Source organism: Leeuwenhoekiella marinoflava DSM 3653 (genome assembly GCF_900129005.1).
Classification (GTDB): Bacteria; Bacteroidota; Bacteroidia; order Flavobacteriales; family Flavobacteriaceae; genus Leeuwenhoekiella; species Leeuwenhoekiella marinoflava.
Window position 1 is genome coordinate 173,015 of sequence record NZ_FQUN01000004.1, and the last position, 57,671, is coordinate 230,685.

The 57,671-nt window shown below is 37.6% G+C and carries 53 protein-coding genes and 1 pseudogene (2 of these 54 running past the window's edge); 32 read left to right on the plus strand and 22 right to left on the minus strand.

Annotated features, from left to right (window positions below):
* The 4 genes from BUB91_RS02910 to BUB91_RS02930 all read left to right on the plus strand — a co-directional run.
* Nucleotides 1-988, plus strand: partial view of an efflux RND transporter permease subunit gene (locus BUB91_RS02910; protein WP_073096770.1) — the end only. Its footprint begins 2,219 nt before the window's first position; 988 of the gene's 3,207 nt are visible here — the last part of the coding sequence; the start codon falls outside the window, past its left edge; the stop codon is at nucleotides 986-988.
* Nucleotides 969-2,417, plus strand: coding sequence for a TolC family protein (locus BUB91_RS02915; RefSeq protein WP_073096772.1), 1,449 nt, complete (start codon nucleotides 969-971; stop codon nucleotides 2,415-2,417). The genes BUB91_RS02910 and BUB91_RS02915 overlap by 20 nt, the downstream gene beginning before the upstream one ends.
* Before the next feature lie 300 nt (nucleotides 2,418-2,717).
* Complete coding sequence (locus BUB91_RS02920; RefSeq protein ID WP_073096775.1) at nucleotides 2,718-3,479, plus strand: oxygenase MpaB family protein; 762 nt, start codon at nucleotides 2,718-2,720, stop codon at nucleotides 3,477-3,479.
* A 364-nt stretch (nucleotides 3,480-3,843) separates the two neighbouring features.
* Nucleotides 3,844-4,164 carry a hypothetical protein gene (locus BUB91_RS02930; RefSeq protein WP_073096782.1) on the plus strand — a complete coding sequence of 107 codons (321 nt, stop codon included), beginning with the start codon at nucleotides 3,844-3,846 and terminating at the stop codon, nucleotides 4,162-4,164.
* A gap of 59 nt (nucleotides 4,165-4,223) precedes the next feature.
* Here BUB91_RS02930 and leuB read toward each other — a convergent pair whose 3' ends face one another.
* The 4 genes from leuB to BUB91_RS02950 all read right to left on the minus strand — a co-directional run bounded on the left by leuB (nucleotide 4,224) and on the right by BUB91_RS02950 (nucleotide 8,803).
* On the minus strand, nucleotides 4,224-5,339 hold the full coding sequence (gene leuB, locus BUB91_RS02935; RefSeq protein ID WP_073096785.1) for a 3-isopropylmalate dehydrogenase: 1,116 nt from the start codon (nucleotides 5,337-5,339) through the stop codon (nucleotides 4,224-4,226).
* 220 nt (nucleotides 5,340-5,559) lie between these two features.
* Nucleotides 5,560-6,147, minus strand: a complete 588-nt coding sequence (gene leuD / locus BUB91_RS02940; RefSeq protein ID WP_073096788.1) for a 3-isopropylmalate dehydratase small subunit — start codon at nucleotides 6,145-6,147, stop codon at nucleotides 5,560-5,562.
* On the minus strand, nucleotides 6,148-7,533 hold the full coding sequence (gene leuC / locus BUB91_RS02945; protein WP_073096791.1) for a 3-isopropylmalate dehydratase large subunit: 1,386 nt from the start codon (nucleotides 7,531-7,533) through the stop codon (nucleotides 6,148-6,150).
* A gap of 97 nt (nucleotides 7,534-7,630) precedes the next feature.
* Nucleotides 7,631-8,803: a 2-isopropylmalate synthase gene (locus BUB91_RS02950; protein ID WP_073096794.1), complete on the minus strand. Its 1,173-nt coding sequence runs from the start codon at nucleotides 8,801-8,803 to the stop codon at nucleotides 7,631-7,633.
* Between the two features lie 127 nt (nucleotides 8,804-8,930).
* Between BUB91_RS02950 and BUB91_RS02955 the strand changes: the two genes are divergently transcribed.
* The 4 genes from BUB91_RS02955 to BUB91_RS02970 all read left to right on the plus strand — a co-directional run bounded on the left by BUB91_RS02955 (nucleotide 8,931) and on the right by BUB91_RS02970 (nucleotide 12,070).
* Nucleotides 8,931-10,493, plus strand: a complete 1,563-nt coding sequence (locus BUB91_RS02955; protein ID WP_073096797.1) for a hypothetical protein — start codon at nucleotides 8,931-8,933, stop codon at nucleotides 10,491-10,493.
* 87 nt (nucleotides 10,494-10,580) lie between these two features.
* Nucleotides 10,581-10,805, plus strand: a complete 225-nt coding sequence (locus BUB91_RS02960; protein WP_128759289.1) for a hypothetical protein — start codon at nucleotides 10,581-10,583, stop codon at nucleotides 10,803-10,805.
* A gap of 17 nt (nucleotides 10,806-10,822) precedes the next feature.
* Entirely contained in the window at nucleotides 10,823-11,695 is an 873-nt protein-coding gene (locus BUB91_RS02965) for a DMT family transporter (protein ID WP_317041324.1), read from the plus strand.
* Nucleotides 11,696-11,821: 126 nt separating this feature from the next.
* Entirely contained in the window at nucleotides 11,822-12,070 is a 249-nt protein-coding gene (locus BUB91_RS02970) for a hypothetical protein (protein WP_073096806.1), read from the plus strand.
* Nucleotides 12,071-12,242: 172 nt separating this feature from the next.
* On the opposite strand, the gene BUB91_RS02975 is transcribed toward BUB91_RS02970, so the two are convergent.
* The 3 genes from BUB91_RS02975 to panB form a co-directional block, all read right to left on the minus strand.
* On the minus strand, nucleotides 12,243-12,944 hold the full coding sequence (locus BUB91_RS02975) for an RluA family pseudouridine synthase (protein WP_073097185.1): 702 nt from the start codon (nucleotides 12,942-12,944) through the stop codon (nucleotides 12,243-12,245).
* A 13-nt stretch (nucleotides 12,945-12,957) separates the two neighbouring features.
* Nucleotides 12,958-13,416, minus strand: a complete 459-nt coding sequence (locus BUB91_RS02980; RefSeq protein WP_073096809.1) for a hypothetical protein — start codon at nucleotides 13,414-13,416, stop codon at nucleotides 12,958-12,960.
* Nucleotides 13,417-13,486: 70 nt separating this feature from the next.
* On the minus strand, nucleotides 13,487-14,305 hold the full coding sequence (panB, locus tag BUB91_RS02985; protein ID WP_073096813.1) for a 3-methyl-2-oxobutanoate hydroxymethyltransferase: 819 nt from the start codon (nucleotides 14,303-14,305) through the stop codon (nucleotides 13,487-13,489).
* Nucleotides 14,306-14,450: 145 nt separating this feature from the next.
* Between panB and BUB91_RS02990 the strand changes: the two genes are divergently transcribed.
* Entirely contained in the window at nucleotides 14,451-14,900 is a 450-nt protein-coding gene (locus tag BUB91_RS02990; protein ID WP_073096815.1) for a 3-methyl-2-oxobutanoate hydroxymethyltransferase, read from the plus strand.
* 168 nt (nucleotides 14,901-15,068) lie between these two features.
* Here the strand turns inward: BUB91_RS02990 and BUB91_RS02995 are convergent, their stop codons facing one another.
* Nucleotides 15,069-16,502 carry an L-serine ammonia-lyase gene (locus BUB91_RS02995; RefSeq protein WP_073096818.1) on the minus strand — a complete coding sequence of 478 codons (1,434 nt, stop codon included), beginning with the start codon at nucleotides 16,500-16,502 and terminating at the stop codon, nucleotides 15,069-15,071.
* Nucleotides 16,503-16,616: 114 nt separating this feature from the next.
* Between BUB91_RS02995 and BUB91_RS03000 the strand changes: the two genes are divergently transcribed.
* Both BUB91_RS03000 and BUB91_RS03005 read left to right on the plus strand, forming a co-directional pair.
* Nucleotides 16,617-16,985, plus strand: coding sequence for a S24 family peptidase (locus BUB91_RS03000; protein WP_073096821.1), 369 nt, complete (start codon nucleotides 16,617-16,619; stop codon nucleotides 16,983-16,985).
* Nucleotides 16,982-18,262 (plus strand): Y-family DNA polymerase, encoded by a 1,281-nt coding sequence (locus tag BUB91_RS03005; RefSeq protein WP_073096823.1) that lies wholly within the window; start codon nucleotides 16,982-16,984, stop codon nucleotides 18,260-18,262. Before BUB91_RS03000 ends, BUB91_RS03005 begins: the two co-directional genes overlap by 4 nt.
* 50 nt (nucleotides 18,263-18,312) lie before the next feature.
* Here BUB91_RS03005 and BUB91_RS03010 read toward each other — a convergent pair whose 3' ends face one another.
* Nucleotides 18,313-18,984: a CPBP family intramembrane glutamic endopeptidase gene (locus tag BUB91_RS03010; RefSeq protein WP_073096827.1), complete on the minus strand. Its 672-nt coding sequence runs from the start codon at nucleotides 18,982-18,984 to the stop codon at nucleotides 18,313-18,315.
* 249 nt (nucleotides 18,985-19,233) lie between these two features.
* Between BUB91_RS03010 and dnaK the strand changes: the two genes are divergently transcribed.
* Complete coding sequence (dnaK, locus tag BUB91_RS03015; protein WP_073096830.1) at nucleotides 19,234-21,150, plus strand: molecular chaperone DnaK; 1,917 nt, start codon at nucleotides 19,234-19,236, stop codon at nucleotides 21,148-21,150.
* Between the two features lie 201 nt (nucleotides 21,151-21,351).
* On the opposite strand, the gene BUB91_RS03020 is transcribed toward dnaK, so the two are convergent.
* The 3 genes from BUB91_RS03020 to BUB91_RS03030 all read right to left on the minus strand — a co-directional run bounded on the left by BUB91_RS03020 (nucleotide 21,352) and on the right by BUB91_RS03030 (nucleotide 24,519).
* Entirely contained in the window at nucleotides 21,352-22,263 is a 912-nt protein-coding gene (locus BUB91_RS03020) for a helix-turn-helix domain-containing protein (protein ID WP_073096833.1), read from the minus strand.
* A gap of 8 nt (nucleotides 22,264-22,271) precedes the next feature.
* Nucleotides 22,272-23,105, minus strand: a complete 834-nt coding sequence (locus BUB91_RS03025; protein ID WP_073096836.1) for an SDR family NAD(P)-dependent oxidoreductase — start codon at nucleotides 23,103-23,105, stop codon at nucleotides 22,272-22,274.
* A 910-nt stretch (nucleotides 23,106-24,015) separates the two neighbouring features.
* The gene (locus BUB91_RS03030; protein ID WP_073096839.1) at nucleotides 24,016-24,519 is read right to left on the minus strand and encodes an OmpH/Skp family outer membrane protein; all 504 of its coding nucleotides are present in this window, start codon (nucleotides 24,517-24,519) and stop codon (nucleotides 24,016-24,018) included.
* A 431-nt stretch (nucleotides 24,520-24,950) separates the two neighbouring features.
* Between BUB91_RS03030 and BUB91_RS03035 the strand changes: the two genes are divergently transcribed.
* Complete coding sequence (locus BUB91_RS03035; RefSeq protein ID WP_073097187.1) at nucleotides 24,951-25,973, plus strand: hypothetical protein; 1,023 nt, start codon at nucleotides 24,951-24,953, stop codon at nucleotides 25,971-25,973.
* 350 nt (nucleotides 25,974-26,323) lie between these two features.
* Here the strand turns inward: BUB91_RS03035 and BUB91_RS03040 are convergent, their stop codons facing one another.
* Complete coding sequence (locus BUB91_RS03040) at nucleotides 26,324-27,049, minus strand: leucine-rich repeat domain-containing protein (protein WP_164917816.1); 726 nt, start codon at nucleotides 27,047-27,049, stop codon at nucleotides 26,324-26,326.
* A gap of 487 nt (nucleotides 27,050-27,536) precedes the next feature.
* Nucleotides 27,537-28,199, minus strand: coding sequence for an alpha/beta hydrolase (locus tag BUB91_RS03045; RefSeq protein ID WP_073096844.1), 663 nt, complete (start codon nucleotides 28,197-28,199; stop codon nucleotides 27,537-27,539).
* 176 nt (nucleotides 28,200-28,375) lie between these two features.
* Here BUB91_RS03045 and BUB91_RS03050 point away from each other — a divergent pair, with 176 nt between their 5' ends.
* The 8 genes from BUB91_RS03050 (at nucleotide 28,376) to BUB91_RS03085 (ending at nucleotide 36,199) form a co-directional block, all read left to right on the plus strand.
* The gene (locus BUB91_RS03050; RefSeq protein WP_073096846.1) at nucleotides 28,376-28,801 is read left to right on the plus strand and encodes a PaaI family thioesterase; all 426 of its coding nucleotides are present in this window, start codon (nucleotides 28,376-28,378) and stop codon (nucleotides 28,799-28,801) included.
* Between the two features lies 1 nt (nucleotide 28,802).
* Nucleotides 28,803-29,915 carry a chorismate-binding protein gene (locus BUB91_RS03055; protein ID WP_073096849.1) on the plus strand — a complete coding sequence of 371 codons (1,113 nt, stop codon included), beginning with the start codon at nucleotides 28,803-28,805 and terminating at the stop codon, nucleotides 29,913-29,915.
* Between the two features lie 31 nt (nucleotides 29,916-29,946).
* Nucleotides 29,947-31,662 carry a 2-succinyl-5-enolpyruvyl-6-hydroxy-3-cyclohexene-1-carboxylic-acid synthase gene (gene menD, locus BUB91_RS03060; RefSeq protein WP_073096851.1) on the plus strand — a complete coding sequence of 572 codons (1,716 nt, stop codon included), beginning with the start codon at nucleotides 29,947-29,949 and terminating at the stop codon, nucleotides 31,660-31,662.
* A 68-nt stretch (nucleotides 31,663-31,730) separates the two neighbouring features.
* The gene (locus BUB91_RS03065) at nucleotides 31,731-32,072 is read left to right on the plus strand and encodes a DUF2853 family protein (protein WP_073096853.1); all 342 of its coding nucleotides are present in this window, start codon (nucleotides 31,731-31,733) and stop codon (nucleotides 32,070-32,072) included.
* A 296-nt stretch (nucleotides 32,073-32,368) separates the two neighbouring features.
* Nucleotides 32,369-33,211, plus strand: coding sequence for a CvfB family protein (locus tag BUB91_RS03070; RefSeq protein WP_073096855.1), 843 nt, complete (start codon nucleotides 32,369-32,371; stop codon nucleotides 33,209-33,211).
* A 48-nt stretch (nucleotides 33,212-33,259) separates the two neighbouring features.
* Nucleotides 33,260-34,099 (plus strand): 1,4-dihydroxy-2-naphthoyl-CoA synthase, encoded by an 840-nt coding sequence (locus tag BUB91_RS03075; protein WP_073096857.1) that lies wholly within the window; start codon nucleotides 33,260-33,262, stop codon nucleotides 34,097-34,099.
* Between the two features lie 59 nt (nucleotides 34,100-34,158).
* Nucleotides 34,159-34,677, plus strand: a complete 519-nt coding sequence (locus BUB91_RS03080) for a PH domain-containing protein (protein ID WP_073096859.1) — start codon at nucleotides 34,159-34,161, stop codon at nucleotides 34,675-34,677.
* Nucleotides 34,670-36,199: a PH domain-containing protein gene (locus tag BUB91_RS03085; RefSeq protein WP_073096861.1), complete on the plus strand. Its 1,530-nt coding sequence runs from the start codon at nucleotides 34,670-34,672 to the stop codon at nucleotides 36,197-36,199. The genes BUB91_RS03080 and BUB91_RS03085 overlap by 8 nt, the downstream gene beginning before the upstream one ends.
* A gap of 47 nt (nucleotides 36,200-36,246) precedes the next feature.
* Here BUB91_RS03085 and BUB91_RS03090 read toward each other — a convergent pair whose 3' ends face one another.
* The 6 genes from BUB91_RS03090 to BUB91_RS03115 form a co-directional block, all read right to left on the minus strand.
* On the minus strand, nucleotides 36,247-38,658 hold the full coding sequence (locus tag BUB91_RS03090; RefSeq protein WP_073096864.1) for an alpha-ketoacid dehydrogenase subunit alpha/beta: 2,412 nt from the start codon (nucleotides 38,656-38,658) through the stop codon (nucleotides 36,247-36,249).
* 188 nt (nucleotides 38,659-38,846) lie between these two features.
* On the minus strand, nucleotides 38,847-41,678 hold the full coding sequence (locus tag BUB91_RS03095) for a gluzincin family metallopeptidase (RefSeq protein ID WP_073096866.1): 2,832 nt from the start codon (nucleotides 41,676-41,678) through the stop codon (nucleotides 38,847-38,849).
* Between the two features lie 120 nt (nucleotides 41,679-41,798).
* Entirely contained in the window at nucleotides 41,799-42,488 is a 690-nt protein-coding gene (locus BUB91_RS03100) for an LOG family protein (protein ID WP_073096868.1), read from the minus strand.
* A 36-nt stretch (nucleotides 42,489-42,524) separates the two neighbouring features.
* The gene (uvrA, locus tag BUB91_RS03105) at nucleotides 42,525-45,356 is read right to left on the minus strand and encodes an excinuclease ABC subunit UvrA (RefSeq protein WP_073097188.1); all 2,832 of its coding nucleotides are present in this window, start codon (nucleotides 45,354-45,356) and stop codon (nucleotides 42,525-42,527) included.
* A gap of 119 nt (nucleotides 45,357-45,475) precedes the next feature.
* Nucleotides 45,476-46,552: a DNA topoisomerase IB gene (locus BUB91_RS03110; protein WP_073096870.1), complete on the minus strand. Its 1,077-nt coding sequence runs from the start codon at nucleotides 46,550-46,552 to the stop codon at nucleotides 45,476-45,478.
* Between the two features lie 210 nt (nucleotides 46,553-46,762).
* The gene (locus BUB91_RS03115) at nucleotides 46,763-47,848 is read right to left on the minus strand and encodes a M42 family metallopeptidase (protein ID WP_449543904.1); all 1,086 of its coding nucleotides are present in this window, start codon (nucleotides 47,846-47,848) and stop codon (nucleotides 46,763-46,765) included.
* 109 nt (nucleotides 47,849-47,957) lie between these two features.
* Here BUB91_RS03115 and BUB91_RS03120 point away from each other — a divergent pair, with 109 nt between their 5' ends.
* The 11 genes from BUB91_RS03120 to BUB91_RS03165 all read left to right on the plus strand — a co-directional run bounded on the left by BUB91_RS03120 (nucleotide 47,958) and on the right by BUB91_RS03165 (nucleotide 56,682).
* Nucleotides 47,958-48,656: a DUF4294 domain-containing protein gene (locus BUB91_RS03120; protein ID WP_241652556.1), complete on the plus strand. Its 699-nt coding sequence runs from the start codon at nucleotides 47,958-47,960 to the stop codon at nucleotides 48,654-48,656.
* A gap of 4 nt (nucleotides 48,657-48,660) precedes the next feature.
* On the plus strand, nucleotides 48,661-48,801 hold the full coding sequence (locus tag BUB91_RS20900; RefSeq protein WP_164917817.1) for a hypothetical protein: 141 nt from the start codon (nucleotides 48,661-48,663) through the stop codon (nucleotides 48,799-48,801).
* Nucleotides 48,802-48,873: 72 nt separating this feature from the next.
* The gene (gene pyrR / locus BUB91_RS03125; protein ID WP_073096876.1) at nucleotides 48,874-49,413 is read left to right on the plus strand and encodes a bifunctional pyr operon transcriptional regulator/uracil phosphoribosyltransferase PyrR; all 540 of its coding nucleotides are present in this window, start codon (nucleotides 48,874-48,876) and stop codon (nucleotides 49,411-49,413) included.
* A 15-nt stretch (nucleotides 49,414-49,428) separates the two neighbouring features.
* The gene (locus BUB91_RS03130; RefSeq protein WP_073096878.1) at nucleotides 49,429-50,361 is read left to right on the plus strand and encodes an aspartate carbamoyltransferase catalytic subunit; all 933 of its coding nucleotides are present in this window, start codon (nucleotides 49,429-49,431) and stop codon (nucleotides 50,359-50,361) included.
* On the plus strand, nucleotides 50,358-50,693 hold the full coding sequence (locus tag BUB91_RS03135) for a ribonuclease Z (RefSeq protein WP_073096880.1): 336 nt from the start codon (nucleotides 50,358-50,360) through the stop codon (nucleotides 50,691-50,693). The genes BUB91_RS03130 and BUB91_RS03135 overlap by 4 nt, the downstream gene beginning before the upstream one ends.
* Nucleotides 50,694-50,820: 127 nt before the next feature.
* Nucleotides 50,821-51,741 carry a ribonuclease Z gene (locus BUB91_RS03140; RefSeq protein WP_073096883.1) on the plus strand — a complete coding sequence of 307 codons (921 nt, stop codon included), beginning with the start codon at nucleotides 50,821-50,823 and terminating at the stop codon, nucleotides 51,739-51,741.
* A gap of 159 nt (nucleotides 51,742-51,900) precedes the next feature.
* Nucleotides 51,901-52,545, plus strand: coding sequence for a pyridoxamine 5'-phosphate oxidase (gene pdxH / locus BUB91_RS03145; protein ID WP_073096885.1), 645 nt, complete (start codon nucleotides 51,901-51,903; stop codon nucleotides 52,543-52,545).
* An 11-nt stretch (nucleotides 52,546-52,556) separates the two neighbouring features.
* Nucleotides 52,557-53,042 (plus strand): SixA phosphatase family protein, encoded by a 486-nt coding sequence (locus BUB91_RS03150; RefSeq protein WP_073096887.1) that lies wholly within the window; start codon nucleotides 52,557-52,559, stop codon nucleotides 53,040-53,042.
* The gene (gene ppk1, locus BUB91_RS03155; RefSeq protein ID WP_073096889.1) at nucleotides 53,043-55,127 is read left to right on the plus strand and encodes a polyphosphate kinase 1; all 2,085 of its coding nucleotides are present in this window, start codon (nucleotides 53,043-53,045) and stop codon (nucleotides 55,125-55,127) included.
* 1 nt (nucleotide 55,128) lies between these two features.
* Nucleotides 55,129-56,028, plus strand: a complete 900-nt coding sequence (locus BUB91_RS03160; protein ID WP_073096891.1) for a Ppx/GppA phosphatase family protein — start codon at nucleotides 55,129-55,131, stop codon at nucleotides 56,026-56,028.
* Between the two features lie 69 nt (nucleotides 56,029-56,097).
* Nucleotides 56,098-56,682 carry a porin family protein gene (locus tag BUB91_RS03165; protein ID WP_073096894.1) on the plus strand — a complete coding sequence of 195 codons (585 nt, stop codon included), beginning with the start codon at nucleotides 56,098-56,100 and terminating at the stop codon, nucleotides 56,680-56,682.
* A 76-nt stretch (nucleotides 56,683-56,758) separates the two neighbouring features.
* Here BUB91_RS03165 and miaE read toward each other — a convergent pair whose 3' ends face one another.
* A complete protein-coding gene (miaE, locus tag BUB91_RS03170) occupies nucleotides 56,759-57,340 on the minus strand; it encodes a MiaE family protein (RefSeq protein WP_073096896.1) in 582 nt (193 codons plus the stop codon).
* Nucleotides 57,340-57,671: pseudogene (locus BUB91_RS21205) on the minus strand (DNA polymerase III subunit gamma/tau); it runs 1,422 nt beyond the window's last position. Before BUB91_RS21205 ends, miaE begins: the two are co-directional and overlap by 1 nt.

The following is a 57,671-nucleotide window of genomic DNA, read 5'->3' on the forward strand; positions in this document are numbered from 1 at the left end:
TTCTGTAGGAGATGCTATGGAAAACCTAAACATTATGATAGGTAGTACTTATGAGCAAGGCTTTATCAAGTTTGGACGTTTCTTCAAGGTGTATGTACAGTCTGATCCTAAGTTTAGAAGACTTCCTTCTGATGTTTTAAACATGTTTGTAAAGAATGATGAAGGCGAAATGGTGCCGTATTCAGCATTTATGAAGCTGGTTAAAACACAAGGTCCTAACGAAGTTACACGCTTTAATATGTATAATTCTGCTGCGATCAGAGGGCTTCCGGCTCCCGGTTATACCACAGCAGATGCTATTGAAGCCATACGCGAAGTTGCCGCAACCACATTGCCTAAAGGTTATGATATTGGTTGGGAAGGGCTTTCTTATGACGAGGCTAATCGTGGTAACGAGTCTATCTATATTTTCTTAATTGTATTGGTATTTGTGTATTTCGTTCTGGCAGCACAATACGAGAGTTTTATTATACCGTTAGCTGTGGTGTTATCACTACCGGTGGGAGTATTTGGCTCGTTTATGGTGCTCAAGATGATGGGACTTCAGAATGACATTTACGCGCAGATAGGTCTTATCATGCTGGTAGGTCTTCTGGGTAAAAATGCCGTGCTTATCGTAGAATTTGCCGTCTTAAAACGCTCGCAGGGCGCGACGATATTAGACGCCGCGATAGAAGGTGCAAAAGTACGTTTCAGACCTATTTTAATGACTTCGTTTGCTTTTATCGCCGGTTTGATTCCGTTGCTGTTTGCTTCAGGAGCAGGAGCTATAGGTAATCACACTATTGGTGGTTCTGCACTGGGAGGTATGTTATTTGGTACCATCTTCGGGGTTGTTATTGTTCCCGGATTGTACTTCATATTTGGTTCTCTTGCAGACGGAAGAAAATTAATTAAAGATGAAGAAGACGGTTCTTTAACAGAGGGCTTTGTACACGAAATAGATAGTTTTTCAAATTCAGAAGAAGATGATCAAGAAGATAAATAAAACCTCATATATATTTAGCGCAGTGGTATGTGTTTTACTGGCTTTTTCAGCTTGTAAAACACCCAGTGCACTAGAACGGGAGGTCGATTTAAAAGAACTTCCTCAAAACTTTGCCAGAGGCAATGCAGATACTACAAATACGGCATTGATACAATGGAAGGAGTATTTTACAGACCCTTATCTGACGCGGCTTATTGATTCTGCTTTGGTAAACAATCAGGAGTTGAATATGATGCTTCAGGAGATTGCGGTTTCTAAGTCTGAAATCAGAGCCAAAAAAGGAGAATACTTACCTTTTGTAGGTTTTGGTGCAGGTGCCGAAACGGAAAAAGTAGGTAGATATACGAGTCAGGGTGCTAGTGATGCAAATACGGATATCAGACCCGGACAAGAATTTCCGGATCCGTTGCCTAATTATGAATTTGGATTAAAGGCGACCTGGGAATTAGACATCTGGAAGAAGTTGCGCAATGCTAAAAAGGCAGTAGTTTTCAATTATTTATCAAGTGTTGAAGGCAGAAACTTTATGGTTACGCAATTAGTAGGCGAGATCGCTGAAAGTTATTATGAGCTTCTTGCTCTTGATAACCAGCTTGAAATCGTAAACCGAAACATTGAGATACAGGGTAATGCTTATCGCATTGTGCGTTTACAAAAAGAAGCGGCTCGAGCTACAGGACTTGCGGTGAGTAAGTTTGAAGCTGAAGTTTTACACACTAAGAGTTTGCAGTTTGATATTCAGCAGCGCATTGTAGAAGCAGAAAACCGCATCAACTTTCTAGTAGGTCGTTTTCCGCAGCACGTAGAACGCAGTTCAGAACAATTGTTAACAATGGTTCCTAAGGTAATTCAAGCGGGTATTCCTGCCCAATTGCTCGAAAACCGGACTGATGTAAAACAAGCAGAACTGGCTTTAGAAGCTTCTAAATTGAATGTGAAAGTGGCTAAAGCTCGTTTTTATCCATCATTAGGTATTTCTGCAGGAGTAGGTTTTGAGGCGTTCAATCCTAAGTATTTATTAGATACCCCAGAGTCTTTATTATATACTATCGCAGGTGAATTGACCGCGCCGTTGATCAACAGGAATGAGATTAAAGCTTTGTATGCAAGTGCAAGTGCCAAGCAGGTACAGGCGGTTTACGATTATGAAAAAACCGTATTGAATGCCTATATCGAAGTGGCCAATCAGCTTGCTAAGGTGGATAACCTGAGTAAAAGTTTTGATCTGAAATCTCAGGAAGTTGAAGCGTTGAACCGCTCGGTTAATATATCGGGTCAGTTGTTTTCATCGGCACGCGCAGATTATATGGAAGTCTTGATGACCCAGCGTGATGCTTTAGAATCCAACTTTGAATTAGTAGAAACCAAAATGGATCAGATGAACGCTTATGTGCATATGTACCAAGCACTAGGTGGTGGCTGGAACTAAGATTTAGTTAGTGTTGAGGTGGTTTGCAGCACTTCTTCTTGATATCGGAAGTGTTTCAAACTAGAAACCGCCCGGAGGTGATGTCCCGGGCGGTTTTTTATTGGCACCGCCAAAGGGTTTAATAACCCAATGCTTGCCTCAAAATTAAAAAATTGTCCCTAACGAATGCCTAGTGGGCCTGCCTTTGTCGGCAGACAGGCTTGTCCCGAGGTAGTTCACTTCAGTTCAATTAAGGATCGAGGTAATTTTATACCACATCTAAATTCGTTTCGTTATTTTAGAAATTCAGAAACTTAAGCGATGAAACCATTTGTAAAAGAAGATTCTATAGTCCGTGAAATTTGGGGTAAAAGCGATACGGTTTTGCTCATTTTTGCCGGTGCAGCAGCAGAGTTTGCATTAAACAAAGCTGTGGACTGGTTATACTTTACAGGCAAGCTTCCTGCAGATCCATTAGGGCGTTTGTTCTCTACCGTGACTTACGCGCGTAACATTATTTTTGCTGAAGAAGCACACGCGCATCAAACTATAGATTCCATTTACCACATTCACAAAGCAGTTGAGCAGAAGCGGGATGCTACGATACCAGACTGGGCTTATCGCGATGTGTTGTTTATGCTTATTCACTATTCTATCGCTTCATACGAAGTCTTAGAACGGAAGCTTATAGCTGTGGAAAAGCAAGAAGTTTATGATGTATTTTATCGTTTTGGAGAGCAAATGCAATTAAAAGACCTCGCTCCTGATTATGTAAGTTGGTTAACGCAACGTGAAGAACATTTAAACAACAATCTAAAGAAAAGCGATTATACTGAAGATTTATTTAAACAGTATAAAAAGCATTTGGGCAGCATTCGCTATTTCTTTTTAATCGAAGGGCAGAAATTACTCATACCTGAACAGGTGAGCATACTACTCGGTTTTAAGCGTTTTTCGATGTTAACGCCAATTATCCCAATTTATAAATTGAGCCGAAGTCTGAAACTGGATGTACTTGTAAAAGCTCTTTTGTTGCCGGAAAGTTACAAAGAGCAGATTAATGAGATTGATGTGGCGGTTTGAATTTACTCACTATATTTAGTTAACTTACTACATTAAATTTTGATATAATAGGCTTAATGAGTTTTAAAATTCCAAAGAATATTAAAAAAAGAGTTACTCAAGTATATAGCAGCTTTTTCTTTTGTAACGGGGTTATTTCTGAATTGTATTACCTGAATTTAGAATCTTTAAAAGATGAAGTAAATTTTATCAATAATCATACTTTTCAATGGTATAAAATTAGCCTTCAATATATGTTTATAGTTGAATATTGCAAGCTTTTGGAGTCTGGGGAGGTAGAAATAGTAAAGAGAATTTTGCATCCTTATTCAAATTAGATTAAGCTGTTAAACATATAGTTAAAGACAGTCATCCATTTAATAAGATGAATTTAGAAAGTTTGATTCTAGGTGTTAAAAATTCCGATTTTGCTAATGAGATGAGAATACTAAGAGATAAAAAGTATGCACATTCTGAAAATTCAATGTTATTCTCACCATTGAAAATTAAAGTGTTTTCTAAAAATGAAATTGATGAAGCAATTATAAGTCTAAAATCAATAGTTGAAATCTTCAATGAAATTACACTTGTATTTGATAAAACTTATGATTCTGAGGTACCTTCAAGAGACAATCGTACAGAAAATTTTATTCGGTTTCAAGCGAAATATAAAACAAACTACTTCGATAATATGAGAAGAATATAAAAGAGCGATCTCAAACGAGTCGCTCTTTTATATTTCTTCTATGTTCTAACATCTCACATCTAAATGATCGTACTCTGTCCCATATGGATGTTGTTGAAATTGCGGTTGGTATCATCTGGATGGGTGATATAATCTGCAATAAAGTCTCCAACTTTAGTCGTGGTAAAAGGTTTTTTAGGATTGATATCTCCGGTTGTAATTCCCAATTCCAGAGATTTTTCAACTGCGTTTTCAATCGCATCTGCTTCTTTATGCAAATCTAAATGACGCAACATCATCGCAGCAGAAAGTATAGAAGCGAGCGGATTTGCAATATTCTTTCCTGTCGCTTGTGGAAATGAGCCGTGAATAGGTTCAAACATCCCCACAGTACTTCCTACAGAAGCCGAAGCTAACAATCCGATAGAACCACCAATTACCGATGCTTCATCAGAAATGATATCACCAAATAAGTTTTCGGTTAAAATCACATCAAACTGACTTGGGTTTAGAATCATTTGCATCGCAGCGTTGTCGACAAATAAGAAATCCAATGCTACATCGTCGTATTCTTTTGCGATTTCAGTGACGGTTTTTCGCCATAGACGTGAAGTTTCGAGTACGTTTGCCTTGTCAACAAGGGTTAATTTTTTTCTTCGGTTTTGCGCTTCTTTAAAAGCCAAATGTGCAATTCTACTGATTTCTTCTACAGAATACGAGCAGCCGTCGCTTGCAACTTGACCGTCATCACTCAGGTGTTTATCACCGAAGTAAATTCCACCAGTCAGTTCCCGATAGATTGAAATGTCAGTCCCGCTGATGATTTCTCTTTTTAAAGGCGAATTTTCAATCAAACGCTCATAGGCCTTTACCGGTCTGATGTTGCAGAATAAACCTAAAGACTTACGTAGCTTTAATAAGCCTTGTTCCGGTCTTACTTTTGCAGACGGATCGTTGTCGTATTTAGGATGGCCAATAGCGCCAAAAAGCACCGCATCACTTTCCTTGCACAAATCGATTGTATCGTCTGGTAAGGGATTTCCGGTCTCATCAATCGCACAGGCGCCAACCAATGCTTTTGTAAACTTAAATGTATGGTCGTAGACGTCAGCAATCGCGTCAAGTGCTTTTACTGCTTGCTCGGTAACTTCAGGGCCGATACCGTCTCCTGCTAAAAGTGCAATATTGAATTTCATATTCTGTTTTTTTATTGGCACTGCCAAAGGGTTTAATACCCCAAGGCTTGCCTTGAAATTGAAAATTTGTTTTTAAGGAATGCCTCGTGGGCCTGCCTTTGTTGGCAGACAGGCTTGCCCCGAGGTAATTTACTCCAAAACCTCACAAGTTCTGAAAACAGGTGAGGTTTTAATGTTGTTTTATGATGTGGCGCTTGTCGCGCTTTGTTTTTGTCCTGTTTTACACCGTAGCTTTTTCACGCTCAAAAGCTTCGATTTGTTCTTTTTTACTGATTAAAAAGTCAATGTCATCGTAGCCATTAATCATACATACTTTTTTATATGGATCGATCTCAAATTCTAAATCACCGGCAGGTGAAGTCAATATCTGATTTTCCAGATCGATTGTAAGTTTAGTATCGGGTTTGTCTTTTATAGTCTGAAGCAATTCCTTTAAATACTCAGGAGTCACTTGTATAGGTAAGATACCGTTATTTAGCGCATTACCCTTAAAAATGTCAGCAAAAAAGCTGCTGATCACCACTTTAAATCCGTAGCCTCCAATTGCCCACGCAGCGTGTTCTCTACTAGAACCACAGCCAAAGTTATCTCCGGCAACCAGAATTGAGCCGTTGTAGGTATCGTCATTGAGTACAAAATCTTTGTTTTCGTTACCCTCGTGGTCGTATCTCCAATCGCGGAATACATTATCTCCAAAACCTTTTTTATCAGTAGATTTTAAGAAACGGGCAGGTATGATCTGATCGGTATCTATATTTTCAATAGGTAACGGAACAGCAGTATCGGTAAGTTTTATAAACTTTTCCATCTAGTTTAATTGTTTTGTAATGTCTGTAATTTTTCCGGCAACGGCAGTGGCTGCAGCCATAAGCGGACTCGCCAAAATCGTACGCGCACCCTGACCTTGTCTTCCTTCAAAGTTTCGGTTAGAGGTAGAAACACAATATTCACCTTCCGGTATTTTATCATCGTTCATCGCTAAGCATGCCGAGCAACCCGGTTGTCTCAGTGCAAATCCAGCTTCGGTAAAAACCTTATCTAATCCTTCTTCAACAAGCTGCTTGGCAACCTGCTGCGATCCCGGAACCAACCACGCATTTACATTCACCGCTTTTTGTTTTCCTTTTACGTAATCTGCCGCAATGCGGAAATCTTCTATACGCGAATTGGTACAACTCCCTATAAACACATAATTGATAGGCTTGTCGATCAAGCTTTCTCCTTTTTTAAAGTTCATATAGGCCAAAGCCTTCTCCAGATTCACATCCTCTTTATCAGGAATGTTACCGGTCACTTTAATACCCATTCCCGGGTTTGTACCGTAAGTAACCATAGGTTCGATGTCTTCTGCATCAAAAGAGTATTCTTTATCAAAAACAGCATCAGCATCAGTAGGAAGTGTTTTCCAGTAGGCTAATTTGTTTTCCCACTCAGCACTTTCAGGAGCAAACTCGCGACCTTGTACATAGTCAAAAGTAGTCTGATCAGGAGCGATCATTCCGCCACGCGCCCCCATTTCGATACTCATATTACAAACGGTCATACGACCTTCCATAGACATTTCTTCAAAAACGTTTCCGGCATACTCACAGAAATAACCTGTACCAGCATTGGTACCAATTTTTGAAATCACATAAAGAATAACATCTTTAGGCAATACATTCGGTTTTAGTTTTCCGTTAACATTAACGCGGAGACTTTTTGGTTTGGTTAATAACAAACACTGACTCGCAAAAACTTGTGCTACCTGACTCGTACCTATACCAAAAGCAATGGTACCAAAAGCACCGTGAGTAGAGGTGTGGCTATCTCCACAAACCATCGTCATCCCTGGTTGAGTAATACCAAGCTCAGGAGCCATCACGTGTACAATACCGTTATATTTATGTCCCAGACCGTAAAGTGTAATACCGTGTTTCTCACAGTTTTCTGTAAGTTGCTTTAGTTGATTTCTTGAAAGCACATCACGCACCGGTAAGTGCTGATCTACTGTAGGTGTATTGTGATCTGCAGTCGCCATAATCTGATTTGGACGTGCTACAGGAATGCCACGCTCTTCTAATTCTGAAAAGGCCTGTGGGCTGGTCACCTCGTGAATAAGGTGTTTGTCTATATAAAGTACTTGTGGTCCATTAGGCACCGTATCTACCACGTGTGCGTCCCAGACTTTATCAAATAAGGTTTTTCCTGCCATTTTAATGTGATTAGTTCCGTAGAACTTTAATAGTATTTGAAAAAATAAGGATTCTTATGATGAAGAATCCTTATGTGAAATTTTGATTTGTATTGAATTAAGCCTCAACCTGAGTCTGAATATTTACTTCTTTCATAATGTCATGAATATCTTCATCTAAGATTTCCTTCTGCTTGTCAGCAAATTTAAGAAACACATTATAAACGTCATCTAACTGAACCTTGGTTAATTCGTAACCCACTTTCTTAGATCGATACGCTAAAGCAGCACGACCGCTACGAGCGGTAAGCACGATAGCACTTTCGGTAACACCAACTACTTCGGGATCCATAATCTCATACGTCTCGCGATTTTTGATCACACCATCCTGATGGATACCAGAACTGTGCGCAAAAGCGTTAGAGCCAACAACGGCTTTGTTAGGCTGTACCGGCATTCCCATTTTATCACTCACCATTTTACTGGTATCCCAAAGTAAACGGGAGTTGATATCGGTATCTAAACCTAAAGTAGGATGCTGACGTAAAATCATCACCACTTCTTCTAAAGCGGTGTTTCCTGCACGTTCACCAATACCATTAATGGTACATTCTATTTGACGCGCACCGTTTATTACCCCGGCAATCGAATTCGCTGTTGCTAAGCCCAAGTCGTTATGACAGTGACAAGAAAGAATTGCTTTATCAATACCTTTTACATGTTCTCTAAGGTATTTCATTTTAGCACCATATTCTTCCGGAAGGCAATATCCCGTAGTATCTGGTATGTTTAAAACTGTTGCACCCGCTTTAATTGCAGCTTCACAAACACGAGCTAAATATTCGTTGTCTGTACGACCGGCATCTTCAGCATAAAACTCAACATCTTCAACAAAAGTTTTCGCATAAGCTACAGCTTCGTAAGCGCGCTTAATGATGTCTTCCCGATTAGACTTGAATTTATATTTTATGTGTGAGTCGCTGGTACCAATACCCGTATGTATACGAGGCTTTACAGCGTGTTTAAGCGCTTCAGCAGCAACTTCTATATCTTTTTTAACGGCGCGAGTAAGACCACAAACCGTAGCGTTCTTTACCAGACGCGCAATTTGATCAACAGAATTAAAATCACCGGGACTAGAAATAGGGAAACCGGCCTCAATAACATCAACGCCCAGTAAATCGAGACGTTCTGCTATAATCAGTTTTTGATTGGTGTCTAATTTGCAGCCCGGGACTTGCTCCCCGTCTCTAAGCGTCGTGTCAAAAATTTGGACTTTGTTATCGGTCATAGTGCTTTTTTTCTCAATTTAAGTGTGAATATATATATTGGTAGTACTTTTGAAGTTCCTAACGGCAAATAACCTACGATGTTTAAGTAAATTTGTCTTTGTTTAAATAATTGATATACAGTTTTTTATGCGTAAAATCATTACAACAGCAAATGATTCAAAAGATTCTCTTTACATTCTGATAAAGTCGTTATCTAAGTCTGAAAAGCGTCAGTTTAAATTATATGTAGGCCGTTTAGACGGAAATGCAGATTCTAAATATTTGCAGCTTTTTAATCTGCTGGATAAAATGAATTCGTATAACGAAAGCGAGATTTTTAAGAATAACATCGTAAAAAAACAACAGCTCTCTAACCTGAAAGCGCACCTTTATAAGCAGATTTTAATATCGCTAAGGCTGAGTCCGGCGCATCAAAATATACGGGTTCAAATACGAGAGCAACTTGATTTTGCTACGGTTTTGTACCAAAAAGGTTTGTATCAACAAAGCTTGAAATTATTGGAGAAAGCCAAACATATGGCTATTGAAAATGAAGAGAAAAATGTGGCCTATGAAATTGTAGAACTTGAGAAGGTTATTGAAACGCAATACATCACCCGTAGTATGAGCACCCGCGCAGAGGAATTGGCGCAGGAAGCAAAGATTTTGAGTGAGCAAAACCTAATGACCAGCAAGCTTTCTAATTTGTCTATTCAACTTTATGGGTTGATGCTCAAAACCGGTTATGTGCGCAGCGATGAAGAAAGACGGGAGATCACTGCATTTTTTACCGAATCGATGCCTAAATACAAAATGAGTACGTTGGGTTTTCGCGAAAAACTCTGGTTGTATAAAGCGTATCTCTGGTACAGTTTTTTGATTCAGGATTTTTTATCCTGTTTTAAATATGCTACGCGTTATGTAGAACTTTTTGAAGAAAGTCCGGCGATGATTGCCCGCAATCCGGTGTTTTATTTAAAAGGAAATCATTACTTATTAGAATCCCTTTTTTACTTAAAACATCATACCAAATTTGAAGAGGTCCTTAAAAGCCTTGAGATGCGCCTGCAATCAACAGATTTTCCAACAAGCGATAATCTCGAGATTTTAGAGTTTTTATATGTGTATTCGCATAAACTGAACTTAAAGTTTATGGTGGGTGATTTTAGTACCAGCGATGGCTTGATTGAAAAGATTGAAAAGTATCTGAAGCAAAACGGTCAGCGGATGGATGAGCACCACATTATGGTGTTCTACTATAAGATTGCGAGTTTGTATTTTGGTAATGGACAAAACAAAAAGTGTATTGAGTATTTAGGAAAAATCATTCATAATAAATCGCTTAAAATGCGTGAAGATTTGATGTGTTTCTCCCGCATTCTTAATCTTGTTGCGCATTATGAAGCTGGAATGGATTACCATCTGGAAACCTTGCTGAAGAGTACTTATAAGTTCTTAATTAAGATGAATGACCTACACGAAGTTCAAAAGGAAATGATAAAATTCCTTAGAAATCTGGGAGATATTTTCCCAAATGAATTAAAAGCCGAGTTTAAAAAATTGCGCAAGCGCCTGGAGGTTTATGAAGAAGATCCTTATGAGCGCCGGGCTTTCTTATACCTTGACATTCTTTCCTGGTTAGATAGTAGAATAGAAGCCAGACCTGTAGCCGAAATAATTAAGGAAAAAGCAATGCTGTTGAATCGATAAAGACATATCCAGTATTACAATTAAAATCAAATATTTATGAACGTACTCTCAAATGGCCAAAATTTAAGAATCATAAATTTGATAATTGTGACCTACTTTTTTCTGCTATGGCTTGTCAATTATTACAAAATAGAATCAGGAATCATAAGATTTTTTGGAGAATTGCTCACGATACCTTTTTTAATTGCTCAATTGGTGTTTTTAGTTTTGGGAGCACTTTATTTGAAAAAGCATCCTAAAGATTATATAACCTTAGGAAGTTATTTACTTTTAATGAGTTCTATGACCGCAATTATAACTAGTTTTTTCTAAGAAAACAGATACTCCTTTTGCCAAACCAACCTAATTCTTTTATAAAAAACATTCTTCAGCTCAATCTGGCGATGCTTTTAGTGAGCACCAGTGGCGTGCTGGGACGCGCGGTCAGTTTACCTCCGGTTGTTACAATAGGTTGGCGCGCTTTACTTGCTGTTGTATTCTTAGCTGTTTTTTTGAAGTGGAAAAAAATCTCTTTTAAGATTGAAAAAGGAGATCGCAAACAGGTTTTTTTAGGTGGAATTTTATTGGGTATCCATTGGGTGGCTTATTTCAAAGCCTTACAACTGAGCAATGTTGCGATAGGGATGCTTACCATTTTTACGTACCCGGCATTGACGAGTATTTTAGAGCCTTTGCTTTTACGGTTACCGTTTCAGAGAATTCATTTGTTTTTAGGACTATTGGTTTTAGGCGGAATCGCATTACTCATACCTGATCTGGATTTTGAAAATGAATATACACAAGCGGTTGCTTTTGGGCTGGGTTCTGCCTTAGCGTATGCATTACGCAATATATTGATGAAAAAGCAAGTCTCGCGTTATCACGGAAGCTTGCTGATGCTATATCAGGCATTAATTATCGGTGTTTTGTTGATCCCATTTAGTTTTCAAACCACACCTCAGGCACTTCAGGAGAATTTGATCTGGATTATAGCTTTAGCACTTCTTACTACGGCATTAGGGCATACGTTATTCCTGTTGACCTTTCGGTATTTTTCCATAACAACAGCGAGTATCATCAGTAGCGTTCAACCGGTTTATGGTATTTTATTAGGGATTTTAATTTTAGGAGAAGTGCCTAAGATACTGACACTTACAGGTGGTTTACTCATTATTAGTGCAGTCGTTGTAGAAAGCTTACGCAGTGCAAAAGGGAAGGGGTAAAGAAGCCAGAGGTCTTCTTGTTTTTATGAAGTCTAAATATAAAAAATTCAATATCAGTTATTTGTATTGCTTCTAAGAGCAAGTCTGAGTAATTTAATATTCTATTAATCCTTAAAGACAAATACAATGGCAATCAGACTAGGAAATAGTTGCTCAAATTGTGATAATTTGACAGCATCAAACGAATGTAAATTACACGGAGTACACGTAACAGCAGGATATACTTGTGACAGCTTTGAAATGAAAGCAGCACTTAAAAATGATCCTAATTGTGCAAATTGTGCACGTTTTCACGGGCCAACCTGTGCTAACCCACAAAAAGCAGCACCAGAAATGCTTTGCTCACACTGGGCTCCTAATAACAATATGGCTTAAATATTAAGCAAATTATAAAAATAAGAAAGCCTGCTATTTAGCGGGCTTTCTTATTGGCACCGCCAAAGGGTTTAATACCCGGAAGCTTGCTTCGAAATAGAAAATTTGTTTTTAACAAATGCCTCCGTGGGCCTGCCTTTTTCGGCAGACAGGCTTACCCCGAGGTAATTTACTAGCTGATACACGCGTTCCAGATTGAATCCTCGGTGGGTGGTTCTGCAACAAAAGTCATTTCTTCCTTTTTTACGGGATGGGTAATAACCAATTTACGGGAGTGTAAATGAATGCTTCCGTCTTTATTGCTTCGGTCTGCACCGTATTTTAAATCTCCCTTAATTGAACAGCCAATCGCAGATAATTGAGAACGGATCTGATGATGCCTTCCGGTATGCAAATCTATTTCCAGCAGGTAATAATTATTCAATTCCTTGATAATCTTATAATCTAAGATTCCTTTTTTACTATCGGGAACCTCGTTGATATGGCTGTAGGATTTATTTTGTTTTGGGTTTCGCTTTAGATAGTGAATAAGCGTATCTGTTTTTTTTGGTGGAGCATCTTTAACGACTGCCCAATATGTTTTTTTAGCTTCTTTCTGAGCAAATAATTTATTGAGACGAGGTAAGGCTTTAGAGGTACGGGCGAAGACAACTATTCCACTAGTCGGTCTGTCCAGACGGTGTACCACACCCAGATAAACAGCTCCCGGTTTGTCGTATTTTTCTGCGATATAACTCTTTACAACTTCGCTTAACGGCTCGTCTCCGGTTTTATCACCCTGAACAATATCACCCGGTCTTTTATTGATGACAATAATGTGATTGTCTTCATAAATAACCTGAAGGTTGTCTTTTGTGCTGTGTGGATTTGTAATCAAGGTTCAATGTTCAAGATTTTGGAAATACATTTTTATCTAATCGATGATTTTCAAATACTTCTAAAGCAGTTTTTAAAAATCCGATTAAACCTATTCCAAAAATTAATATTCCAATAGATAATTGTTGTAATTTCTCATAAGCAGAACTAAAATATCCAAAAATTCCAATAGCTATAGTAGAGAAAGTCATTAAACTTAAAACGCCAATTGCAACTTTGCCTTTTTTGGGGTTTTCCCAAATTTTTTTAGAGAAATTATTCTGGGTTTTTGTCGTGTCTTGTAATGTAGAAATGCTTATTCCTAAACCCATAAATATGAGTGTGTAATTATAATTCTCAAAAATTATATCTGGATTCTCTTTTAGATAGTCAAATCCTTTCAAGTAAGGAGCCAAAGCATAGAATAAACCAATCAACATTAATGGATATTGAAGATAGCTTATTAATTGAAAAATCTTTCTATAGTTCATAAGGGAAATTATATTCTAGATGAAAGCATTCCAAAAGTAGCTATATTTTAGACTTCCCACTTTATATTTTTTAGTACTGCTCGTCATCACTCGGGAAATCTACCGCTTTTACATCAGAAATGTATTGCTCAAAAGCTCCGGTCATTTGCGTGTGCAGATCCAGATATCTTCTTAAAAAGCGCGGACTGAACTCCTGGCTCATTCCCAGCATATCGTGCATCACCAAAACCTGTCCGTCAACACCATTACCGGCACCAATGCCTATTACCGGAATTGTTAAACTTTCGGCTACTTCTTTAGCAAGCTTGCTGGGTACTTTTTCCAGTACAACGGCAAAACATCCTATTTTCTCAAGAAGTAGAGCATCGTCTTTCAGTTTTTGAGCTTCTGCTTCTTCTTTAGCGCGTACGGTATATGTACCAAATTTATATATAGACTGTGGAGTAAGTCCCAAATGTCCCATTACAGGAATTCCGGCATTTAGAATACGTTTGATAGATTCTTTAATTTCTTTACCACCTTCTAATTTCAAAGCATGTCCGCCGCTTTCTTTCATAATGCGTATAGCAGAGCGAAGCGCTTCTTTAGGATCACTTTGATAACTCCCAAAAGGTAAATCAACTACAACCAGAGATCTTTTAATGGCTCTTATAACCGAAGATGCATGGTAGATCATCTGATCAAGTGTGATGGGTAGCGTAGTCTCATGACCTGCCATCACATTAGAAGCTGAGTCGCCTACCAAAATCACATCTATACCAGCGCGGTCAACAATCTTTGCCATTGTATAATCATAAGCCGTAAGCATTGCGATTTTTTCACCGTGACTTTTCATCTCGGTAAGTGATTTAACGGTTATTCTTTTGTATTCTTTTTTTGCTGCAGACATAGCACAATTTTTAAATGCGGGTAAAAGTAGTAAATTACTAGATAATCGAGATAAAATGGGCTTAGAGCTTCTCGTGAATTGAAAAACAGAATTTTAATCAACTGTTTATGCTGTTGTCTTGAAGCAGTTTAGCAAATGGTATTTTATGAAAAGAATTGTAGTGCTACTCGTTTTGATGTCTATGAATTATTTGCATGCACAAGAAGATACGTATCCTGAAGAAACGGTGGTCGCTTTTTTTAATGCTTTTCATCAGCAAGATACACTAGCCCTAAAAGAATTGGTATACGATACCATAAAAATGCAGTCCGTTCAAGCTAAGCCAGATGGTACGGTAAAGATTTCTACCAGTGGTTTTAACGCCTTTTTAAAATCGATAGCCTCTATTCCTCAGGGAGTGAATTTTGAAGAGCGTATTCTGGATTATCAGGTGCGTTTAGACGGATTGATGGCTAATGTGTGGACACCTTATGAGTTTTATATTAATGGTGAAATGAGCCATTGCGGGGTGAATAGTTTTCAACTGATTTGGGTAGATAAACACTGGAAGGTATTTTACATTGTAGATACCCGAAAATCAGAAAGCTGCGAATAATCATTTTGCAGTTTTAAAGTAATTAATCTTTATTCGATAATCGAGATTTAAATGTTCTGAGGCTTGCCTCGAAGCCAAAAGCTGTTTCCTTTTAATAGCTTGTGGGCTTAGCCCGGGCGGTTTACTCACCCCCAAAAAATAACCGTATAGTTGTTAGAAAATAACGAACTAGCAATCACTCAAAGCCACATTTACGGCCAGACCGCCTTCACTGGTTTCTTTGTACTTAGAATTCATGTCTTTTGCAGTTTGCCACATCGTCTCTATTACTTTATCTAAAGGCACTTTTGCATTCCTTGAATCGGTATCCAAAGCCATTTCACAAGCGTTGATCGCTTTGATTGCTCCCATTGCATTACGCTCTATACAGGGTATTTGTACCAGGCCTCCAATAGGATCGCAAGTAAGTCCCAGGTGATGTTCCATTGCGATTTCACTCGCCATAAGAACTTGCTCTGGAGTGCCGCCCATCAGTTCGGTAAGTGCTCCTGCAGCCATTGCACTAGAGACTCCTATCTCTGCCTGGCAACCGCCCATAGCAGCAGAAATGGTAGCTCCTTTTTTAAAGAGACTGCCTATTTCGCCGGCTACCAGCATAAATTGTTTGACATCATTAAAGTTGGCATCGTGATTTTCAATAACCATATAATACATCATCACAGCCGGTATAACCCCTGCGCTTCCGTTTGTGGGTGCGGTTACCACGCGTCCCAGAGAAGCATTGACTTCGTTAACCGCAAGAGCAAAACAGGATACCCATTTAAGTATTTGTCTGAATTTTACTTCGGTGCTACGAATGGCGGTAATCCATTCTTCAGGCGTGGTGTATTGACGATCTCCAATAAGGGTTTTGTGCGTGTCAAAAGCTCTGCGACGTACGTTGAGTCCGCCGGGTAATGTTCCTTCTGTATGACAGCCGGTGTACATCGAGTCAAGCATCACTTCCCAGATTTGTTTCAGCTTAAAATCTATTTCTTCTTCAGACGCTAATGATTGTTCATTTGCCATCACAACCTCCGAAATTTTAAGATTTTCGGTATTGCAAAAAGCCAGTAATTCTTTCCCGGATTGTACCGGAAATGGAAATTCTTTCAGTTTTTCTTGCTTGGCTTTAGAGCGCAGGCGTTCTTCCTGCACCACAAAACCACCGCCTATAGAATAATAGGTTTCTGAAGTGCGTTTACCGGTATTCAGTTTTGCTCGAAAAGTGATTCCGTTAGGATGAAATTCTTTGAATTTTTTATTGAAAACAATAGCGCTTTTAGAATCAAAATCAATTTCGGTTTCGCTATTCAATTGAATCTTCTTTGTGGTTTCTATACGCTCAATAACCTTAGGGATATCTTCTATAGGAAAGCGTTGCGGATCTAAACCTTCTAAACCCAAAAGTACCGCAATATCAGTTGCATGGCCTTTACCGGTAAGCGATAAGGAGCCGTAGAGTTCTACTGTAATATCAGTAATGCTATCAAATTTGTTTTTCGCTTTCAGCTTATCAATCCATCGTAAGGCTGCTCTCCACGGTCCCAAAGTGTGTGAACTAGACGGTCCCACACCAATCTTAAGCATATCAAAAACGCTGATACTTTCTATTTTACGCATACTGAGAATTTGGTGTCAAATATAGAATAATTCATAGAGCTGAAAATCTAATATTGTCTTGTAAATTAACTGGAATATTTCCTTTTTAAAGGATATATTCCATATTTTTGAAAAATGGAATTTGAAGAATTATACAAAATTAAAACGCCAGATGAAGTGCACCAAGCCGGTACTTCTAAACAAACCGGTTTTCCGAGTCCGGCGACGCATTACTTAGAAAGTACTATAGATTTAAATTCGATTTTAACTTCAAATCGGGATGCCACTTTTTTTATTCGCATCAGCGGTAACGGATGGAAAGCTTATAATATCTTGAATCAAGATGTGCTTATTATAGACCGGGCAGCAGTTGCAAAACCCGGTAAATTAGCGCTGGTGGTTAAAGCAGGCAGCTTTAAAATCGAACGCCTAACCGCAGCATCTGCTAAAAAGGATGAATTGACCGTTTGGGGCGTGGTAACTTATATCATTCACTCCGTATGATAGCACTGGTAGATTGCAATAGCTTTTATGCCTCGTGCGAGCAAGTCTTTAGACCTGATTTGTGGGGGAAACCTGTGGTTGTTTTAAGTAATAATGATGGTTGTGTGATTGCGGCTAATAAAGAAGCCAAAGCGCTTACTGATATCCCCATGTTTGAACCCGTTTTTAAGATCAAAAAATTACTGCTCGAAAATCAGGTTATTTTTTTTTCTTCAAATTATACACTGTACGGAGAGATGTCCCAGCGTGTGATGAATACGCTGAAGCTTTTTTCGCCACAAGTTGAGATTTACAGTATTGATGAATCGTTTATTGATCTGGCTAATATGAAATTTATAGATCTGAATACACACGGACATCAGATTAAGAATACCGTTTTGCGACATACCGGTTTGCCTGTAGGCGTGGGAATCGCGCCCACTAAAGTTTTAGCAAAATTAGCCAACAGCATGTCTAAAAAAATAACCGGCTACGATCACGTTTGTGTTCTGGATACGGCTGAAAAATGCATTAAAGCTTTACAAAAGGCCGAACTCAAAGATGTTTGGGGTATTGGCAAACAACACCGCAAGCGTTTAAATAATCAAGGAATTTTTAGTGCTTATGAATTTGCCTATGATGTTTCATTAGCGTGGGTTCGTAAGAATATGACTGTCGTAGGAGAGCGTATCTGGCGGGAGTTACGCGGTGAGTCTTGTCTCACGTTGGCCATGCTTCCTAAAGCCAAAAAAGCGATAGGAACTGCAAAGTCCTTTGGTAAAAAACTTACCGATTTGGGGATGATCGAAGAGGCTTGTGCCTATTATATTGCCGAAGTGAGCGAGGTGTTACGCAATCAGAATTCTTGTGCACAATATATTCAGGTGTTTTTACAAACCAATTACCACAGCGATCGAGATGCCCAATATTCAAAAAGTGTTACGGTAACGCTGAGTACGGCAACGAATGATACTTATATCTTAACCCGCGAAGCTAAAAAAGCTTTACAAACCATTTACAAACCCGGTTACCGCTATAAAAAAGTGGGGGTAAACTTAAGTGGATTGATTCCGCAGGAATATGTGCAGACCAATATATTTGAGCAAGAAATAACCAAAGACCGCAGACAACTTATGCGCACGGTAGATAAACTCAATCAGAAATATGGTAAGTCTACCGTTTGCTCGGCATTAGTGGGAAACCGTATCAGCGAATGGGAACTGGTGAAAAATGACCGAAGCCCCAGATATACTACGCAGTGGACAGAGCTACTGAAGATTGATTCGGAGTATCTGTAAGTTTAATGGCTGATTGTTAAAATGTTACAGTATTTTGGTTTTATTGGTATTCAACTCGATACTCTAAATAAAATCACCAGCAAGGGAATCAAATTATTAATGGCGTGTAAAGCGATGGACCATTCTAATTTTTGGTTCTTGATTTTAAGATAACCAAAAGCAAAGCCGGCAAACACACGTGGCGTGATGAGCATAAGCAGCGGAATATTAAAAACAAAGTCGGCTACATAATTGGTAATATGAAACAGTCCAAAAATTAGCGAACTGATACACCAGAGGACAATTACATGTTTTGACAAGAAGGCACGAAGGCGTCTTGCTTTTATAGGTGGTATTAACTGGCCAATTATGTAGATCAGGCTTACCAGTAAAATGACCAGAAATATGATTTTCACAAATGGGTTTATTTCGTTTGGAATGTATTGCGAAATGATAAACACCGGCCAGCTGGCGATAAAATAAGCAAGGTCGTAATGCGAAGGTTTTAATAAGGATCTAAACAGCATTTCTTCTAATGCAGGACCTAAGACCAGAATCATTATAAAAGCTTGCACGGGACTGTCTTTTATAAATGACTTGAGACTGCTTTGCTCATAAGAAGCGAGTTCAACTTCCGGATAGATGATATTGATGATGAGAATACCCAGCGCATAAACGGCATAGAGCAGGAGTAAGAGGCTAAGACTCTTAGTAAAGTAGTGTTGTTTATATTTTGAAGTCAAGGGGGACGTATGAGCGTATAAATTTACGTTTTTAAAACTGCAAAAGGGATCGTAACAGAAATCCTCCTGCCTTTAGCAGAAGCTTGTAGTGGATAGCCCGCCACTACGGCTGCGATAGCGGTGTAGGGGTTTGCTCAAAAGACCAATACAAAATGATTTATGACAGCTTGTCAGTATTATTTCTAGTGGCATAAAGATTGACTTTAACAGACCGAATGAAATTTAATAACACTTAAAATTATATATAACATGAGTAAGATCATAGGAATTGACTTAGGTACTACTAACTCCTGTGTTGCCGTGATGGAAGGTAACGAACCAGTAGTTATACCTAATGGAGAAGGGAAAAGAACAACCCCGTCTGTTATAGCATTTGTAGAAGGAGGGGAAATCAAAGTAGGTGATCCTGCAAAAAGACAAGCGGTAACTAACCCAACCAAAACGATATCTTCTATCAAGCGTTTTATGGGTAACAAGTACAGCGAGTCTAATAAAGAATTAGAAAATGTTGCTTACAACGTAAAAAAAGGCGACAACGATACGCCACGTGTAGATATCGACGGGCGTTTATATACACCTCAAGAATTGTCTGCAATGATTCTTCAGAAAATGAAGAAAACTGCAGAAGATTATTTAGGTCACGAAGTGACAGGAGCAGTAATTACTGTACCAGCTTACTTTAATGACTCGCAGCGTCAGGCTACAAAAGAAGCTGGTGAGATTGCAGGTTTAAAAGTAGAGCGTATTATTAACGAGCCTACTTCTGCAGCATTAGCTTATGGTCTTGATAAAAAAGACAGCGATCAAAAAATCGTAGTATTTGACTTTGGTGGTGGTACGCATGATGTTTCTATCTTAGAATTAGGAGACGGTGTATTTGAAGTACTTTCTACTGATGGTGACACACACTTAGGTGGTGATGACGTAGATAGTAAAATTATCAACTGGTTAGCAGAAGAATTTAAGTCTGAAGAGGATATGGATCTTCGTAAAGATCCTATGGCGCTTCAACGTCTAAAAGAAGCTGCTGAGAAAGCAAAAATTGAGCTTTCTTCTTCTAACCAAACTGAGATTAACTTGCCTTATGTAACGGCTACTGCTAGTGGACCAAAACACTTAGTACGTACACTAACCCGTTCTAAATTTGAGCAATTAATAGACGATCTCGTAAAAAGAACTATTGCTCCTTGTGAGACTGCACTTAAAGCTGCCGGTCTTTCTAAGAGTGATATTGATGAGATTATCTTAGTAGGTGGTTCTACACGTATCCCTGCTGTACAGGAAGCTGTAGAGAAATTCTTCGGTAAAAAACCTAGTAAAGGAGTAAATCCTGATGAGGTTGTAGCTGTAGGTGCTGCTATACAAGGTGGTGTATTAACCGGTGATGTAAAAGACGTATTGTTACTTGACGTAACACCTTTATCACTAGGTATTGAAACTATGGGGGGAGTAATGACAAAATTAATTGAGTCTAACACAACAATCCCAACTAAAAAGTCTCAGGTATTCTCTACTGCAGCAGATAATCAACCAAGTGTTGAGATTCACGTATTGCAAGGAGAGCGCCCAATGGCAAATGATAACAAGACTATAGGTCGTTTTCACTTAGATGGTATTCCACCAGCACAGCGCGGAACTCCTCAAATTGAAGTTATTTTTGATATTGATGCTAACGGTATCATCAAAGTAAGTGCAGAGGATAAAGCAACTGGTAAGAAACAAGATATTCGTATCGAAGCTTCTTCCGGTCTTACTGAAGAGGAAATCAAAAAGATGAAAGCAGATGCTGAAGCTAATGCAGAATCTGATAAGCAAGCTAAGGAAAAAGTAGACAAGTTGAATGAGGCAGACCAGATGGTTTTCCAAACTGAGAAATTGTTGAAAGAATCTGGTGATAAATTATCTGCAGATAACAAGACCAAGATTGAAGGAGCTCTTGAGGAACTTAAAGTTGCTCACGCTACCGGAGAATTAGAAAAAGTAAATCCTGCTTTAGATAATTTAAACGAGATCTGGAAGTCTGCTTCTGAAGAAATTTATAAAGCGCAAGCTGAAGGTGCTCAAGGTGGCCAACCAGGTCCAGATGCAGGTCAGCCTAAAGGCGACGCTGCAGAAGGTAACGCTGCAAGCGACGTTGAGGACGTAGATTTTGAAGAGGTAAAGTAAGCAGAGAACTCAATCTGCTTAGCAGATTGATGTGAATCGCTTATCCTGAATTCATTTCAGGATCTTTAAAAGTTGAATAACCAAAGGTATCTTTGGTACTTAATACTGAGAAAAAACCCCGATGCGTAAGCATTGGGGTTTTTTGATTAAGTTTAGTTTTACTTTAAATTAAAGTAAAAAGAGTTGGTTTTTGAGCTCTTATTATTTATAAAGAGCTCTGTACTTTAAAGGTGTTGTATCTGTTTTCTTTTTAAACATTTTGCTAAAAGACTGCGGGTATTCAAACCCCAGTTCGTAGGCTATTTCTTTTATGCTCATCGTGCTGGTCGAGAGCAAATCTTTAGCCTTGTCGATGATAAATCTTTGTATATATTTTTGAGCACTTTGACCGGTAGTGTTGCGTAGCATATCACTAAGATAAGAAGGAGATATATTTAGTTCGTTTGACAAATAGTGAACAGTGGGTAGTCCTGAGACAGCTGATTCTTTGCTTATGTATTTGTTGAGCAGTTGTTCTATTTGGGTTAATAAGTCAGTGTTTACAGCACTTCTGGTAAGAAATTGTCTGTTGTAAAAACGAGTTGAATAATTAAGTAACAGTCCCACGTGAGAAACGATCACATCCTGGCTGTATTGGTCAATGTTAGTTTTCAGTTCATTTTGCATTTGATGAAGATGCCCCAGGATTACTGCTTCCTCTTTTTCTGACAGGTGTAAAGCTTCTGCAGTAGCGTAGGAAAAAAAGCCGTAATTACTTATCTTTTTTCCCAACTCATAATGTCTGATCAAATCTGGATTGAATACGAGCATATAACCCGTTGCCGGATCGTCTGAAATATTGGTTACAGAAAAAAGCTGTCCGGGTTTAGTAAAACTCATTACCCCCTCATCAAAATCATATTCACGTTGCCCATATTTAAACTTTCCTGAAGCACCTTTCTTACAAGCAACGCAATAAAAATCATAATAGAAATTTTTCCACACTTCACTAGTATTAAACTTCAGCAACTCAAAATCGATAACACTAATCAGCGGATGATCTGGCTTGGGCAGTTCAAACAAGTGATGCAGTTCAGAAATAGATTTAATAGGATAGGGGGCTGGCCTTTTCATGCTTGATTTTACTCAAAATCTGTGGATAAAGATAATTCTTTCCATTTTTCCATTTCCAGTTTTTCCTTTTTACGAAATTCTAAAATGGCATTATAACTATCAGAACCTAGAGGTAGGTGTAATGGAGGGTTTGGTAACCTAGTAATATTAAGCAATACCTTAGCCAATTTCTTAGGATCTCCCAGTTGCTTACCATCATAACTTTTAAAGAGTTCAACCTGTTCATTAAGATTATAATCCTCAATCTTATTTTTAGTTACTGCTAGACTTTTGTCACTCATAAAGCTTGTACGAAAGGTGCCAGGGGCAAGGATAGTGACTTTTATACCAAAGGGTGATACCTCTTGAGCAAGAGCTTCTGATAATCCAATAACAGCAAATTTTGTTGCACTATAGCTTCCGTTGCTAGGATAACTTAAGTAACCCATCATCGAAGATATATTAATGATGTGACCTGATTTTTGCTTACGTAGAATGGGTAGTATATTTCTAATGACATTGGCCATAGCAAATATATTTACATCCATTGTTTCTCTAAACTCAGCATCGCTTAGTTCTTCAACACTACCCAGCAGATTGTATCCTGCATTATTAACAACAACGTCTATACGACCAAAGGCTTCAATGCTTTTAGAAACCGCATTTTTAACGTCTACTTCTTGCGTGATGTCTAATTTTAAAGAGCGTAAGTTTTGGGAGTCTTGTCCCAGATTTCGTAAAAGTCGTTCGGGGCTCCGTGAAGTAGCTATCACTTTGTCACCATTATTTAAAACTGTTTTGGTTAACTCCAGGCCCATACCTTTTGAAGCGCCGGTAATGAACCAGATTTTTTGCTTACTCATAATTTGTAATAGTTGTTTATGCAAATTTGTTTAGTTAGCCGGTCAAAAAAGTGTTCAAATCGCGGGATAGTGTGTTCAGATTTTCAGATTGATTGTGTACTCACTAATTTTCCAGTATTAAAATTCAAGTATGTTTTAGGGGTTAATTGTTTATTTTAAGCGTTTTAGCCAGTTACTAAAATACATAAACCCCTATAATGCATAGAGCAAAAGATTTGATTCCGGAAATTTTTGAAACCAAATAGAAAAGCACCTTGATAAACTGTGGGAGTTTTATGAATACTTAACCCGTATCGATTCCTTATTTTATTGTAACCAATAGTTCTATACAGAAAAATATCAATTAGTTTACTACTATAACGTAGCATCTCTTACTAGAAGCCTGATTTATACTTGTTGAGTAGCTTGGATAAGCATCTGTCAGGTCTTTTACCAGCCTTTGGTATGCGTTATCATCGGGTAAACTACGGGTGAACTATGGGTGAACTACGGGTGAACCTCGGGTGAAGTATGGGTGATCTTTGTAGAGCTTGGTGATTAAAAGATTTTAGCAATGCTTTTAGAGGGAATGCAAGCAGCTTTCTAATTCGGTCTTTTAGAAGTTTTTATGTGTCATTTAAAACTTATACAGGTTGTTATCTATAAATATAAGCTATTCTCCAAGCCTTGTCAAGTCGGAATTTAGGACAGCAAGTATTCTTTATTTTTTGCTACCAACTGGTCTTTTAATTAACATTTTACAAGAGATTCAAGCTAAGGGAATATCAACTTTTTGCCGGAGCATACAAGGTTTTAATCTGCCCGCTAAAAACACCATCGTAGAAAAAGCATCTTCAAAAAATTAGACTTTTCTTCCTCACAACAATTGATTCATTATTGCATAACCAACCAATTGTTTTAGAACGTGTTTTTAATTAAGTCCCAATGCGCGTTTAACTTCAGGCATTAAATCTTTTCCTTTTGCCATCACCAGACCGGAATCTTTAGAAGAATCCAGTACATATAAAAAGCCCAGATTGTCTGCTATTTTAGTAACCAGATCTTTGGCTTTTTGTTTTACAGGCGCATAGAGTAATTCACGTTTTTCGGCGAGTTGTTTGTCTATATTTTGTTGGGTTTGTGCAAGATTACGCTCTATAAGTTCGAGATCGCTTTTTCTTTTTTTATTTTCTTCAGGAGATAGGTTTGAGGCCTCATCTTCATATTTTACAAACTGAGCCTGATACTCGCGATACGAAGTTTCAAAATCACGTTGATACGCTTGTTTCAGCCGGTTGAGCTCAGCATCAGCTTCAGCGCCTAGCGGCATACTGTTGATGACCTCTTCCATATTGATATGCGCTACCGTTCCCTGAGCAGAAAGTGTGCTAGAAAGTGCTATAAAAAGAATACAAGCAATATGTTTTAATTTCATAAGGGGTGTTTTCAATAATTATAAAGAGAATAAGACTTAACGTGTTTAAAAGTGTTAGCAATCTATTTTCAAATATGATGCCCAATTTATTTTTAATGCAGGCTTTGGGTTAAAAATACATTTATTTCAGCTATTTATAGTAAAAGACTGTATCAGATACGCGGTGTTTCAAATAAAACCAAACTCTATAAAGTAAGCTTCATTATTAGTATCAAAGAACTGACTTCAGTTTGTTTACTCGATAATCGAGATTTAAATGCTCCGAAGCTTGCCTCAAAGTCAAAAGCTGTTTCCTTTTACAGGCTTGTGGGCCTGCCTTTGTCGGTAGACAGGCTTGCCTCAAGGTGATTTACTCAAAATATTCTTAAATTCTAGCTGTAAGAATATTGATCTTTGCAACTTTACCTCATAACCGAATTACCCCATTTTTTATGCAAAAAAAGCTACCGATCATTTTAGTACTTTTAAGTCTGCTATTGCGTATCGCAGTACAAGCTCAAGACAACCGTTCTTCTAGCGGTTTTAAAGATTATTTTCCTATTGCAGAGCGTCCGTTTTTAGCTGCCGGTACCGGGAATAATCCTTACGAAAAGATTTTGCTTGAAGCCAAACCTGTGGTTTATTATAGTATTTATAACGACATACGCGACGCACTTAACAGAGATACCATCGTAGCGGGAGATGCTATTTACTTGAGTATTCAGCCGCACTTGCGTATTTATGATGAGAATTCTAAACCGGTAAAAACACCTTCTTATAAAGCGTTTATTGGTTGGCAATCTATAATCAAAACCAAAAATAATAATTTTCTAACCGCAGCGATAGAAAGTGGGCATTACTCTAATGGGCAAAGTAAGTCTGCATTTAGTGAGGAGTTTGAAGATAATTCTGATGAAAGCAGTGCTTTATACGAAGCCATAACAGACGATACAGATCTGGCGGCTTTGCTCAACAGGTCTTCCGGAAATTTTTCAACTAATTTGACACGTGTGTCTTTAAATTATCGCATCAATACCTTTGATGAAGAAAACTATCCGTTGCGTTCTCATTCGTTTACGATGGCATATCAAATATATCACAACCGATTTTTAGGAGCGTTTCAGTTTGGGGGTTACAATCCTGAAGATATAGATATATACGGCAGGCATCAGATTGAAGGTTGGTATGAGTTTACGGCTCATTTTAAAAAGATGCGTTACAGCGTATCACAACGTCTTTTTTTACATCCTGATGTGCATCCATCTGCTGTGATGTATCGTTCTGAAACAAGTGCCACGTTGTATCCTTGGGATACCGATTTAGGTTTTATGGCCCGTTTTAGTTTTGGTTATGATGATTACAATTATCGCTTTGTAGATAATTACCCCAGATTTTCAATAGGCTTGACTTGGGATTGGTTTACACCGTTTGTGGTTAAACCTAGAAGAATGCAGGTTCCGAGAGAACGGGAATAAATTAATTTATTCTCGTGTTTTAAAAACGGTCTATAGCGTTTAAATATTTTGAGATATAACTAAAGCTAAAATCCTTTACAGTGTTGTGTAAAGGATTTTTTATTAGCTAGTAGGTTTAGTAGTAAGTTCTTAGAAACGTCTTTAGGCTGTCTGTAATTCGGTCATGGTTTTATGTTGGTAAAATTGCATTGATTTTTTTACGCGCTAATCTTGGGTAGCTTTCCAAGTATTAAATAGAGAAGAAGCAGCTCTCAACGAAATAAGATAGCTACAAACAAAAAGACCTGCACTTACGTAACAGGTCTTTTTTCCAACTTAAAACTAATATTTATTATGATTTGGGGAAATCTTTATTCGTTAGAAGCAACAGTAGTATTATTTTCAAGATGTTCAATGATTGCAATACCCTCGTTATAATTTTCAAATTTGTTAGATGCTAAGGCAAGCGCCTTAAGGTTTTTCATTTTAGAAAGACCTGCAGGAATAATACCTACTAAATCATTGCTTGACAAATTTAATTCTTTAAGATTTTCTAATTGTAAAACAGCAACTGGAAGCTGACCGTTAAGGTTGTTGTCAAAGAGGTTTAAAACTTCAAGATTCTTAAGGTTACCTAAATCATCACTTAAAGAACCGTTTAGGTTATTGCTGGTAAGTAATAATTGCTCAAGACTTGTTAGGTTATAAATAGTCTTAGGCAATTTACCATCTAACATATTACCATTAAGAACCAATATTTTTAAGTTTTTTAGGTTTCCTATAGTAGCAGGAATAGAGCCTTGTAATTTGTTAAAGAATAACTCTAAAGAAACTAGAGCGTCAAGATTACCTATAGATTCAGGTAATTGACCGTTTAAGTTATTCATACTTAAGTTAAGTCCTACAACATTGCTATTTTCAACTTTAACACCGTGCCAAGTAGAAACATCAGCATTAAGATCCCAAGTGTTACTCCACTCAGCACCGTTTGTAGCGTTGTATAGATCAATCAAAGCCTGTTTCTGGGGACTTGAAACTTCTGCCAGAGCTGAAAAACTTAAGAAGGCTACTACTAAAAAAGTAAAAAATGATTTCATACAGGTTTGATTAAATTGTTTAACACCGTAAATATAGCGCATTTTAACCTTTAAATGCAATTATAATCGTTGAAATACACGTGTTTTTTACAAGTATATTAAAAATTCGCTATTTACTTGTATTTATTCACTAAGGTAAGATGGTTGAATTGCTTTATATCGGATTTTAAAACAGATTAACAACACTTTAATTGCATTTAAAAGTGCTGTTTTTATGTAAATTCCTACAATTATTTGAGGTTGAATCAAAAAAAGGAATCTGAACAATCAGATTCCTTTTACTGACTAAAAATTAATGTGCAAAACAAACAACAAACTAAATTATAAGCTTTCTTCCTATTTATTAAAACGAATAACTTTTTAAAAGAAAAAAGTTATTCGTTTTAATATAGTGATTCTTGTCTTTAATATGCGAATAAAATCGATTGAAGGCATAGTTGGTGTGGTTTCTATTCCTGCTAGTGTATCTATTTCTAAAACAAATGAACTATTTCGATTTGAGTTTATCAGCTATTTGTAAAATAGCCTTTTCACTAACTATATGTTTTCCATCAAAAGGAATCTCTTCAGTATTCTTACCAAATGTTTTTTGAACGAATTCAAGTTCGTACTTCAGTTTAGTCGCTGTGAGAAATTCATCTTCTAGTCCATACGTGATAAAAGGCTGTAAGTCTTTAATATGACTAAAATCGGTTGCTTTCAAAATTTTAGGAAGACTTCCGGAATGTAAAATTAAGGTATTGCAGGTTTTCTTCCTGTATGCCAGCCAACGCGTAACAACAGATACGCCTTGTGAAAAGCCTAATACCACAAAATTTATGCGGCTGCTGAGTTTGTTTTTTAGTTCAGAAGCGTAAACAGCATCCAGATAGTTGAGTACATTTTCTATTTCATCTTCGGTATTAATACGAGTCATCCAAGAAGCCCCCACATACTTATATCGCTTGTCCTGATAATATTTACTAGGAGCTTGAGGCGCCACGATGTAATTCTCTTCAGCATTTAGTCTTTCAAAATGATTTAAGAAATACGAACTCAAATGTCCCAGACCGTGACAAACCAGCCAAACATTTTGAGTCTTTTCCGTAAACTGGTTTAGCGTTTCGTAGGTATTTGTGGTTTGATAACTCACCTTTTTTTCTTCGCGCATCTTTTAGGTTTAGTATCTTTATCCGCCATGCGGAATTAGAATTTTTGATAGTATTCTAACTTCAACCGTTTGTAGATTGAGTCTGTAAATTTTCCAACTGCAAAATAAACAATAGTCAATTCAAGTGTGGAACAGTCACTGTGATTATAATAAAGAACTTTTTTAAAAACATATAAATGAATCAAGAACAAAAAGAACAAGCTCTAAAGCGTTGTAATGCCATTTGCAAAAACACGCTGATGGAAACTTTAGATATTGAGTTTGTAGCTATAGGAGAAAACTTTTTAATTGCGTCTATGCCGGTAACTTCAAAAGTGCATCAGCCAGACGGCGTTTTACACGGTGGGGCTTCTGTAGCCTTGGCTGAAAGTGTAGGGAGCGCTGCCAGTATGATGTTTCTTGATGTTGAAAAAGTTTTTGTTAGAGGAATTGAGATTTCTGCAAATCATGTAAGGAGTATTTCAGAAGGTTTGGTTTATGCTAAAGCAACTTATTTGCATAAAGGGCGCACCACCCAATTGTGGGAAATACGAATTACTAATGAAAATCAAGAATTGATTTCACTCGTAAAATTAACTACCATAGCTTTGCCTAAAAAATAGCATGACTACAGAAGACTTGTTTGGCAAGGCTGGTGCGCAGTATGCCAAAAATTTGCCGTTTGTGCTTTATAGAAAACCCGAAGCAGACCAACTTAATGGTTTGTTTCAGGAAGATGATTTTTTGCATAAAGCCGAAACCTTCGAAGAAACCGGTTTTGTTTTTTCACCTTTTGACAAGGAGCGAACCCGTATTCTGATTCCGGGAATTCCTGAATTAACTATAGATTTTGAAGAAGAAACGGTTTCTGTAAAAAGTACTACTATAAAGACCGAAAGTGCAGAAGAAAACGCTCATATTAACTTGGTAGAAAAAGCAGTAGCGGCAATTCAAAATTCAGCGCTTCAAAAAGTCGTAATTTCGCGGAAGCAAAACCAGAAAATTGAAGACGTAACTCCCATCACCATATTTAAAAGACTCTTGTCTAATTATAAGACCGCCTTTGTCTACATATGGCATCATCCACACGTGGGAACCTGGTTAGGAGCAACACCTGAAACATTACTGTCGCTAAACGGAAGAAAATTTGAAACGATGGCTCTTGCCGGAACTCAAAAATTTACCGGTTCCTTAGCTGTAGCATGGGGTGACAAAGAAATACACGAGCAACAACTGGTAACCGATGAGATTGTGACCAATTTAAAACCTTTTGATTTGGGCTCGTTACATGTAGGCAATCGGGAAACCTATCAAGCCGGTGCCTTATTGCATTTGCGCACGTTGATTTCAGGGACTTTCAATACCGAAGGTCAAAACTTAAAAGCTTTGTTGAAAGCTTTGCATCCCACACCGGCGGTTTGTGGTTTACCGCGAGATTTGGCTAAAGACTTTATAATAAAGGAGGAAAACTATGATAGAGCGTTTTACACCGGTTTTCTGGGCGAACTCAATATTCTTAAAGACACTTCAAAGAAAAGATCACGACGCAATGTTGAAAATCTAGCTTATAAGACTTTAAAAAATGAAACCAAGCTTTTTGTAAATCTGCGGTGTATGCAATACGCAGATTCTAAGGCGATTATTTATGTTGGTGGAGGCATTACTGCAGCTTCAAATCCAGAGCTTGAATGGCAAGAAACAGTAAATAAAGCACAAACTATAGCGAGTGTTCTGTAAGGCTTTTGCTTTGTTGTATTTTTGTAGTTAAATGAAATATTCTAGTATACCCATCGCACAGTCTGTGGTTTTGCTTTGTTTAGAAAAAGGCATCAATCACGTCGTTATATCTCCGGGATCGCGTAATGCACCACTCACAATAGGTTTTACACATCATCCTGACATTCATACTTACAGCGTTGTTGACGAGCGTTCTGCAGCATTTTTTGCTTTAGGTCTCGCACAGCAATTGCAAAAACCGGTTGCCGTTTGTTGTACTTCCGGTAGTGCGGTTTTAAATTATTACCCGGCGGTTTCTGAGGCTTTTTACAGCGATATTCCGCTTGTGATAATTTCTGCAGATCGACCTATTGAACGTATAGATATAGGTGATGGCCAGACCATCCGCCAGCGCAATGTGTTTGAAAATCACATTTTGTATTCGGCTAATTTATATTCTGAATATGTACCGGATACTCCTTTGCTAGATCCGAAGCTAATTCAAAAACAGCGCGAAGTCACCAAGCACAATCAGCAAGAAATCAATAAAGCGCTTAATGAAGCTTTAGTAGGACAGGGGCCGGTTCATATCAATGTTCCGTTTTATGAGCCGTTGTATAACACTACCGAAGAAAAATTGGTCAATCCTATTTTGGTTGACCAACAACCTAAAGCTATAGAACTTACCGATGATCAGTTGGTTCCTTTTCTTTCTAAATGGAATAAAGCCAAACGGAAACTGGTTTTAATAGGCGTGTTGCATCCCAACACTATTGAGCAGGAATTTCTAGATCGTTTAGGTGAAGATCCTAGTGTTTTAGTTTTTACCGAAACAACTTCCAATCTTCATCATTCTAATTTCTTTACCAGAACCGATAATATAATCGGTTCGCTGGACGATGCCGGTTTTAAAGAGCTGCAACCTGAAATTCTAGTGACTCTGGGCGGAATGGTAATCTCAAAAAAGATAAAGGCTTTTTTACGTAATTATCAACCTGAAGAGCATTGGCATATAGATCCTAAAAAAGCTTACGACACGTATTTCTGTCTCAATAAGCATTTTAAAATACCGGTCAATTTTTTCTGGTCTAGATTTTTAAATAAAACTCAGCCTATAGCTAGTAATTATCAGTCAGATTGGCTTCAAGTTCGGAAACGCAGAGATGCAATGCATAAGGCCTATACAAATCAAATGACTTGGTGTGATTTTAAAGCTTTTGATTTGGTTTTAAAAGAACTCAGATCTGATAGTTTATTGCAGTTAGGAAACAGCTCCACCGTGCGTTATGTGCAACTTTTTGATATTGATAAATCGCTAAAAGTTTATTGCAATCGTGGGACGAGTGGGATAGATGGAAGTACTTCTACAGCGGTAGGTGCTGCAACAGCAGCTCAATTACCGACGACGCTCATTACCGGGGATCTCAGTTTCTTTTACGACAGTAACGGACTTTGGAATGCTTATTTGCCGAAGGATTTTAAGATAATAGTGATCAACAATAGTGGTGGTGGAATTTTTAGAATTCTTCCGGGAGATAAAGAATCTCAGGCTTTTGAGACCTATTTTGAAACGACACATCAGCTTGATGCATCCCATCTTTGTATGATGTTTGGTTTGAGTTATTTTTCCGCAAAAAATGAAGAAGAACTCATACAGGCGCAACAGGATTTTTATGCTGAAAATAGCAAACCTTGTCTGCTTGAGATCAAAACGCCGAGACTGGAAAATGACCGTGTCTTGTTGAGTTACTTTGATTACATCAGATGACTTTTTTTTAATTTTATGTATCTTTAAAGAAGTTAAAAAATTTAATGCACTAAAAATTAAGTATCCCCATGAGTAAAAGAGATGAAATGATTGCTAAATATGCAGCAGACCTTAAAGAAAAATTAGGTATTGACGCAGATATGGATTTGTTAACCAAAGTAACCATTGGTTGTGGCCCTTCTATTTATAATAAAGATTCTTCAACAGTTTCCGGAGGAAGTGAATCAGAATTAGAAACTGTAAAAAATAACTTTCTGATCAAAAAATTAGGCCTAAGCGACGGTCCTGCTTTGATGGAAGGTATCAATAAAGTCGTAGAAGAATACGGTACTTCTAATCGTAATAAATACCGTGCTGTAGTTTATTATTTGCTGACTAAACATTTTGGTAAAGAAGAAGTTTACAGTTAGTAATCACTATACTTTAGAATATTGAAAACCGCCTCAAACCCTGAAGCGGTTTTTTATTGGCACCGCCAAAGGGTTTAATACCCCGAAGCTTGCCTCGAAATAAAAAATTTGTTTTTAACGAATGCTTCGTGGGTCTGCCTTTGTCGGCAGACAGGATTGCCTCTAAGTCAAAAGCTGTTATCTTTTAAAGCTTTGCGGGCTTGTCGCAAGGTCGTTTACAGCTTACAAGCTTAATGACTAAATAAGGAGGTTGATCCTCTTATTTTTCCTAATTTTGAACACCTTAAATAAAAACTATGCTGGCATTAGGAGAATACCATAAAATGATAATAGATCGTGATGTAAGTCCCGGTCTTTACTTGCGCGATGAAGATGATAATGAGGTGTTGCTTCCCGGAAAATATGCTCCTGAAGGCTTTCAGCTTGAAGATGAGATTGAGGTGTATGTTTATCTGGATAATGAAGAGCGTCCAGTAGCAACCACGCTAAAACCTTATATTTTAAAAGATGGTTTTGCGTATTTGAAATGTACTTCTGTTACCAAAATCGGTGCGTTTGTAGATTGGGGATTAGATAAAGAATTGTTTGTTCCGTTTTCTAATCAGGTGACCGAAATGCGCGAAGGCAGTTGTTATCTGGTTTATATGTACTTGGATGAGCGTACCAATCGTTTAGTAGGTTCTTCAAAATTCAATACCTATTTAAAAAATGAAGATATTGATGTTCAGAAATTTGATAAAGTAAACCTCTTGGTTTCTCATTTTTCAGAGCACGGAGCGCACGTGATTATTAACGAGACCTATCAGGGACTTGTGCATAAAGACACCATTTTTGAAGATATTCGGGTAGGTGACCGACTTCCCGGTTACATCAAGCGCGTGCGGGAAGATAAAAAGATAGATGTGTTGCTTCAGCCTGAGGGTTACAAGAGTGTAGAGCCTAATGCGCAGTTTATTTACGATGAATTAAAGCGTAACGGAGGCAGTTTACCCGTTCACGATAAAAGTTCGCCAGAAGACATTAATGGATATTTTGGTATAAGCAAGAAGCTTTTCAAAAAAGCAATTGGTGCTCTGTATCGCGATCGCCAGATCAATATCACAGCGAACAGCATCGAACTCAAAAATCAAGAAGATTAAACTTTAGTAGGATTGTTTCGCTTTTGCGAAAACTTAAAAGAATATATCATGCAAGAACCCGATTGGAAAATTGTAAAAGAATATCAAGATATCACCTTTAAAAAAGCAGATGGGGTAGCGCGTATTGCGTTTAATCGTCCTGAAGTGCGTAATGCCTTTAGACCTAGAACTACTGCAGAATTATTGGACGCCTTTCATATCGCTCAGGAAGATACTTCTGTAGGTGTTGTTTTAGTATCTGCTGAAGGTCCTTCTCCTAAAGATGGTGTATATAGTTTTTGCAGCGGTGGCGATCAGAAAGCACGTGGCGATCAGGGTTATGTGGGAGACGACGGGTATCACCGTTTGAATATTCTTGATGTTCAGCGCTTGATCAGGTTTATGCCAAAGGCGGTCATAGCAGTTGTTCCAGGCTGGGCTGTTGGTGGGGGTCATAGTTTACATGTCGTATGCGATTTGACGCTGGCGAGTAAAGAACACGCGATTTTTAAACAAACCGATGCTGATGTAACTAGTTTTGACGGTGGATATGGTTCTGCATACCTAGCTAAAATGGTCGGGCAGAAGCGTGCTCGTGAGATTTTCTTTTTAGGTCGAAATTATTCTGCGCAGGAAGCTTATGAAATGGGAATGGTAAACGCTGTGATTCCGCATGAGGAATTAGAAGCTACCGCTTATCAATGGGCACAGGAGATTCTTGCAAAATCCCCAACATCTATTAAAATGTTAAAATTCGCCATGAACCTTACCGATGATGGTATGGTTGGACAGCAGGTTTTTGCCGGTGAAGCCACACGTTTGGCGTATATGACTGAAGAAGCTAAGGAAGGTAGAAATGCGTTTTTAGAAAAAAGAAAGCCCAATTTTGAGAAAAAATGGATTCCATAGTCGGTAAATTGAATAGGTTCTAGTATTTTTATTAGCAATCCTCATCAAAAAAAAGCTCCATGGAATATACGTTTACAAATGCCCCGGTAGACTTAGAGACCTTACCAGATTATCAGCAATTAAATTATACATCAGTTTCAAAAAAGAGACTCTATAAGGTATGGACTGTCTTGGCTGTTTTATTCATCCTTATCGCTGTAGGGCTTTATTTCTTGCGTGAAGCGACTGATGTTCCTATGCTTATTCCCGGTTTGACGATTGGAGTTTTTGTGGTTTTTACGTTGTTTTTTTTCTATCAATTTCTGCTTCAGAAAAAAATAGGCTATGCTTTGCGAGAACGGGATATAGCTTATAAAAGAGGATTTCTATTTGAAAAGATTACTATTATACCATTCAATCGAATTCAGCATATTTCTACTTCTGCAGGAGCATTAGACAAAGTATTCAAAATTTCGAATCTCAATATTTTTACAGCTGGAGGCGCGGGTAGTGACATTAATATTCCCGGGTTGCCGCCTGAACTGGCAGCCCGACTTAAAGAAAAAGTAGCTAATCATCTTACTGAAACAGATGAATAGGTCATTTTCAGAACCGCAACTGCAGTCCAAACCGGGAGTACTTTTTATTTTTTTCTCTCAGTTTTATAAACTCCTGAGAGCACTTGGGCCGGTATTGCTGTTTTTTATAATCAAAGGTCCTAAAACAGGTTATACTACGCAGATCGTGCTAGGAATAGCAGTTGCACTTTTATTGCTGCTGGGTTTTAGTGTGCTTTCTTTCTACAGATTTAAATTTCATATCGATTACAAAAACAGCGAATTTGTGTTGCAAAAGGGAGTCTTTTCAACAGAATTGATCAGCATTCCTTTTTCAAAAATTCAGCAAGTTTATTTTAAACGCTCCTTGTTGCAGCGGGTAATAGGTGTTTATAGTGTTGTTATAGATACAGCAGGAAGTAGTGGTCAGGAGATTAATATTAAAGCTTTATCTGAAGCAAAGGCTAAAGATTTGCAGCGCGTACTGATGGATGCTGTAAACGAAAATAATCAGGATATCGAAGCTGAGCCTTCAGCGGGAATTGCAGAAGACAAAAATACATCTTCCACAATATGGAATCATAAGTTATCACCTTTAGCACTATTAAAGCTGGGGCTTACCAGTAATTATTTTAGAGGAGTCTGGCTGATTCTTATTTTTGTCGGTTCGATCTATCAGCAACTGGGTGATTTTGATTTGGTGCAAAGTGATCAGTACAAAGAAGGTTTAAAAGGCTATTTAGATTCTTATAGTAAGCCGATAGAGTTATTTATTCTTACCGCTTTGGTATTTGTAGGAGTGTTTTTAATCGGTATGTTGATCTCGTGTGTTGAGATATTTATCAAATATTTTGATCTCAATCTAACACAAACCAAAGAAAGTCTTGAACTCGAAATGGGACTTAAAACCAATACTAAAATCAGTCTCAAGCCCAGACGTGTACAGCTCTTGCGCGTTGTTACAAATCCTATTCAAAAACGCCTGAACCTTCAAGAAACACAAATAGCTTTAGCCAGCAGTCAGGATAATCTAAGTAAAACAAAAATTAGTATTCCGGGCTTAGAGCGTATGCAAATAGAGCGTGTAAAACGGTTTTTATTTAGTCACCCTATGCGTCCGGGACGTGTTTTTAAACCGGCTTTTATCTTATACATCCGCTTGCTGATTCTGGCAAGTTTACCTCTTATTTTGACAGCGATTGTAGCTTCTTTTTTAGTGCCTAATTATATGGTTGAAATTCTGAGTATACTTTTTATCATTTTTGGGATGCTCATCATTCCTTACCAATACTATTGGTACCGTGCACTTTCTTTAGAAATCACACCAGAGTTTATCATCAGACGCAAAGGTGTATGGAATCAAAAAACCGAAATTATCGAGCTTTTCAAACTTCAATCAGTTACGGTGGATCAACCGGTGTGGTATAAAAAACGCCAGTTGTATAATTATACCTTTCATACTGCCGGTGGTGATATTTCATTTCCGTTAACGTCACATAAGATGCAACAGTATATCAATTATGCTTTGTATCGTGTAGCAATAAATAAGCAATCCTGGATGTAGGTGTAGGATTACTTATTTTATATCGAAATAAAACGGGTCTGTATTATTTAGCGAATCGCCGGAAACTTATCTGGTTTTACTTCGCGCATGATGCTGTAAACCTTTTCAAAAATATCTTCTGCTGAAGGTTTAGAGAAGTAGTCGCCATCTGTACCATAAGCTGGTCTGTGTGGTTTAGCTGTAAGTGTTTGTGGTGCGCTGTCTAAATGCTTGAATGCTTTTTGCTCATCGAGCAGGTGTTGCATCAAATAAGCTGAAGCTCCACCCGGCATATCTTCATCAACAACCAGAATCCGGTTAGTTTTTATAATACTTTTTACCGTGTCATGATTGAGGTCAAAAGGTAATAGGGACTGTGCATCAATAACTTCAGCATTTATACCAGAAGCTTGAAGCTCCTGAGCGGCTTGTTGAACTAAGCGCAATGTACTTCCGTAAGAAAGAATCGTGATATCTGTACCTTCTCGTACTACTTCAACTTTACCAATAGGTGTTGTGAAGTTCCCCAGATTTTTAGGTAATTTTTCTTTAAGACGATAGCCATTAAGACATTCTATAATTATTGCCGGTTCGTCACTTTGCATCAGTGTATTGTAGAAACCTGCAGCTTTGGTCATATTACGAGGTGTAAGAATATAAATTCCTCTTAAAAGACCTAGTAAAGATCCCATTTGAGAGCCACTGTGCCAGATTCCTTCTAAACGGTGCCCGCGAGTTCTTACGATTACCGGAGCGGTTTGCTTTCCGTGTGTTCTGTAGCGTAGGGTTGCGAGATCGTCGCTCAATGTCGCCATTGCATATAGGATATAATCCAGATATTGAATCTCAGCAATAGGACGCAAACCACGTAAAGCAAGGCCTATACCCTGACCAATGATCGTAGTTTCACGAATGCCTGCATCTGCAACGCGAAACTCTCCATATTTCTCTTGTAAACCTTCGAGACCTTGATTTACGTCACCTATGGTACCTGCATCTTCTCCAAAAATAACACTGTTAGGATATTTTGTAAACAGCGCGTCAAAATTATCACGCAATACCACACGTGCATCTACGGTTTTGGAGTCGTTAGTATATTCCGGAGCTACTTCTGTTATGTTTGTTGCTTTAGTATCAAATTCACTAAAAACGTGGCTGCTGTAATTAGGCTGTTCTTTTTTGATGTAATCAGTTACCCAATTTTTAAGAGCTGTAATGTTCTCGCTATTTTCTTTAGCTACATAGCGTAGTGTTTTACGCGCTGCTATAATTACGTCGTTCTTAAGTGCGTCTTTCTCGTCAACTAAAGTCTGGCTGATCGAGTTTATAAATCTTCCGTTTTCGCTCTCGGCACTGATTTTATTAATCAGATTTAAAACGGTCTTTTTTTCTTTTTCTATAGGGTTTAAAAAAGCTTCCCAAGCATTACGCTTGCCTTCACGTACTTGTCTTTTAATATCTTTTTCAATAACCTGAAGTTCTTCATCAGTCGCGATCTGGTTGTTGATCATCCATTCACGCATTTTTACGTTACAGTCATTCTCGCGTTCCCACTGTAAACGATCTTTACTTTTATAGCGCTCGTGTGAACCTGAAGTTGAGTGGCCTTGTGGTTGGGTCAATTCCGTTACATGTAAGAGTACCGGAACATGATTTTCTCGGGCTATTTTTCCGGCTTTTTCAAAAGCATCCATAAGTGCAGGATAATCCCAGCCTTTAACCCGAATGATTTCATAACCTGCCTCTTCTTCATTACGCTGAAAACCACTTAGGATTTCAGAAATATTTTCTTTAGTTGTCTGGTGTTTTGCGTGAACGGAAATTCCGTAGTCATCATCCCAAATACAAATCACCATAGGTACTTGCAGAACACCCGCAGCATTTATGGTTTCAAAAAACATACCTTCAGAAGTACTGGCATTACCTATAGTTCCCCAGGCAACTTCATTACCTTGATCAGATAAACCATCGGTTTCAGTTTCGGGTACGTTTCTGAATATTTTAGAGGCTTGTGCGAGTCCTAAAAGGCGTGGCATTTGGCCGGCAGTAGGAGAGATGTCTGCACTACTGTTGTATTGTTCTAATAAATTTTTGAGTTCACCGTTCTCACCCAAGCTTTGTGTGCCAAAATGTCCACCCATTTGTTTCCCGGCACTCATCGGGTCATTTTCTATACTGGTATGTGCATAAAGACCCGCAAAGAAATTTTCTATTGAAAAATGGTCAATTGCCATCATAAAAGTCTGGTCACGGTAATATCCCGATCGCCAATCACCTTTTTTGAATGCTTTGGCCATTGCTAATTGTGGCACCTCTTTACCATCGCCAAATATTCCGAATTTTGCTTTTCCGGTTAAAACTTCTCTGCGACCTAGTAAACTACATTCCCGGCTTGTCACCGCAATTTTATAGTCATTAATGACAGTAGCTTTAAAATCATCAAAAGAAAGTTCAGAAGTGGGCTCAGATTTCGTGTGCATAATATTTCAAACGGTTTCGGTAAAAATACAGAAAATTCACCTCACATACAATTCAATAATTCTTTAATAAAATGATAAATTTTCAATAAAAGTTAATTTTGTTGAAAATAATTCAATTAAAACAAGGAATAGCGTGGTTTTGATATAGAAAGTTAAATAAAAACTAAGTGTTTGAAGTTTTAATTCTCTTAGTACCACTTGCGTGTAAATAAACTGAGCATTGTGCCAATATCTAAGGTTACGATAAAGCGTATTTTTTGATCATAGTTGGGTTGTCCTATTTCCCATCCGTTAGAAGAATAGACGGGCAAGAAGACCTCAAAATAATCTTCTACCAAAACAGTTCTTATCCCGCTATCGTATAAGAAACGAGCAGAATCACCTTGATTTTTTACCAAACCGATGTCTGCATAGCCGTGAATAAAATTCCAAATAGTTGTACTGGTATTTACTGATGTCATCCACTCGTTACCAAAAGGTGTGTCTAATTTAGACTTAAAACCACCCTCTGCAAGTATAAGCTGCTGACTGAAGAGTCCTGAGCTTTCTGAACGCCCATAGTAATTATATCTAAACAAGTAATCTGTAGGTCTGTCAAGCGCAAAACTGAAATAATCTCCTCGTGAACGGGTGTCGTTGTATAAAAATGTTCCGCCAAAGAATCTCAAATCAAACTGGCGGTTGTTTAAAAATACCCGGCGGTATTTTGCTGTGATAGAGAACTTGCTGAATTTTTGAGACAATTCAAAATCTGTATTCCAGCTAAAGGAATTAATCACACCCGGGTTACTGTTTATATAGCGTACATTAAACACACTGTAGTTAGGGTCATCATTAATAATCACATTTGATTCATCACGATATACGTTGACGTTGCTAATCGTAAGATATTGTCTCTTATCTGATCTGAAATCATCAGTTCGAAAAGCAAAAGTCACAAATGGACTGTATGTTTTATACATCGCATCTGGTGCGTATGATGATAGCGAACCAGACATTCCAAATCGAATCGCAAATAAGTTATCTTCATCAAGATTCTGCGTGTATGAAAAGCCGGCACTACCGGTTAGCTTATTTGATTTTAAGCCATATTGAGGTTCTATCTTATAATTAAAGGGCTTTGATAGCAAGGTTTTGTTATACATTTTTGCACCTATCTTGAAACCATCGTAAAAGTTGTATTCTGCAACAGGCATAAAGAAGACTTGATTACGCGATGGGTCTTCTAGATCTTGTAAGAGTTTGAATTGAAAAGGTTTGTTAATACCTAAAAATGGGTTTACCTTTTTATAATTATTTCTTCGGTTGAATTCTGGTACAAAACCTTCGGCATTAATTACAAGCCTATCTATGCTGTCTGCCGAAATGCTGATTAGCTTCTCTTTTTCAAACCCTTCAACCCAAGTTTTAGAGATAATTTTATCACCATTTATTCCATAAACCGGAATGGGCATTTGACTTTTTGTTTTGTTTTTAAGTTCAATTTTAAGAGAGTCTCCTTCTTTTTTTACTTCGTTGAATTTGTAATCAATACGTTTTCTGGAATCAACAAAATCTTTAAAAAACCAATCAAGATCTTTTGAGGTTTTGCTTCTTAAAATAGTTTCGTATTCTTTAGAAGATGTGACCTTGAGTTTATTCGCTACATAAAACTCACCAATACTTTTGTCTATAATCTCATCAGAAAGATATTCTGAGAGGTAGTTCATACCGCTCGCTGCTTTATAAGAATTGGCTATATTTTTATTGAATTTAATCAGACTGTCATAAGGTGTGGTGAGTGGTTGATCGAGATTCATACGTGCCATATGCATATACAGCAAATTATACTGCTCGTTGAATTCCATTTCTGAAAGGTGGAACTGTCGTGCAAGCCAATACCTGTTTAGTGTACCTACGACTTTAAGTTTAGGATAAAAATGATCCATATACTTCATCATCGTATAGGTCTTGATTCCGTCAGCAATCCAGCGATCATCACGCGGATTGATAAAGAGCGTACGGTCTATAAAATTGTCTACAGCTGTTTTTAGAATCTTCAATTCATATTTGAAATCCTGAGGAAACGGACTCAAAAAATCAGGTAATTGATTTAAACCGTAAACAGGATTTTCGGCATAATCAATATTGGAAATGACCAATTTTTCAAAAGGATAATCCCCTAATTCTTGTGTAAGAAATCCAGTTATTTTATCAATAATGATTGCTTCCCGTTCTGGGATTACTTTATCATCAGTAATATTTGTAACTACGGTGAGATTGTCAGTTTCAGTAATCTGAAATTCTGAAATCTGACGTAAATAAATAGTGGTATTGTTTCGATCTTTTCCCTCTAGATGAACAGTTCTGTAATTGTTATCTTCATTTAGAGCTGCAGAAGTTTGTTTGAGTTCATTTACAAATCGGAAATTCTTTTTATAAGAAAAGTCAATTGAAAAATCAGTGGGAGTCATAAACAGATCATCCAGATTTTTATTGCTGTAATAATGCCATGTGGTGTCATAAACCGCCGGCGCAATAAACCAGTATTTTAAATTAAAATCACCATTATCTAGCGCTCCATAACCTGTAAATTTAGCATCAGGAATGCGTATGTTATAGTTGAGCTTAATATGTTTAGTCTCTCCGGGAAGCAGTGCCTTATTCAACATTACTTCAATAACATCTTCTGCATCATCCAGACGTTGAAATTGAAGATTTCTAAAGCTATCGCCAATTATAGTATTGATTTTTGAAGAGCCTCTTTTATCGTCGTTGGCTAAATGAAACTTACGATCATAATTTTCAGCAAAGCGCTTACCCAGTTTAGATTGTTTTGATGAAAAACTATGCGCCCAATCGTTGAAATAGATAGATGTTAGTGTATCATTTGAAGTGTTTTTAAAAAAGACATCCTGCTGAATTAAGAGCGTTTTAGATTCTTCGAGAAGTCTTGCACTTATATCAATACGGTTTTGTGCTTCGCTCGTTTGAGGAAGTGCCAAAAAAAACAGAAGAAGCATTATAAATAACTTCTTCATAGTTTAATCAATAAGTTTACAATGATATTTAATGAGATTTGCACTGAGGTGTCAATTTTTTCTTTTAATGAATCAATTACCATACCTAACGCAATACGTATGCCTTTGGTTTTTTCAATACTAAAAATTAGGACTCAACTCATATTCATTATAGAAGTTATTCAGGACCTCAAGAACTTCATTTTCGGTATCTACCAGATGTAATAAATCTATATCTCCGGCACTTATGGTATTGAATTTATCAAGCAACGTATTTTTAATCCATTCAAAAAGACCTTGCCAGTATTCAGTACCTACCAGAATAATTGGGAAGCGATCAATTTTATGTGTTTGAATTAGTGTGATAGATTCAAATAATTCGTCTAAAGTTCCAAAACCACCCGGCAGCACCACAAAGCCTTGCGAGTATTTTACAAACATCACTTTACGCACAAAGAAGTAATCAAAATCTATACTTTTATCTCCATCTATATATGGGTTATCGTGTTGTTCAAAAGGGAGGTCAATATTTAATCCCACAGAAGTTCCTCCTGCAAGATGCGCACCTTTATTACCGGCTTCCATAATACCGGGACCACCGCCGGTGATTACACCATATCCATTTTCAACAATCTTCTCAGCAATGGCAACAGAAAGCTTGTAATATTTTTCGTCGGGTTTTGTACGGGCGCTACCAAAGATAGATACGCAAGGCCCTATGCGGCTCAACTTCTCAAAACCGCTTACAAATTCGCCCATTATTTTAAAAATGGCCCAAGAGTCATTTGTTTTTATTTCATTCCAGCCTTTAGGCTTATTTTCGTTTCTCATAGGTGTATTGTTGTTTTTCTAAAATTAGAAGGGTGCCTAATTTAGTTCATTTCGTAAAAATTTTGCAGTATAGCTTTTTTTATCTTTAGCAACTTCTTCAGGAGTACCTTTTGCAACCAATTGGCCTCCATCTTTTCCGCCTTCATAACCTATATCGATTATATGGTCAGCCATTTTAATGACATCCATATTGTGCTCAATGATAAGCATTGTATTTCCTTTATCGGTTAGTTTATTAAGCACGTCCATCAGAATACGTACATCTTCAAAATGCAAACCAGTCGTAGGCTCGTCTAAGATGTAAAAAGTATTTCCGGTATCGCGTTTTGATAGTTCGGTAGCGAGTTTAATACGTTGCGCTTCACCACCAGAAAGAGTTGTAGATTGTTGACCTAGAGATATATATCCTAATCCAACATCTTGTATGGTTTTTACTTTTCTGAAAATTTTCGGGATATGCTCAAAAAATGGCACGGCCTCATCAATAGTCATTTCTAGCACATCGGCGATGCTCTTCCCTTTATATCTGATTTCTAATGTTTCTCTGTTGAAACGCTTTCCCTGGCAGGTTTCACATTCTACATAAACATCGGGTAAAAAGTTCATCTCAATCACACGCAAACCACCACCTTTACAAGTCTCGCAGCGTCCACCGGCAACATTAAAACTGAAACGCCCTGGTTTATACCCTCGTATTAAAGCTTCAGGAATTTTCGCAAATAAATTGCGTATTTCACTAAAAACACCGGTATATGTAGCCGGATTAGAACGCGGTGTGCGACCTATAGGTGATTGATTGATGTCTATCACTTTATCGCATTCGTCGAGTCCTTTAATGCTTTTATATGGAGCCGGTTTTTTAACGCCATTGAAGTAATGGGCATTCATAATAGGGTAGAGGGTCTCGTTGATCAACGTAGATTTACCACTACCTGAAACTCCGGTAACCACAATCATTTTCCCTAACGGAAATTCAACATTTACCTTTTTGAGGTTGTTTCCTGTAGCACCTTTTAGAACGATTTTTTTACCGTTACCTTTTCGGCGTTTTTCTGGTACAGCGATTTCTTTTTCACCGTTGAGATATTGCGCGGTAAGTGTATGCTGTTTCAGCAATTGTTTTGGAGTACCTTCACTAATTATTTCTCCTCCGTGTTTACCCGCAAAAGGCCCAATGTCTATAACATAATCGGCACGCTCTATCATATCTTTATCATGCTCTACAACCAGAATGGAGTTTCCTAAATCTCGTAAAGATTCCAGCGAGTTGATGAGTTTCTCGTTATCGCGCTGATGCAAGCCAATACTTGGTTCATCTAGAATATATAAAACACCCACAAGCTGTGAACCAATTTGAGTCGCGAGTCGTATACGTTGTGCTTCACCACCAGAAAGCGATTTTGAACTTCGATTTAAAGAGAGGTAGGTAAGCCCCACATCAACCAAGAATTGTATTCTAGCTTTGATCTCTTTGAGAATTTCGGTGGCAATTGCGGTTTGTTTTTCGCTTAAATGCTTTGGTAATTCTTTAAACCATGCAGCAAGCTCTAAAATATCCATCTGAGCCAGATCTGCAATACTTTTTTCGCGTACGCGGAAGTATAAAGATTCTTTACGCAGTCGAGAGCCGTTACATTCCGGGCATTGTACTTTTTCCATGTACTCTTTTGCCCATCTTTTTAAAGAAGCCGAATCGTTTTTGTGATAGGTACTTTCAATAAAATTAGCAACACCTTCAAAATCTATTTTATAGTTTCGGCTAACGCCTAAGGTTTTAGATTCTATAGTAAATTTTTCGTTTCCACCATACAAAATCATTTCTATAGCTTCCTTTGGAATATCTTTTATAGGGTCTGTCAATTTAAAATCGAAGCGTTGCGCGATGATTTCAAGTTGTTTAAAAATCCAGTTGCTTTTTTGATTTCCGTGAGGAGCGAGTCCACCAGCTTTTATTGAAAGTTTAGGATCTGGAATAATTTTGTCTTCGTTTACAACTCGTAGTTCGCCGATACCATTACATTTAGGGCAAGCACCTTTAGGCGAATTGAACGAGAAATTATTAGGTTCGGGATTGGGGTAGGAAATACCAGAAGTTGGACACATTAAACTACGACTGAAATACCGCGCTTCGTTAGTGTCATGGTCCAGAATCATCATCACATCTTCACCGTGATACATCGCGGTGTTGATTGTTTCCAGAATGCGTTTATCTATATACTGATGATCTTCGATCTTGAGACGGTCTATTACAATCTCAATATCGTGGGTTTTGTAACGGTCTATTTTCATTCCTTTTTCAATATCCCGAACTACCCCATCTACACGTACTTTAACAAAACCTTGTTTTGCAATTTGTTCAAAAAGCTCTCGATAATGTCCCTTACGACTGCGAATAACCGGTGCGAGCACGTTTACGCGTTTTCCAAGATATTCGGTTTTGATCAAATCTTTGATCTGGTCATCGCTGTAACTCACCATTTTTTCGCCTGTCTCATAACTGTACGCGTCACTAGCGCGTGCATATAAAAGGCGTAAAAAGTCATAAATTTCGGTAATTGTACCTACGGTAGACCGCGGACTTTTACTGGTGGTTTTTTGCTCAATGGCAATAACCGGAGAAAGTCCCTGAATTTTATCTACATCAGGCCGCTCCAAGCCGCCTAAAAATTGACGGGCATAAGCCGAAAAAGTTTCTATATATCGCCGTTGCCCTTCAGCGTAAATGGTGTCAAAAGCTAGTGAACTCTTACCACTACCTGAAAGTCCGGTGATAACCACGAGTTTCTCGCGGGGTATGTTAACATCTATATTTTTTAAGTTATGGGCTCGCGCACCATAAACTTCAATGTATTCTTGTGTTTCTGCCATTTTCTTTTTCAAGTGTGCAAAGGTACTGTAATTGGGTGAAAAACTGAAGGAAGTGTCTATTTGTAAACGCATTGAATAGAGTGTTAAAAATAGAGCTTTTAGAAGCTAAAGATGGTATTTTAAATGCTAAGCTGATAATTCCCCAGCATTTCTTTAATGACTTCTTCAGTCTGCGATAAGTAGGCGTCTTTTTTTAAAGCTATAGCGTCTACTTTATCAAAATATGAGACAATACTGCCGTTTTGATAAGCTTCCGGTATTACCGGGTGTACGTAATAATCTCTGCAAACGCTTCGCGTATTCCCTAACTCTTTAGCAGTTGCATCATAAGCAGTAAGAATGTTTTTAGCATTTTGTTTTTCTTCTTTTTCATAACCGATATCTCGAAGTGTTTCAAAGAAGATTTTTGATGCGGCCCAGGTTCTAAAGTCCTTTGCCGAAAATAAATCGCCGCTCAATTCGTGAATGTAATCATTCACCATCCCGCTATCTAAGTGGTCTTTAATGCCATCTTTATCGTAAAATTGAAATAAATCCCAACCGGGTATCTCTTCACATTGATTAACCAGTTTTATCAACTGCGGATCTGTAACTGCAATGTCATGTTCTTTTCCTTTTTTTCCTACAAACTGAAATCTGATGTCACTTTCTGTTGTTTTTAGGTGACGTGTGCGCAAGGTAGAAAGACCGTAAGTTTTGTTACGTTTTGCATAATAATCATTACCAACTCGAATGTGCGTTTCTTCCATTAATCGAATCACCAAAGCTAAAACTTTACGCTTTGTCATCTCTTCTGTGTCCAAATCTTGATCAACTTGCTTTCTCAATGCAGGTAAAATATTTGCAAAAGAGGCCTGTTTTAAAAATTTAGTTTCGTTGCGCAGTTTATTCCAGGTCTCGTGGTAGAGGTATACTTTGCGGTCTTTGTCGTCTCGACCTACCGCCTGTAAGTGCCCATTTTCGGGTTCTGCGATGAGTACATTTTGCCAAGCTGGCGGGATCACTAATTTTTTAATGCGCTTCAAAAGTGCCTTAGATTTTATGGTTTCATTGTTTTGACAGTAAGTGAATTTTTTGCCGCTTTTTTTACGACAGATGGTTAAATGTTCATCTGTAACATAGATTAAATTGGCTATACGGGCCGCCTCTTCAGGGCTGTTGAGAATGGTTTTGAGTTTTGCTTCGGTGATCGTCATTCCTCAAATTTAGGGGCAATATGAGCTGAAGTGTACTAACGAAATGTGAAATGTCTGATCAAAAAAACTGAAAGAAAATTATGAAATATTAAGATTTGTGAAGTTGCCCTTCCTCTGAAAAGTCCTGAATAGAAATTGTATAAAAAAAATGTCCGGCAACTAAGAAGTAGTTCCGGACATTCATTTTTGATGGCTAGTAAGAACTTTAATTTAGTCAAAATAACTAAAACTCTGTCCATCTTTTATCTTTAAAACGCTCTCGTAAATCATTTTAATTACATTTTCTACATCATCGCGGTGCACCATTTCTACCGTTGTGTGCATATAACGCAAGGGTAAACTAATTAATGCCGATGGTACTCCGCCGTTGCTGTACGCAAAAGCATCAGTATCTGTACCTGTCGCACGGCTGCTTGCTGCTCTCTGAAAAGGAATTTTCTTTTCTTCTGCAGTGTCAATAATCAAATCGCGCAGCTTCTGCTGAATTGCCGGTGCGTAAGAAATTACGGGTCCGTCACCTATAGCAGCGTGACCATTCGTTTTCTTTTCAATCATTGGAGTTGTCGTATCGTGGGTAACGTCTGTAACGATAGCAACGTTAGGTTGAATCGCATGCGTGATCATTTCCGCTCCGCGTAAACCTATTTCTTCTTGAACCGAGTTTACAACATAAAGGCCGAAGTCTAATTTTTTATCGTTTTCCTTAAGCAAACGCGCAACTTCAGCAATCATAAATCCGCCCATACGGTTATCTAATGCGCGACAAACAAATTTATCGCCATTAAGTACAGTGAATGTATCAGGATAGGTAATCACACAACCTACGTGAACTCCTAATTTCTCAACTTCTTCTTTAGTTTTACAACCCGTATCTATAAAAATATTGTCTAAGCTAGGCGCTTTCTCATTGCTTTTGTCACGTGTATGAATTGCCGGCCATCCAAAAACACCTTTTACGATTCCGTTTTTGGTGTGAATATTTACCAATTTAGAAGGTGCAATCTGATGATCACTACCCCCATTGCGAATTACATAGATCAAACCATCGTCTGTAATGTAATTTACATACCATGAAATCTCATCAGCGTGCCCTTCAATAACTACTTTATATTTAGCATCCGGATTGATAACTCCTACTGCTGTACCGTAATTGTCTGTGATAAAAGTATCAACGTAGGGTTTTAGGTATTCCATCCAGATTTTCTGACCTTCCCACTCATAACCGGTAGGAGCAGCGTTATTTAAGTATGTTTCTAAAAAGTCTAAAGACTTCTTATTTAAAATGCTTTTTGACATAATTCTATTTTTGTACGAAAGTAAGAATATTAATACCAAAACCATAAGGCAATCTTACCGATTGTGTACTTTTGGAACAGTTTTAGCGTTACATTAATTAAAAATTGACTTGAAGAATTATATACTTTTTTTTGTGTTACTTTTTTCGATTTTTCTAAGGGCTCAGACAAACGAAGAGACTGAAAAGGAAACTGATACTACTGACACAGAATATTATTTTGTGGAGGGTGACAGTATTGCACGGTCTGCAATTTTTCTGGAAGATGTCATTGTTTTAAGTAGATTGAAGTTTGACGATAACACCGCTCGTAGACGTTATCTCATTTTACGTAGAAAAACCCGTAAAGTATGGCCTTATGCCAAGCTTGCAGGAGAGCGACTGGTAGAACTCAACGAGCGTTTAGATTCTATGCAGTCAAAACGAGATCGTAAACGCTATACTAAAATCATACAGCGCTACGTAGAAAATGAGTTTAAAGAAGAACTCAAAAAGCTAACAAGGACTGAAGGACAAATCTTGGTAAAACTGATGTATCGCCAAACAGGTCAAACCACTTTTGAACTTATAAAGAATTACCGTAGTGGTCTAAAAGCTTTCTTGCTGAATACTACGGCGAGCTTTTTTGATATCTCTCTAAAAGAGATTTACGATCCTGAAGATGTACAAGAAGATTATCTAATAGAGGATATTTTACAGCGCTCTTTTCAAGCAAAGATTTTAGAGAAGCAAGAGCCTGCAATAGAACTTAACTTTCTAGAGTTAGAAAATAAATGGAGAAAACCGAAGCCCGATCGTGGCATAAAGTGATTCTATGGATAAGTTTAAGGTTAACTGGATTTACATAATTGCAGCTGTAATAACGCTGATAGGTCTAGTTACCGGAAAGTATTTTTTTTTGTTTTTTGCGATTCCTTTTGGGTTCAACTGGTTTAAAAGCAAGAAGGATGAATAAAACCTGTTTCTTGAAAAACTTCGTTTAAAAAAATATGTACCTTTGTCTATCAAAACTAGCGTTTCTCCCAATATGAGCCAGAAAGTCTTGCTTAATGCAAAAGAAATAAACATCATTCTAAACCGTCTGGCTTGTCAACTTATTGAAAATCATAGTGATTTTAAAGATACCGTTCTTATAGGCATACAGCCCAGAGGGGTTTATGTTGCAGAGCGTATTAAAAAGTTGCTTGAAGACGATTATAACATTCCTAATATTAAACTGGGATATCTTGATATTACCTTTTTTAGAGACGATTTTAGAAGAAGTGATAAACCACTTGAAGCTAATAAAACCAAAATCAACTTTGTTGTAGAAGATAAAAACGTAGTCTTTATTGATGACGTCTTATATACCGGTCGTAGCATCAATGCAGCGCTTACTGCTGTACAGAGTTTCGGGCGTCCAAAAAATGTAGAACTTTTCACTCTTATAGATCGTCGCTTTAGCAGACATTTACCTATTCAGCCCAATTATAGAGGAAGACAGGTAGATGCGATAAACGATGAGAAAGTTTTAGTGAAATGGGTAGAAAACGGAGGTGAAGATGTAGTTTATCTTGTAAATAAATAATTATAAAGTACCAGAATGAGCGAGTTAAGTGTAAACCACTTATTAGGGATTAAGTATATCACAAAAGCGGATATCGATCTCATTTTTGAAACGGCAGATCATTTTAAGGAAATAATCAACAGGCCAATTAAAAAAGTTCCTTCGTTACGAGATATTACTATTGCCAATCTCTTTTTTGAAAACAGTACCCGAACTAAACTCTCTTTTGAACTTGCCGAAAAACGCCTTAGTGCAGATGTGATCAATTTTTCAGCAGGTGCTTCTTCAGTAAAAAAAGGAGAAACTTTGATAGATACGGTAAATAACATTTTATCTATGAAAGTAGATATGGTTGTTATGCGTCATCCTAATCCGGGAGCCGGAGTTTTTCTTTCAAAAAATATAAAGGCCAGTATTGTTAACGCAGGTGACGGTGCGCACGAGCATCCTACGCAGGCGCTTTTAGATAGTTATTCTATCTCTAAAAAACTTGGAGATGTAGGTGGAAAAAAGGTGGTTATTGTAGGAGATATTTTGCACAGTAGGGTAGCGCTTTCTAATATTTTTGCCTTGAAACTCTTAGGAGCAGAAGTAAAAGTTTGTGGACCAAAAACCTTAATGCCAAAATACATCGAATCTATGGGCGTTGAGGTAGAATTGAATCTTCGCAAAGCATTAGAATGGTGTGATGTGGCAAATATGTTGCGTGTACAAAATGAGCGTATGGATATAAGCTATTTTCCTTCAACGCGAGAATATACCCAACAGTATGGTCTGAATAAGGAGTTGTTAGACTCTTTAAATAAAGAAATTGTGATAATGCATCCGGGACCTATAAACCGTGGAGTAGAAATAACCAGTGACGTGGCAGACAGTGGCCAGTCTATTATATTAAATCAGGTAGAAAACGGAGTTGCTATTCGTATGGCTGTCATTTATCTTCTGGCTTCAAAAATTAAACAACAATGATTGTAACCGAAAAAGAGAACTATACCATTCTTGCTGATGAAGAAAATGGTATAAAAAGCTTTGCTTCCTTTTTAGATTTTATCATACCTAAAGCACATTCAGATAACAATCTGGTGATAGATTTATTAAAATATGAGGAGTTAACTTTAGATGAACTCTTGTATTTTTTACCCATTTCTAATCAGCAACGGGCAGCTCAAAAGTCTTTTGTGATTGTAAATAAAGGGGTGCATATAGACCATGTCCCAGAAGAGATGATGGTTGTTCCAACTTTAGGTGAAGCAAAAGATGTTATTGATCTAGAAGAGATGCAACGGGATTTAGGATTTTAAGAAGAAACTAGTATTGCAATAAGATATCAAGTATTTAATTAACTTTTATTCTTCAAATTTTCCTTTTTCTATTTTTAGCTGAATAAGCCGTAACTTACAGCAGAATAAAAATTGTTATTTAATTTTAATGAAGCTTACCATTTTAGGCTGTTATGCAGCTACACCACGTACGTTCACAAACCCGACTTCACAGGTTCTTCAGATTAAAAACCACTTGTTTTTAATAGACTGTGGTGAGGGGACTCAGGTTGAATTGCGTCGCAATAAGGTCAAGTTTTCAAAGATCAAGCATATTTTTATTTCGCATCTTCACGGGGATCACTTTTTTGGTCTAGTTGGTTTAATCTCAACCTTTAGATTGCTCAATCGGGAAAATGAGCTTCACGTTTATGGTCCTAAAGGAATCAAACAAGCGATTACGCTTCAGTTAAAATTGTCAAATTCTTGGACCAACTATCCACTTTGTTTTCACGAATTAGAAAGTAAAGAACCCCAATTGCTTTTTGAGGATGAGAAAGTTTCCGTAGAGACCATTCCGTTGAAGCATCGTATTTATACCAACGGATTTTTATTCAAAGAAAAAGCAGGCGAGCGCAAACTCAATATGAGTGCTTGTCTCAAACATGAGATTGATGTTGTGTATTACCGAAAGATTAAAGCTGGAGGAGACGCTATATTAGATGACAGAACGGTAATCCCTAATGAAAAACTAACATTTGATCCTGATCCGCCGCGAAGCTATGCGTTTTGTAGTGATACGATTTACAAGCCAGATAATTTGCCGCAATTAAAAGATGTAACTTTTTTATACCACGAGGCAACTTTTTTAGAAGCACACGCTAAACTTGCACTGCCTACGGGGCATTCTACCGCTAGAGAAGCTGGTTTGATGGCTAAGCAAGCCAATGTAGCATATCTTATTTTAGGACATTACAGCACGCGATATCCAGATTTGACTCTTTTTGCTAATGAAGCAAAAGCCGAATTTAAAAATGTACTTACCGCAGATGACGGAAAGGTTTTTGACTTTGACGAGTTGGTTTCTTAGTTGCTAAAAGGCCTTTTTTTAATTAGATACTATTTAATAATCCGCTATTTTTCAGGACAGGTGTTTTTCTTTTTCATTTAATTTAAAATTATGGTAAAAGATACGTTTGGGCTTTTTAACTTTATAGCTCATTGACGTAACTTGCTTTAAAATTAGGATATGGCAGAAGATTTAAGTGACTATAGAAAGTCATATGAAAAAAGTGAATTAACCATTGCTCAGAGCGATCATGACCCCTTTAAACAGTTTAAAAAATGGTTTGAAGAGGTTGAAGAAGTGGTTGGGGTTGAAGAGGTAAATGCGATGACGGTTTCAACCATCGGTTTAGATGGGTTTCCTAAAAACCGGGTGGTGTTACTAAAAAGCTATGATGAAGAAGGTTTTGTTTTTTATACCAATTATGAAAGCGAAAAAGGAAAAGCAATAGCTATAAATCCAGAAGTATGTTTGTCTTTTTTTTGGACCAATCTAGAGCGTCAAGTAATTATTAAAGGCAAAGCCGAAAAAGTTTCAGAAGAGACTTCAAAAACCTATTTCAATTCAAGACCAGAAGGAAGCAAATTAGGTGCTTGGGTTTCTCCACAAAGTGATGTTATTCCAGACAGAAAATTTCTTGAAGATCGCCTGAAGAATTTAGAAAACGAATTTTCAGATAAGAAAATCCCAAAACCAGATCATTGGGGCGGTTATAAAGTTATTCCTGTTGAATTTGAATTTTGGCAGGGCAGACCAAACCGACTTCACGACAGGTTGCGTTACACACCGGGAGGAGTACACTGGAAATTAGAAAGACTGGCTCCTTAAATTTTAGAATCATGAAAACACTATATCTTGTACGTCATGCGAAGTCTTCTTGGGAATTTGATTTAAATGACCACGAGCGACCTTTAAACGACCGCGGACTTGATGATGCATCCAAAATGGGAGCTTTTATAAGAGATAAAATAACGATGCCTCAACGCATTGTGAGCAGTGGTGCTGTTCGAGCAAAAACAACAGCTTTATTATACTTGAAGGCTTTGGGAATACCAGAGGAACAGTTAGAATTGAGCAATGAACTGTATGATTTTAACGGTACAGGTTTAGATAATTTTATAAGATCTTGTGATGATTCTATAGACAGCCTTATGGTTTTTGGCCATAATAATGCGCTGACGTATTGGGTAAATCAATATGGAGATAAATCAATAGATAATGTGGCTACAGCAGCTTTTACTCAGATCAATTTTGATGTAGAACGCTGGGAAGATGTAGACCAGGGAAAAACGACTCGTTATGTTAAGCCCAAGCAACTTAAATAAATGGATAACAGATTAAATATGGCAACACTGGGAGCAGATGAATCTCGATACATAAATAGAGAAATAAGTTGGCTACAGTTTAATGCCAGAGTTTTACAAGAATCAGCAGATGAGAGCGTTCCATTAATTGAGCGTCTTCGATTTGTAGGTATATTTTCAAACAATCTAGATGAGTTTTTTAAAGTACGTTATGCCACAGTAAAGCGTATTGTAGAAGCTGGTAAGAGAGGCAGAAAAGCACTGGGTGTTTATGCGGCAGATGAGCTTCTTGAAAAAATCACACGGATTGTTATTCAGCAGCAAGAAGAGAGTATGAATATCATAGATGATATTCATCATCATCTAAAGAGTGAAGGCATTTATGTGATTAAAGAAAATGAAGTTCATTTCCCGGAGCATAGTGAGTACATAAAGACTTTTTTTACAGAAAAGGTAAGTCCGGCGTTAGTAACTATTGTTCTCAATGAAGATTTGGAGCTACCGCGTATTCAGGATTTGGAGGCATATTTGACCATTACAATGAAAAAGAAAGGCTCTAAAAAGTCTATTTATGCGCTTGTAGAAATCCCAAGTGAACTTGATCGTTTTGTGGTCTTGCCACAGGTTGATGGTAATGATTACATCATGATACTTGATGATTTAATTCGGTATAATTTAGAATCTGTATTCAGCATTTTTGAGTATGATGAGATTTCGGCACATATGATTAAGATTACCCGCGATGCGGAATTGGACTTAGATTCTGATCTTGGTAAGAGTTTTATAGAAAAGCTTTCAAAAAGTGTAAAGGGTAGAGAAGATGCAGAACCCGTTCGTTTTGTTCACGATCAGACGATAGACAGTGATACACTTGCCTTTTTGTTGCAAAAATTAGGTATCGAAAATACCGATAGTATCATACCTGGTGGGCGTTATCATAACCGTAAAGATTATATGGACTTCCCTAGTCTTGGACGCGCCGACTTACTGTATGCAAAACAAAAGCCCTTACCAATTAAAAACATCAGTCTCAATGATAGTATGTTTAAAAAGGTTGCTGAGAAAGATTTTCTTCAGTATACACCCTATCACACGTTTGCTTATGTGATTAAGTTTTTGAGGGAAGCTGCACTTGACCCAAAAGTGAGAACGATTAAGATCACTATTTATCGTTTGGCCAAATTGAGTCACGTCGCGAGTGCGCTTATCAACGCTGCTAAAAACGGAAAAGAAGTAACTGTACAGATTGAATTGCGCGCACGTTTTGACGAAGAGAGTAATATGCGTTATGCTAACAAAATGCAAGATGAGGGAGTTAAACTTATTTTTGGTGTTCCTGGTCTTAAAGTGCATAGTAAAGTTTGTGTCATTGAGCGTCAGGAAGGTTCGCGTTTAAAGCGTTATGGTTTCATCAGTACAGGGAATTTTAACGGTATGACGGCAAAAATTTACACCGATTATACGTTGTTTACAGCTAACAAGCAAATCTTGAAAGATTTGAGTAAACTGTTCAATTTCTTTGATACTAACTACATCGTGAACACGTATCAGCATTTAGTTATCTCACCACATTATGCAAAAACCACTTTTTATAAATTGATTGATGCAGAAATCAAAAAGGTAAAGAATGGGGAGCGAGGCTATATTCGTTTAAAACTGAACAGTATGTCTAATTATGCTATAATAGACAAACTTTACGAAGCCAGCCAGGCCGGGGTTCAGATAGATATGATTATACGAGGTGTTTGTTGTCTGATTCCGGGTGTTGAAGGGATGAGTGAAAATATTAAAATGATCAGTATTGTAGATAAATTCTTAGAGCATCCGCGGGTTTTAATTTTTGGTAAAAAAGGTGAAGAGAAAGTGTTTATTTCTTCTTCAGACTGGATGACACGTAATTTGGATAACAGGGTAGAAGTTACTTGCCCTATTTATGATGAGGATATTAAGAAAGAGATCATAGATACTTATAACATTTGCTGGAATGATAATGTAAAAGCTCGTGTGATTACAGCTAAACAAGATAATGCATATCGTAGAAATGATGAGGCTCCGCTACGTTCTCAATTTGCTACATATGATTATTACCTGAATAAATTGAATTAAAATGATCGAGTTAAAAAAATATGCAGCCATAGATATAGGTTCTAATGCGATTAGATTGTTAGTAGCAAATGTCATAGAGGTTGAAGGCAGAGATCCTATTTTTAGAAAGAGTTCGTTAGTGCGTGTCCCTATTCGCTTAGGAGCAGACGTTTTTAAATCTAAACGCATCTCAGATGAAAACATAGAGCGCATGATAGACACTATGGAAGCTTTTAAGCTACTTATGCGTTCTCATAAAGTCGTAGCTCATAAAGCTTGTGCAACTTCCGCTATGCGTGAAGCAGAAAATGGAGAAGAAGTTGTGAAAATCATCAAGAAAAAGACAGGAGTACAGATTGGCATCATAGATGGTAAAGATGAGGCTGCTATAATTGCTAATACAGATTTAAAATCACTAATCGCTACAGACCGTTCATATCTATACGTTGATGTGGGAGGAGGTAGTACAGAATTCACACTTTATAGTGGGGGCGAAGTAGTAAACTCAAGATCTTTTAAATTGGGTACCGTTCGTTTATTAGAAGGGCTTGTAGGTCACAGTACGTGGTATGAGGTAGAAAGCTGGATTAAAGAAGTGACCAAAGGGCATGCCAAGATTGATCTAATAGGTTCCGGAGGAAACATCAATAAAATTTTTAAGCTAAGTGGTAAAAAAGAAGGGAAACCTCTTACCTATTTTTATATGGTAAGTTTTTATGAATTCTTACAGTCTTACACTTATGAAGAGCGGGTAACCGAATTGGGTCTTAACCTTGATAGAGCAGATGTAATCATACCTGCAACACGTATTTATCTCTCTGCTATGAAGTGGAGTCGTTCTAAAAACATTCACGTTCCTAAGATAGGATTGTCAGATGGTATAGTAAAATCGCTTTACAACGATAAAAAGGAGCCTGTTTAGGCTGAAATTAAAAATAGTAGTAATATTGTTTTACTATAACACTGAACTTCAACGAAATTAATACAGATTATGAAGAGATTTTTACTAGTTATTCTACTTTTAAGTACACTCAATATATTTGCTCAAGGAGTGCGCTATGGAGCAAAAATGGGTGTCAATATCTCAACACTTAGCGGGGATGCTTTTGATGATTCTAGCAGTCGTTTAGGGTTTGCAGCAGGTGTTTTTGCTGAGATACCTATGGGTAATTCTTTAATTTTTCAACCTGAACTCTTATATTCTGGCCAAGGAATAAAGCCTAATACAGGCCCGGAAGGTAATTATGGTTTTGGTCCAGATGGGTTGCCTTACAGACCATTTGATGAGCGGGCAGAATTAGACTATTTGCAAGTACCGCTTTTAGTTAAGAAGAATTTCGGGAAATTCAACGTTCATATAGGGCCTCAAGTAGGAGTTGCAATATGGAATTCTGACAATAATGCTATTTACAAAAGTTTTGATTATTCTGGTCTTGCAGGTATAGGTGTACAAATCTTAGACGGAGTTCTGCTTGAAGCGCGTTACTCTATGGGCTTTAGAAACGTTATCGAAGATCGATACAATATTGAAGGAAAGAATCAATATTTTGCAATTATGGCTGCCTATAGGCTTTAATCATTTAAGCATGTTCAATAAAAGGCTGTCTGAGAAGGCAGTCTTTTTTATTGAATAATTTTAACTGAAGTTCAGCTTAACCGTGTATAGTTTGGTCTTTGCTGAGGTTTTTCATTATTTCAGCTTCATAATCTAGAAGATTTTGCCATTTTTCATTGACTTCTTTTTCCTCACCGTATTTACGAGCAAAGCCTAAAAACATCGTATAGTGATTGGCTTCACTTACCATTAGATTGTGGTAAAATATACGTAATTCTTCGTCTTTCAATTCTTGTGATAATAACCTGAATCGCTCACAGCTTCTGGCTTCGATTAGGGCAGCATAAAGTAGGCGGTGAACAAGTTGAGTCGTTCTACTGCCACCTTTAGGAAAGAATTTTAATAATTGATTTACATAAGCGTCTTTACGGTCATAACCCAGCGTATTGCCTCGGGCAATAATCTTATCGTGAACCAATTTAAAATGACTGATTTCTTCTTTAACCAAAGCAATCATTTCTTGTACAAGTTCTGTGTACTCGGGGAAAGAAACGATTAGAGATATAGCTGTTGATGTTGCTTTCTGCTCGCAAAAAGCGTGATCAGATAGGATATCATCAATATTCATTTCTACGATATTGACCCAGCGTGGGTCTGTGGGTAATTTAAGTCCTAGCATTAAATATCAAGATCAAAAGTTTTACGCAATAGTTCAAGATCAGGATTCTTATCCTTCAATTTCTCATACTTCTCACGTGTTGTATACGCATATTTTTTCTCAGCAGCCTCGTTAACGCTAACATCAATTGTGATGTCATAATTCTCAAGTTTACGTTTTAGGTATTCCAATAAATTGTGTTGAGCACGCTCCAGTTCTACGCGCATCGTGTCATTGGGGAACTCCAGTTGTATTACAGTTCCTTTTAATGTTGGAGTATCGGTTTCCAGATTTGAAGCTAAAATCTTTTCCCCTTTTTTTTGTAACCTTGCAACATATTCTTTCCAAACTG

Bases quoted from the DNA above. Each gene is read 5' to 3' on its own strand.
- BUB91_RS02915 (WP_073096772.1), top strand. From the start codon at position 969: ATGATCAAGAAGATAAATAAAACCTCATATATATTTAGCGCAGTGGTA.
- BUB91_RS02920 (WP_073096775.1), top strand. From the start codon at position 2,718: ATGAAACCATTTGTAAAAGAAGATTCTATAGTCCGTGAAATTTGGGGT.
- BUB91_RS02930 (WP_073096782.1), top strand. From the start codon at position 3,844: ATGAATTTAGAAAGTTTGATTCTAGGTGTTAAAAATTCCGATTTTGCT.
- leuB (WP_073096785.1), bottom strand. From the start codon at position 5,339: ATGAAATTCAATATTGCACTTTTAGCAGGAGACGGTATCGGCCCTGAA.
- leuD (WP_073096788.1), bottom strand. From the start codon at position 6,147: ATGGAAAAGTTTATAAAACTTACCGATACTGCTGTTCCGTTACCTATT.
- leuC (WP_073096791.1), bottom strand. From the start codon at position 7,533: ATGGCAGGAAAAACCTTATTTGATAAAGTCTGGGACGCACACGTGGTA.
- BUB91_RS02950 (WP_073096794.1), bottom strand. From the start codon at position 8,803: ATGACCGATAACAAAGTCCAAATTTTTGACACGACGCTTAGAGACGGG.
- BUB91_RS02955 (WP_073096797.1), top strand. From the start codon at position 8,931: ATGCGTAAAATCATTACAACAGCAAATGATTCAAAAGATTCTCTTTAC.
- BUB91_RS02970 (WP_073096806.1), top strand. From the start codon at position 11,822: ATGGCAATCAGACTAGGAAATAGTTGCTCAAATTGTGATAATTTGACA.
- BUB91_RS02980 (WP_073096809.1), bottom strand. From the start codon at position 13,416: ATGAACTATAGAAAGATTTTTCAATTAATAAGCTATCTTCAATATCCA.
- panB (WP_073096813.1), bottom strand. From the start codon at position 14,305: ATGTCTGCAGCAAAAAAAGAATACAAAAGAATAACCGTTAAATCACTT.
- BUB91_RS02990 (WP_073096815.1), top strand. From the start codon at position 14,451: ATGAAAAGAATTGTAGTGCTACTCGTTTTGATGTCTATGAATTATTTG.
- BUB91_RS02995 (WP_073096818.1), bottom strand. From the start codon at position 16,502: ATGCGTAAAATAGAAAGTATCAGCGTTTTTGATATGCTTAAGATTGGT.
- BUB91_RS03000 (WP_073096821.1), top strand. From the start codon at position 16,617: ATGGAATTTGAAGAATTATACAAAATTAAAACGCCAGATGAAGTGCAC.
- BUB91_RS03005 (WP_073096823.1), top strand. From the start codon at position 16,982: ATGATAGCACTGGTAGATTGCAATAGCTTTTATGCCTCGTGCGAGCAA.
- dnaK (WP_073096830.1), top strand. From the start codon at position 19,234: ATGAGTAAGATCATAGGAATTGACTTAGGTACTACTAACTCCTGTGTT.
- BUB91_RS03020 (WP_073096833.1), bottom strand. From the start codon at position 22,263: ATGAAAAGGCCAGCCCCCTATCCTATTAAATCTATTTCTGAACTGCAT.
- BUB91_RS03025 (WP_073096836.1), bottom strand. From the start codon at position 23,105: ATGAGTAAGCAAAAAATCTGGTTCATTACCGGCGCTTCAAAAGGTATG.
- BUB91_RS03030 (WP_073096839.1), bottom strand. From the start codon at position 24,519: ATGAAATTAAAACATATTGCTTGTATTCTTTTTATAGCACTTTCTAGC.
- BUB91_RS03035 (WP_073097187.1), top strand. From the start codon at position 24,951: ATGCAAAAAAAGCTACCGATCATTTTAGTACTTTTAAGTCTGCTATTG.
- BUB91_RS03040 (WP_164917816.1), bottom strand. From the start codon at position 27,049: ATGAAATCATTTTTTACTTTTTTAGTAGTAGCCTTCTTAAGTTTTTCA.
- BUB91_RS03045 (WP_073096844.1), bottom strand. From the start codon at position 28,199: ATGCGCGAAGAAAAAAAGGTGAGTTATCAAACCACAAATACCTACGAA.
- BUB91_RS03050 (WP_073096846.1), top strand. From the start codon at position 28,376: ATGAATCAAGAACAAAAAGAACAAGCTCTAAAGCGTTGTAATGCCATT.
- BUB91_RS03055 (WP_073096849.1), top strand. From the start codon at position 28,803: ATGACTACAGAAGACTTGTTTGGCAAGGCTGGTGCGCAGTATGCCAAA.
- menD (WP_073096851.1), top strand. From the start codon at position 29,947: ATGAAATATTCTAGTATACCCATCGCACAGTCTGTGGTTTTGCTTTGT.
- BUB91_RS03065 (WP_073096853.1), top strand. From the start codon at position 31,731: ATGAGTAAAAGAGATGAAATGATTGCTAAATATGCAGCAGACCTTAAA.
- BUB91_RS03070 (WP_073096855.1), top strand. From the start codon at position 32,369: ATGCTGGCATTAGGAGAATACCATAAAATGATAATAGATCGTGATGTA.
- BUB91_RS03075 (WP_073096857.1), top strand. From the start codon at position 33,260: ATGCAAGAACCCGATTGGAAAATTGTAAAAGAATATCAAGATATCACC.
- BUB91_RS03080 (WP_073096859.1), top strand. From the start codon at position 34,159: ATGGAATATACGTTTACAAATGCCCCGGTAGACTTAGAGACCTTACCA.
- BUB91_RS03085 (WP_073096861.1), top strand. From the start codon at position 34,670: ATGAATAGGTCATTTTCAGAACCGCAACTGCAGTCCAAACCGGGAGTA.
- BUB91_RS03090 (WP_073096864.1), bottom strand. From the start codon at position 38,658: ATGCACACGAAATCTGAGCCCACTTCTGAACTTTCTTTTGATGATTTT.
- BUB91_RS03095 (WP_073096866.1), bottom strand. From the start codon at position 41,678: ATGAAGAAGTTATTTATAATGCTTCTTCTGTTTTTTTTGGCACTTCCT.
- BUB91_RS03100 (WP_073096868.1), bottom strand. From the start codon at position 42,488: ATGAGAAACGAAAATAAGCCTAAAGGCTGGAATGAAATAAAAACAAAT.
- uvrA (WP_073097188.1), bottom strand. From the start codon at position 45,356: ATGGCAGAAACACAAGAATACATTGAAGTTTATGGTGCGCGAGCCCAT.
- BUB91_RS03110 (WP_073096870.1), bottom strand. From the start codon at position 46,552: ATGACGATCACCGAAGCAAAACTCAAAACCATTCTCAACAGCCCTGAA.
- BUB91_RS03115 (WP_449543904.1), bottom strand. From the start codon at position 47,848: ATGTCAAAAAGCATTTTAAATAAGAAGTCTTTAGACTTTTTAGAAACA.
- BUB91_RS20900 (WP_164917817.1), top strand. From the start codon at position 48,661: ATGGATAAGTTTAAGGTTAACTGGATTTACATAATTGCAGCTGTAATA.
- pyrR (WP_073096876.1), top strand. From the start codon at position 48,874: ATGAGCCAGAAAGTCTTGCTTAATGCAAAAGAAATAAACATCATTCTA.
- BUB91_RS03130 (WP_073096878.1), top strand. From the start codon at position 49,429: ATGAGCGAGTTAAGTGTAAACCACTTATTAGGGATTAAGTATATCACA.
- BUB91_RS03135 (WP_073096880.1), top strand. From the start codon at position 50,358: ATGATTGTAACCGAAAAAGAGAACTATACCATTCTTGCTGATGAAGAA.
- BUB91_RS03140 (WP_073096883.1), top strand. From the start codon at position 50,821: ATGAAGCTTACCATTTTAGGCTGTTATGCAGCTACACCACGTACGTTC.
- pdxH (WP_073096885.1), top strand. From the start codon at position 51,901: ATGGCAGAAGATTTAAGTGACTATAGAAAGTCATATGAAAAAAGTGAA.
- BUB91_RS03150 (WP_073096887.1), top strand. From the start codon at position 52,557: ATGAAAACACTATATCTTGTACGTCATGCGAAGTCTTCTTGGGAATTT.
- ppk1 (WP_073096889.1), top strand. From the start codon at position 53,043: ATGGATAACAGATTAAATATGGCAACACTGGGAGCAGATGAATCTCGA.
- BUB91_RS03160 (WP_073096891.1), top strand. From the start codon at position 55,129: ATGATCGAGTTAAAAAAATATGCAGCCATAGATATAGGTTCTAATGCG.
- BUB91_RS03165 (WP_073096894.1), top strand. From the start codon at position 56,098: ATGAAGAGATTTTTACTAGTTATTCTACTTTTAAGTACACTCAATATA.
- miaE (WP_073096896.1), bottom strand. From the start codon at position 57,340: ATGCTAGGACTTAAATTACCCACAGACCCACGCTGGGTCAATATCGTA.